Here is a 51,234-nt window from a genome sequence, read left to right on the forward strand (position 1 = left end):
CGCGCCGGCCGCGGCGCGCAGGGCGTCGATCAGGCGCGCTTCGGCGCCCTGGCTCAGCACCGAAGGATCGACATCCAACGCGCGGGACAGATCAACCAGCAGTTTACCGCCGATTCTGCGCCGGTTGTGTTCGATCAGGTTCAGGTAGGCCGGCGATATGCCGACCTGTTTGGCCAGCTGGGATTGCTTGAGCGCCAACATCTGGCGCCGCTCGCGCAGACGCGATCCGACATGGGTTCTTCGCGGCACGGGATTCTCCTTTGCAACCAAGCCGTTTCTGCACCTGCAAGAAAACTTATTTACAAAATTCGCGGCTCTACTGTGTAAAAATTAACTGAATAAACGTTTCAACAAAAGCACTTGTTGCGAATTTTTCAAAGCGGACCCATGATCCAGCACATCCTGTAAAAGGGGCGCGCCGGGCCGTGGTAAGGGAGAGCCACCCAGCGCGATCAAATCTATTGGGAGGATATTCATGTCCAAATCTGATCTCACGCGTCGCGGCGTTCTCAAGACCGGGGCAATCGCAGGCGCGGGTGTCGCGCTGCCGACCATCTTTACGTCGGGGGCCAACGCCTTCACCAACGAACCCACCGGCGGGTCGGTAACGCTGGGCTTCAACGTGCCCCAGTCCGGACCCTACGCTGACGAAGGCGCCGACGAACTGCGCGCCTACCAGCTGGCGGTCGAACACCTGAACGGCGGCGGCGACGGCGGCATGCTGAACACCTTTTCGTCCAGCGCGCTGGAAGGGGCCGGCATTCTGGGCAAAAAGGTCGAATTCGTGACCGGTGACACCCAGACCAAATCGGACGCAGCCCGCGCATCGGCCAAGTCGATGATCGAAAAAGACAACGCGATCATGATCACCGGCGGCTCGTCTTCGGGCGTGGCGGTTGCGGTGCAGGGATTGTGCCAGGAAGCTGGCGTGATCTTCATGGCCGGTCTGACCCACTCGAACGACACCACGGGCAAGGACAAGAAGGCCAACGGTTTCCGCCACTTCTTCAACGCCTACATGTCGGGCGCTGCGCTGGCCCCCGTGCTGGCCGCACGCTACGGCAAGGACCGCAAGGCCTATCACCTGACCGCCGACTACACCTGGGGCTGGACGCAGGAAGAATCGATCAAGGCCGCAACCGAGGCCCTGGGCTGGGAAACCGTCAACACGGTCAAGACGCCGCTGACGCAGACCGACTTTTCGTCCTATATCACGCCGGTTCTGCAAACAGACGCCGACGTCCTGATCCTGAACCACTACGGCGGCAACATGGTCAATTCGCTGACCAACGCGGTTCAGTTCGGCCTGAAGAACAAGCAGGTCAACGGCAAGAACTTTGAAATCGTCGTGCCGCTCTATTCGCGTCTGATGGCGCGCGGTGCGGGCGAAAACGTCAAGGGCATCCTGGGCTCGACCGCCTGGCACTGGTCGCTGCAGGACGAAGGTTCGAAAGCGTTCGTAAAATCCTTCGGGACCAAATACGGCTTCCCGCCCAGCCAGGCCGCGCACACCTGCTATGTGCAGACGCTGCTCTATGCCGATGCCGTGACACGCGCGGGGTCGTTCAACCCCTGCGCCGTCGGCGAAGCCCTGGAAGGGTTCGAATTCGACGGGATGGGCAACGGCAAGACCCTGTATCGCGCCGAAGACCACCAGTGCTTCAAGGATGTGCTGGTCGTGCAGGGTAAAGAGAACCCGGACAATGAATTCGACCTTCTCGAAGTTGTCGAAGTCACCCCGGTCGACCAGGTCACCTACGAACCGGACCACCCGATGTTCGCGGGCGGGAACCTGGGCACCTGTAACGCCGGCTGATCAGCCCGAACATACGGGCCGCGCCCCTGCGCGCGGCCCGCTACGAATGCGACAGGGCCCCAAGGGGACGGCCCTGACCGGCATTCTTAACTCAAAACAAACGAGTGGGGACCATGGACGCGATCCTTCTTCAAATCCTCAACGGGCTTGATAAAGGCTCGGCCTATGCGCTGATTGCGCTTGGGCTGACGCTGATTTTCGGCACGTTGGGCGTCGTCAACTTTGCGCATGGCGCATTGTTCATGATCGGCGCGTTTTGCGCGGTGACGCTGCAAAAAATCCTGAGCCTGTCGAAAGTCACGCTGGATCCAACCAAAACCGACTTTCTGGGCAACCCGGCCAAGGTAAAAACGCCCTATGTCGAAAGCTGGTTCGGCCCTGAAATGGGCGCCGCCATCATCGACTGGTCGGTCCCACTTGCCATCATCTTTGCAATCCCCGTGATGCTGATCGTCGGCTACGTGATGGAGCGCGGGCTGATCAAGCATTTCTACAAGCGTCCCCACGCCGACCAGATCCTTGTGACCTTCGGTCTGGCCATCGTGCTGCAAGAGATCGTCAAACACATCTACGGCGCCAACCCGATCCCGACCGGCGCGCCCGACGCGTTCATCGGATCGTTCGATTTCGGCGTGCTGCTGGGGTTCGATCCGAACACGATCATCTACCCCTACTGGCGCCTGGTCTACTTTGTCTTCGCCGCGCTGGTCATTGGCGGTGTGTTCGCCTTCCTGCAGCTGACCACCTTCGGGATGGTCGTGCGCGCCGGGATGGCCGATCGCGAAACCGTCGGCCTGCTGGGCATCGACATCGACAAGCGCTTTACCATCATGTTCGGCATCGCCGCCGCCGTGGCGGGATTGGCGGGCGTGATGTACGCGCCGATCAATTCGCCCAACTACCATATGGGCATGGATTTCCTTGTGCTGTCCTTCGTGGTGGTGGTCGTGGGCGGCATGGGCAGCCTGCCCGGCGCCGTTCTGGCCGGATTTCTTCTGGGGATCCTGGAAAGCTTTGCCTCGATGAACTGGATCAAGGATCTCGTTCCCGGAATCGACCAGATCATCATCTACCTTGTTGCCATTCTGATCCTGCTGACCCGTCCGCGCGGGCTGATGGGGCGCAAGGGCGTGATGGAGGAATAAGACATGCTCGGACTCAATCCAAAAGACACCAAATTCCTTTTTATCGTCATCGCGTTGACCCTGTTCACGCCGTTCATCCTGCAACCCTTTCCGGCGGCGTCGGGGATGGCCCAGTTCAACGCGGGCTACCCCGACCTGATGCAGCGGATCGCGATCTTTGGCATCTTTGCCATCGGGTTCAACATCCTGTTCGGGCTGACCGGCTATCTGTCCTTTGGCCATGCGACCTTTCTGGGGATCGGCTCTTATGCGGCGGTCTGGATGTTCAAACTGCTCAGCATGAACATCATTCCCGCGCTGATCCTTGCGGTGGTGGTGTCGGGGCTGTTCGCGCTGGTGATCGGCTATATTTCGCTGCGCCGCGCGGGGATCTACTTTTCGATCCTGACGCTGGCCTTCGCGCAGATGTCCTTTGCGCTGGCCTATTCGGTGCTGACGCCGCTGACCAACGGGGAAACCGGGCTGCAGCTGGCGCTGGACGATCCGCGCATCCTGGACGGGGCCAGTGACGCCGGATCGCTGCCCGTGACCAACCTGTTCGGGGTGGCGATGAATTCGGCCCAGACCGTCGCGGTCGGCCCGTGGCAGTTCACCTTTTCGGTGGGCTATTATGTCTGCGCGGTAATGGCGATCGTGGCCTTTTACCTGTCCCTGCGCATCTTTCGTTCGCCCTTCGGGCTAATGCTGCGGGCGGTCAAATCGAACCAGCAACGCATGAACTATACCGGGCTGAACACCCGCCCCTACACCCTTGCGGCATTCGTGATTTCGGGGATGTACGCGGGGCTGGCCGGCGGTCTGCTGGCGTCGATGGATCCGCTGGCCGGGGCCGAACGGATGCAGTGGACCGCATCGGGCGAGGTGGTCATCATGACCATTCTTGGCGGCGCGGGCACGTTGCTGGGCCCGGTGCTGGGCGCGGGCGTCATCAGGTATCTGGAAAACATCTTTTCCAAGATCGACAAGGCGGTGCTGCACGGCTGGTTCGAATGGATGCCCGATGGGCTTGAAGATCCGCTGGTCGCCGTCATTTCCCAGTTCACCGGCAAGGGCTGGCACCTGACCATGGGCCTGCTGTTCATGCTGGTGGTGATCTTCCTGCCCGGCGGGCTGATCGAAGGGGGCCAGCGTCTGCGCCGAGCCTTCAGCCGCAAAGGCAAGAATGTCGATGCAAACACCGCCCCCACGGCGGCCGAATAAGGGAGGATGTCGAAAATGGGTATTCTCGAAGTCAAAGGCGTCGGCAAACGGTTCGGCGGTCTGCAAGCCCTGGGCGATGTGAACCTCAGCGTCCAGCAGAACACGGTCCATGCGATCATCGGCCCCAACGGGGCGGGCAAATCGACCCTGCTCAACTGCCTTGTCGGCAAGCTGATCCCCGACACCGGATCGGTCATGTTCGACGGGCAGTCGGTGCTGGGGCGCAAGCCCTACGAAATCAACCAGATGGGCATTTCGCGCGTGTTCCAGACACCGGAAATCTTCGGTGACCTGACGGTGATGGAAAACGTGCTGATCCCCTGCTTTGCCAAGCGTGACGGTGCCTTCCGCCTGCATGCCATCGGCACTGTCGAGGCAGAAGGCGACATGGTCGAACAGGCCGAGCAGATGCTGATGGATGTCAGCATGCTGGAAAAGCGCCACATGCACGCCGCGTCGCTGTCACGCGGCGACAAGCGGCGGCTGGAAATGGCGATGTGCCTTGTCCAGCAACCCAAGCTGCTGCTGCTGGACGAACCGACGGCCGGCATGGCGCGGGCCGATACCAACAACACCATCGACCTGCTCAAGGAAATCAAACAAAAGCGCGACATCACCATGGCCATCATTGAACATGACATGCATGTGGTGTTCTCTCTGGCCGAGCGCATCACCGTCCTGGCCCAGGGCACGCCCCTGGTCGAAGACACCCCCGAGAACATCAAGGGGCATCCCAAAGTACGGGAAGCCTATCTGGGCGAAGCGCATTAAAAGGGTACACCATGGCTGAAGCATTCAACATACACGCCAACAACGCCGAAACCGCGCCGGTCTATTTTTCGGTCTGGGACATCCACGCCTATTACGGCGAAAGCTATATCGTGCAGGGCGTCACCTTTAACGTCCACGAAGGTGAAATCCTGGCGCTTCTCGGGCGTAACGGGGCGGGCAAGACATCGACCCTGCGCGCCATCGCCCGGCTGGACGATCCGCGCATCACCAAGGGCGAAATCTGGCTGGATCACCAGCCGCTGCATGACAAACGGGCGCATGAAGCATCGGCGGCCGGCATTTCGCTGGTCCCCGAGGATCGGCGGATCATCCCCGGCCTGACGGTCGAAGAAAACCTGCAACTGGCCCAGATCGCCCCGCCCATCGGCTGGTCGCTGGACCGGATCTACGATCTGTTCCCGCGCCTGAAGGAACGACGCAAGCAAGAAGGCGTGACACTGTCGGGCGGCGAACAGCAGATGCTGGCGATTGCGCGCGCGCTGGCGCGTGACATCAAGGTGCTTTTGCTAGATGAACCCTATGAGGGGCTGGCCCCCGTCATCGTGGATGAAATAGAAAAAACGCTCAACATCATCAAAGAGCAGGGTATAACCACCGTGATCGTCGAACAGAACGCTGTGCGGGCGCTGGAACTGGCCGACCGGGCCGTGATCCTGGACACAGGCACCGTGGTCTTCGACGGCTCGGCCAAGGAAGTGCTCGAAAACGAAAAACTACGCGCCGAATACCTGGCCATCTAAGGCCCGGCGCATCATAGCGGGAGGAGCAAAATGCTCGACGAATCCGACAAAATCTTTCCCCCCTCGAAAGACTTCGCCGCCAAGGCGCACGCCGACAAGGCCACCTACGAGAAGATGTACAAGGCCTCGATCGACGACCCCGGGGCGTTCTGGGGCGAACATGGCAAGCGCATCGACTGGATCAAGCCGTTCACCAAGGTCAAGAATACCTCGTTTCAGCATGGCAACGTCAACATCAAGTGGTTCGAAGACGGGACGCTGAACGTCGCGGCCAACTGTATCGACCGCCACCTGGCCACGCGCGCCGACCAGACCGCGATCATCTGGGAACCGGATGATCCCAACGATGATGCCCAGCACATCACCTACGCCGAACTGCACCGGCGCACCTGCCGGATGGCCAACATCCTGGAAAGCATGGGCGTGCGCAAAGGCGACCGCGTGGTGATCTATTTGCCGATGATCCCCGAAGCGGCCTATGCCATGCTGGCCTGCGCGCGTATCGGCGCGGTGCATTCCATCGTGTTCGCCGGGTTTTCGCCCGACGCGCTTGGCGCGCGGATCAACGGCTGCGATGCCAAGGTGGTCATCACCGCCGACGAAGCCCCGCGCGGCGGGCGCAAGACGGCGCTGAAATCCAACACCGATGCGGCCCTGCTGCACTGCAAGGACACGGTGAAATGCCTGGTGGTCAAACGCACCGGCGGGCAGACCACATGGATCGACGGGCGCGATTACGACTATAACGAAATGATGCTGGAAGCAGACGACTATTGCGCCCCGGCCGAAATGAACGCCGAAGACCCGCTGTTCATTCTCTATACCTCGGGGTCCACCGGCCAGCCCAAGGGCGTGGTGCACAGTTCGGGCGGTTATCTGGTCTATGCGGCGATGACGCACCAGTACACGTTCGATTATCACGATGGCGATGTGTTCTGGTGCAGCGCCGACGTGGGCTGGGTGACGGGCCACAGCTATATCGTCTATGGCCCGCTGGCCAATGGCGCCACCACCATCATGTTCGAAGGCGTGCCCACCTATCCCGATGCGGGCCGGTTCTGGGCCGTGTGCGAAAAGCACAAGGTCAACCAGTTCTACACCGCCCCCACCGCGATCCGCGCCCTGATGGGCCAGGGCAACGAGTGGGTGGAAAAATACGATCTCAGCGATCTGAAACTGCTGGGCACCGTGGGCGAACCGATCAACCCCGAAGCGTGGAACTGGTACAATGATGTCGTGGGCAAGGGCAAATGCCCCATCGTCGACACCTGGTGGCAGACCGAAACCGGCGGGCACATGCTGACCCCCCTGCCCGGCGCCATCGCGACCAAACCCGGATCGGCCACCGTGCCCTTCTTTGGCGTGCTGCCCAAGGTGCTGGATCCGCAAACCGGCGAAGAGATCAAGGACACCAAATGCGAAGGCGTTCTGGTGCTGGCCGACAGCTGGCCCGGCCAGATGCGCACGGTCTACGGCGATCATGACCGGTTCGAAAAGACCTACTTCAGCGACTACAAAGGCTACTATTTCGCGGGCGACGGGTGCCGGCGCGACGCCGATGGCTATTACTGGATCACCGGGCGCGTCGATGACGTGATCAACGTCTCGGGCCACCGCATGGGCACGGCCGAAGTGGAAAGCGCGCTGGTCGCCCACGCCAAGGTGGCCGAAGCTGCGGTGGTCGGCTATCCGCATGACATCAAGGGACAGGGCATCTATGCCTATGTCACCCTGATGAACGGGATCGAGCCCAGCGACGAGCTGCGCAAAGAGCTGGAAACCTGGGTGCGCACCGAAATCGGCCCCATCGCCAAACCCGACGTGATCCAGTGGGCGCCGGGCCTGCCCAAGACGCGCTCGGGCAAGATCATGCGCCGCATCCTGCGCAAGATCGCCGAAAACGACTATGGCGCGCTTGGCGACACGTCCACCCTGGCCGAACCGGCGGTGGTGGATGACCTGATCGAAAACCGCGTGAACCGCGACTGATCCGGGGCCCATCCGCCCGCCACAGGCGACCTTTGCGCCGCGCCCGACCCACGGGCGCGGCGTTTTCAGTTGCAGCGCGCGCGATCGCAGCTGCCCGACCCCCGCCGACAGCCCGGGCCATCCGGGCCAGCAAATTCGGGGCCGTGGCAGCCTGGCGCGACCGGCGGCCCTTTGACGGCGCGGCGCCACCTGTCCTTTGCCTCAGGTCCGTTGCCTCAGGCGCGGCCCCCGGTTCCCCCGTTTTCCCCCGATCAACCCGCCCGCCACAGGCCCGGCGGGTTTTGCCCCGGCCCGCACCGGCAAGACTGCGCCTATCCCAAGCCATTGGTATCATTCGATTTCACAAAATTTTTGCGTGGCGAAAAAATTTTTGGAACCAATGCGCCCGCCAATTCTTGTTCTGTCAGTAGGTGCTTCGGCACAGACCACAAAACAGGAGATACAAGATGAACACCCTGACCAAGAGCCTTATGTCCGGCGTTGCAGCGATTGCCCTGCTGACCGTCCCCGCCATCGCCCAATCGCAAGCCCAGCTGGAAACAGACCAGGTCGAAACAGACGTCGAAACGTCCTTGGATGCCGCCGGCGAAAATATCAAAGACGCCGGCGACGCCACTGCAGACGCTGCGGGCGACGCCATGCAAGCCACCGAAGACGCGGCTGAAAACGTAAAAGCCGAAACCGCCGAAGCGATGGATCAAACCGGCCAGGCCATTGAAGGCGCCGCCAACGAAGTCGACCAGGAAGTTGACGAAATCGGCACCGATCTGGCGAATGACTCCACGATGGACACCGACACCAAAGCCGCGTTTGCCGGCTACACCGTGGCCGATCTGGTCGGCAAGAACGTGCTGTCCGATCAAGGCAATGATGTGGGCGAAATCGATGCCGTCGTCGACATGAACGGTGAAGTCGTGGCCGTTGTCGGCGTGGGCGGGTTCCTTGGCCTTGGCGAACATGACGTTGCCATCGGGCTGGACAAGATCAACGTGCTCGACGACGACACGCTGCAACTGGTCGGCTACACCGAAGAAGAACTGGAAACGATGCCCGAGTTTGACGCCGAAATGGCGACCGAGCTTGAGGCAGAAGCCAAGCTGTACGACGACATGTAAGCGCGTTTTCCAAACGCCTGAACATGGCTTTCCAAAGGCCAAGGGCCGCCCCGACGGGCGGCCCTTTTTCGTTTGTTTTCGATAGTTTGGTGCGCTTACTTGAATGCAGCGTCAGTGATGTCCAGCGTGTAGGCGCCTTCGGGCACCTTGGTGATCACCGGGTCCGATCCACCCGACAGCAGCGAATTCACGGTGCGCTCATAATCGGCCACATCCAGGGCGCCGTTCGATCCGGCGGTCAGCTTGGCGACCTCGCGCATCATGCGTTTCTGGTGCTTTTCGGTCTGCGCGCCGGTCTCGTCATATTCCAGAACGATTTGCGCGGCCTCGTCGGGGTTTTCCTCGGCGTATTTCCAACCCTTCATCGACGCTTTGACAAAGCGGACCATTTCATCCCGGAATTCGGGATCTTCCAGGTTTTCTTCCAGCACATACAGCCCGTCTTCCAGGGTGGCGACGCCCTGATCTTCGTACTTGAACGTGACCAGTTCATCTTCGGCGATGCCCGCGTCAATGACCTGCCAGTATTCATTATAGGTCATGGTGGAGATGCAATCGGCCTGCTTTTGCAGCAGCGGATCGACGTTAAAGCCCTGTTTCAGCACTTCTACGCCGTCATCGCCGCCCTCGGTCGGGATGTTCAGCTGGCTCATCCAGCTGAGGAACGGGTATTCATTGCCAAAGAACCAGACGCCCAGCGTGCGGCCCTTGAAATCGTCCGGACCGGTGACACCGCTGTCCTTCAGGCAGGTCAGCATCATGCCCGACGCTTTGTACGGCTGGGCGATGTTGACCACCGGCGCGCCGTTTTCGCGCGCGGCCAGCGCCGATGGCATCCAGTCAACCATCACGTCGGCCCCGCCGCCCAGCAGCACCTGCACCGGCGCGATGTCTGGCCCGCCCGGCTTGATGGTCACGTTCAGATCCTCGTCTTCGTAGAACCCTTTTTCCAGCGCCACGTAATAGCCCCCGAACTGGGCCTGCGTGACCCATTTCAGCTGCAACGTCACATCGTCGGCGGCCAAGGCACCGCTGGCGGCAAAACCACCCGCTGCCGCAAGTGAAATCAGTTTTTTCATGGGTAAGACCTCTCGTTTATTTTGCGCTTACCGCGCTCCCCGTTGTGATGGGTGCCAGAAGGTCACCCATTTCTCAATCACCGCGATCACCCCATAGAGCATCGAGCCCGACAGCGCCGCAACGGCGATTTCCGCCCAGACCATATCGATCTTGAGCCGACCGACCTCGGTCGAAATGCGAAAGCCCATCCCCCGCGTGGGCGAGCCGAAATATTCCGCCACGATTGCCCCGATAAGCGCCAGCGTTGCCGCAATTTTCAGCCCGTTGAAAACAAAGGGCATCGCGGCGGGCAAGCGCAGTTTGGTCAGGGTCTGGGCGTGCGTGGCACTATAGGTCGCCATCAGGTCGCGCTGCATCCGGTCGGTTTCGCCCAGACCCGCCAGCGTGTTGACCAGCATCGGGAAAAACACCATCACCACGACCACCGCCGCCTTGGACTGCCAGTCGAACCCGAACCACATCACCATGATCGGGGCCACGCCGACGATGGGCATGGCGGCCAGAAAGTTGGCCACCGGCAAAAAGCCTTGGCGCAGGAACGGCAGCCGGTCGATCACCAGCGCCGCGGCAACGCCCGCCGCGCAGCCCAGAACGAACCCCGACACGGCCCCTTTCAGCACCGTTTGGACGAAATCGATCCACAGCGTCGGCAGGTTGGCGATGATCGCGGCCCAGATCGCGCTTGGCGGCGGCAAGATCACCGGGCTGATGCCCAGCCCGCGCGTCACGCCCTCCCACAGGACCAGAACGGTGATCCCGAACAGGACCGGCGCAAAGATCCGCAGCCAACGCGGCTGGCCATAGGTGCGCGCGGCCCACACCACCAGCCCCCAGGATATCAGCCAAAACCCGATTGCAAAGATCAGCGTCATGCCACACCCCCAAGCCGGCGGCGCAGCCCCGCTTCGATCAAACCGACGGCCCAGATCAGCCCCGCCGCCAGGATCGACGCGGCAAACAGCGCCGTCCACATGATCATCGGTTCGCCGAACTGGCTGCCGATCAGCATCCGCGCGCCCAGCCCTTGGGTGGCGCCCGTCGGCAGTTCACCCACGATGGCCCCGACCAGCGACGCGGCCACGGCGATTTTCAGCGACGCAAAGAAATACGGCAAGGATGCCGGCATACGCAGTTTCCAGAAGGTCTGCGCCTTGCTCGCCCCATAGGTGCGCAGCAGGTCCAACTGCATCGCGCCGGGGCTGCGCAGCCCCTTGACCATGCTCACCAGCACCGGGAAAAAGCTGAGATAGGCCGATATGATGGCCTTGGGCACCAGCCGATCCTCGATCCCCATCGAATTGGACAGCACCACGATCATCGGGGCCAGCGCCACCACCGGAATGGTCTGGCTGATGATCGCCCAGGGCATCACCGTCAGGTTCATCGCCGGGCTCATCACGATAGCCACGGCCAGCCCGACGCCCAGCACGATGCCCAGCGCAAAGCCGGCCATCGTCGCCTTCAGCGTGATCGCGCCGTGGTAGATCAGCGAGCGTTTCGAGGTGACTTTCTTTTGCGCCGTCACCTCCCACAGTTCGGCCGCGACCTGGTGCGGCGGCGGCAACAGCGGGCGGTCCTGCGCCATCGTGTCGGCGATGATCTGGGTCACGGTAGGGGTCGTGCCCGCCCGCTCGGCCTGGTCAAGCGTCCATGTGGAATTCAGCCAGATCGACGCGCCGTACCAGACCGCCAGCAAGACGGCCAGAACGCTGAGGATCGGGGCGAAACGCGTCATGCCCGGCCCCCGTGCGCAACGGTCGCTGTGCCCGACATTGTGCCAGACATTTTGACCGACGTTTTGCCAGACAGTGTGCCAGACGGGGGGCCGACGCGCCGCCGACCGGTTGCAGACGCGTTGCCGACGCTGCGCCGACACCGGTTTTCGCGAACAGACGCGCTCATGCCTCGTGCCCCGCTTTCAGCCCCTCGCGCACGCGGTGGGCGATGGAAATGAACTCGGGCGTGTCGCGGATATCCAGCGGGCGGTCACGCGGCAGCGGGCTGTCGATCACATCGGTGATCCGGCCCGGACGGGGCGACATGACGACGATTTTCGTGCTCAGGAAAACCGCCTCGGGGATCGAATGCGTGACAAAGGCGATGGTCTTTTCCGTCCGCGCCCAGAGCTGCAAAAGCTGCTCGTTCAAGTGGTCGCGCACGATCTCGTCCAGCGCGCCAAAGGGTTCGTCCATCAGCAGGATATCGGCATCGAACGACAGCGCCCGCGCGATGGATGCGCGTTGCTGCATGCCCCCCGAAAGCTGCCAGGGGAATTTCTTGCCAAAACCGGCCAAGTCCACCAGATCCAACACTTTTTCGACGCGCGCGTCCTGCTCGGCCTTGGGGAAACCCATGATCTCCAAGGGCAGTTTTATGTTGCCGGCGATGGTGCGCCACGGGTACAGCCCCGCCGCCTGAAAGACATAGCCATAGCTGCGCGCCTTGCGGGCGTCGTCCGGGCTGAGGCCATTGACGCTCAGCGTCCCGCCGGTGGGGTGTTCCAGCCCCGCGATACAGCGCAAAAACGTCGTCTTGCCGCAGCCCGACGGGCCGATGAAACTGACGAATTCGCCTTTGCCGATTTCCAGGTTCACGCCGCTCAGCGCATGGATCGGCCCGTCGTTCGTCTGGAATGTCAGGTCGAGATCTTTTGCCTCGATCACAGGTTTCTTCATGTTTGTTTGTCCCAAAGGTGGCGATCCGCGATCTCGATCGAATTGCCCGCGGGGTCACGGACATAGATCGACCGTTTCCCATGCGGCCATCTAAAATCAGCTTCGACGTCTATCCCATTGTCTTCAAAATGTTTTCGCCAATCATTCAGCGCCGATTCATCGGCCGCCAGCGCCATGTGGCCCGGGCCGACGGCGCCATGTGGGGGCACCGGCAAGGCGCCGCTGGCCGGCGGTTTGGCCGATTGCTCGGCCACGAAAACCAACACCGTCCCAGCGCCGCACCGATAGAACACATGGCGCCCGTCGGCGCGCGTGATCCGCTCCAACCCCAGCACGCCGCCATAGAAGGATTCGGCCTTGTCCAGATCGTCGACATAGACGGCCGCTTCAAGAATGCCGGTCAGATCAGGCACTTACACCCCCGTCGCCGGGATGCCCGTCCGCTCGACCGGGCGCGGCGCGGTCAGCTCTTTCCATTGGCTCAGTGCGGTGTTGACCGTGCCATTGGGATCGCGCGCGACAAATTCGCCGTGCCCTTCGCGGCTGGTCAGGTCACCGTCGTTCACGGCCACCATCCCGCGGCTCAGCACGTAGCGCGGCAGGCCCTTGACCTGCACCCCTTCGAACACGCTGTAATCGATCGCGCTGACCTGTGTATCGGCACTGATGGTTTTGGATTTCTCGGGATCCCAGACCACCAGGTCGGCGTCGGACCCGACAAGAACAGCGCCTTTTTTAGGGTAACAATTCAATATCTTGGCGATGTTTGTTGATGTTACCGCTACGAATTCGTTCGGTGTCAGGCGCCCGGTGTTGACCCCGTAGGTCCACAGCACTGGCAGCCGGTCTTCCAGCCCCCCGGTGCCGTTCGGGATCTTGGAAAAATCACCCACGCCATAGCGCTTTTGATCGGTCGTAAAGGCGCAGTGGTCCGTAGCGACACAAGACAGCGACCCGCTGGCCAGACCGGCCCACAGGCTGTCCTGATGCTGCTTGTTGCGGAACGGCGGGCTCATCACCCGGCGGGCGGCATGATCCCAGTCCGGGTGGAAATATTCGCTCTCATCCAGCACCAGATGCTGCACCAAGGGCTCGCCCCAAACGCGCTTGCCCTGCATCTTGGCACGCCGGATCGCCTCGTGGCTTTCCTCGCATGACGTGTGCACTACATAGAGCGGCGCGCCTGCCATATCGGCGATCATGATGGCGCGGTTCGTCGCCTCGCCTTCCACTTGAGGGGGGCGCGAATAGGCGTGGCCCTCGGGGCCGTTGTTCCCCTCGGCCAGCAACCTGGCTGTCAGCTCGGCAACCACATCGCCATTCTCGGCATGGACCAGCGGGGTCGCGCCCAGCTCGGCGCAGCGTTTGAAGCTGGCGAAGAGTTCATCGTCATTCACCATCAGTGACCCCTTGTAGGCCATGAAGTGCTTGAAGGTGTTGATGCCGCGTTCGGTCACGGTCTTCATTTCATCGAACACCTGTTCATCCCACCAGGTGACCGCCATGTGGAAACTGTAGTCGCAATGCGCCTGGGCCGATTTATTGTCCCATGTTTTCAAGGCGTCCAGCAGCGATTGGCCCGGATCTGGCAGCGCGAAATCGACCACCATCGTGGTGCCGCCCGCCAGAGCAGCCCGCGTGCCGCTGTTGAAATCGTCGCTGGAATAGGTGCCCATGAACGGCATTTCCAGGTGCGTGTGCGGGTCGATCCCGCCGGGCATCACGTAACAGCCTGCCGCGTCCAGCACGTCGTCCCCGGTCAGATCTGGCCCGATTTCGACGATCTTGCCGCCTTCGATCTTCACATCCGCGTCATAGGTCAGGTCCGCCGTGACGATGGTGCCACCCTTGATAACCGTGCTCATCTGAATTCTCCTTCTCGGTCGGCAAAGCGCTTGGCGCGCCGGGCCCTATTTCTTGTCATAAGTACTTTGGCGTGCGCCTGCGGCCAACCCCATCGCACATGGCGCGCGCAGAGCCGTCTGACGCTGTCACTCTACCACCTCGGCTGTTTCAAGCACCGCGTGCAGCAACACGTCTGTGCCCGCCGCCGCCCATTCGGGGCTGATCTCTTCGGCCTCGTTATGCGACAGCCCATCCACACAGGGGCACATGATCATCGCCGTGGGGGCGACGTTGTTGATCCAGCAGGCATCATGGCCCGCGCCGGATATGATATCCATGTGGGAATATCCAAGGTTTTCAGCGGCATCGCGCACGGCTTTCACGCAGCCTTCGTCAAAAGCGGGCGGCTCGAACTGGCCCGACACAAAGCTGTCGAACCCCACCCCGATGTCTTCGCAGATCTTGGGCGCGCGGGCGTAGAATTCGGTCTCCATCCCGTGCAGAACCTCAGGCAGGTGCGAGCGAAAATCGACCGTAAAGACGACCTTTCCGGGGATCACGTTGCGCGAATTGGGATAGACATCGATATGGCCGATGGCGCCCACCGCGCCGGGTTGGTTTTTCATCGCGATTTCGTGCACCAGTTCGGTGAGCAGCGCCAATCCGCGCCCCGCGTTCTTGCGCATCGCCATGGGCGTGCTGCCGGTATGGCTGTCTTTGCCCGTCACCGTGCATTCGATCCAGCGCAGCCCCTGCCCGTGGGTGACAACGCCGATATCCTTGCCCTCGGCCTCCAGGATCGGGCCCTGCTCGATATGCAATTCGAACATGGCGTGCATCTTGCGCGCGCCGACCTCTTCGTCGCCCATCCAGCCGATGCGCTTCAACTCATCGCCGAATTTCTTGCCCTCTGCGTCCACCCGAACATAGGCCCAGTCCTGCGTGTGTTGGCCCGCGAAGACGCCCGACGCCAGCATCGCCGGGGCGAACCGGGTGCCTTCTTCGTTGGTCCAGTTGGTCACGACGATGGGATGTTTGGTCTTGATGTCCAGATCGTTCATCGTGCGCACCGCTTCCAGCGCCCCCAGCACACCCAGCACGCCGTCGTATTTGCCCCCGGTCGGTTGGGTGTCCAGATGCGATCCTATGTAGACCGGCAGTGCGTCGGGGTCCTGGCCCGGGCGGGTGGCAAACATGTTGCCCATCGTGTCGACGCCCATGCTCATGCCGGCCGCCTCGCACCAGGTCTGGAACAGTTTGCGACCTTGGGCATCGTCATCGGTCAGCGTCTGCCGGTTGTTGCCGCCTGCCACGCCGGGGCCGATCTTGGCCATCTCCATGATGCTGTCCCACAGACGGTCCTTGTTGATTTTCAGGTTTTCTGCCGGTGCGGTCATGTGTTTGTCCTTTCGTCTGGCCGCCGCCCCGGGGGCCACGGCCCTTGGAGTTATGCCAGGCTGTCCAGCACATCTTTCAACGTGCCGATCAGCGTGTCGATATGCGATTTTTCGATGATCAGCGGCGGCGACATGGCGATGATGTCGCCGGTGGTGCGGATCAGGATGCCCTTGTCATAGGCCTTGAGGAACGCATCGAAAGCGCGCGCCGTCGGCTGGCCTGCGATCGGGTCAAGCTCAATCGCGCCGATCAGGCCCATGTTGCGAATGTCGATGACGTTGCGCGTCCCCTTCAGCGAATGCAGCGCGTCTTCCCAATAAGGGGCGATGTCTGCGGCGCGTTCGAACAGCGCTTCCTCGCGATAGGTTTCCAGCGTTGCAATCGCGGCGGCACTGGCAATCGGGTTGCCCGAATAGGTATAGCCGTGGAACAGTTCGATCGCGCTTTCCGGGCCTTGCATGAAAGCGTCATGAATGTCGGCCGTGGTCAGCACCGCCCCCATCGGGATCACCCCGTTGGTCAGGCCCTTGGCGGTCGTTATCATATCGGGCATGACGGCGAAATGTTCAGCGGCAAAGCTGCTGCCCAGCCGCCCGAAGCCGGTAATCACCTCGTCGAAAATCAGCAAGATACCATGGCGCGTACAGATCTCGCGCAGCTTTTCCAGATAGCCTTTGGGCGGCATGAGAACACCGGTTGAACCGGCCATCGGCTCGACGATACAGGCGGCGATGGTTTCGGCGCCGTGCAGGGCGACAATGCGCTCCAGATCATCGGCCAGATAGGCGCCATGCGCGGGCTGGCCCCGTGTCCAGGCGTTTTCGGGCAGATGCGTGTGCGGCAAGTGATCGACCCCGGTCAGCATCGTTCCGAAGTAGCGGCGGTTGTTGACGATCCCGCCCACCGAAATGCCGCCGAAGCCCACGCCGTGATAGCCACGTTCGCGCCCGATCAGCCGCGTGCGCGTGCCCTCGCCTTTTGCGCGCTGATAAGCGATGGCGATCTTCAGCGCCGTATCGACGGATTCGCTGCCAGAATTGGTGAAAAAGGCGTGTTTGAACGGGTCAGGCGCCATATCGGTCAGGCGGTTGGCCAGTTCGAACGCCAAAGGATGACCCATTTGAAAGGCTGGTGCATAATCCAGTTCCGCGGCCTGGGTCTGGATCGCTTCGGTAATCCGGGGTCGTGCGTGACCTGCGTTGCAACACCACAACCCCGCCGTGCCGTCCAGAACCTGCCGGCCGTCCGCTGTGGTGTAATGCATATCCTTGGCGGACACGAACATGCGCGGGTTTTTCTTGAACTGCCGGTTCGCCGTAAAGGGCATCCAAAAGGCTGACAGATCATTGGGAACAGACTTGCGGTCGAGCGCCATCGGAGGCTCCTTTTTCTGCGACGCCAGGTTCAGGTTTGACCAAACGGTCAACAAGACGCTACCAGAGGAACCGGGCCAGTCAAGCCAACCACTTGGCACCCTGTACGTCCATGGCTAACATAAGCCCCAACGCATATTGTATGATGCATTTTTAGGCAGATGCCCAGTCTGCCCGCAAGAAGGAATACCCGATGGCCACAGTTCGGCCCAAGACGCGCATTCAGCAAAAAAATACCGACGCAATTTTGAAGGCCGCGTTGGTCGTGTTTTCAGACAACGGGTTTCGGGGGGCCACGCTTGACCAGATCGCTGGTGAAGCGGGGCTGTCCAAGCCAAATCTGCTCTATTACTTCCCCTCGAAAGAAGCGATTCACGTGGCGCTGCTGTCCGGGCTGCTGGACACATGGCTGGACCCGTTGCGCGATCTGGACCCGAATGGCGACCCGGTCGAAGAGATCATGGGCTATGTCCTGCGCAAACTGGACATGGCGCGCGATTATCCACGCGAAAGCCGCCTGTTCGCGAACGAAATCGTGCAAGGCGCACCGCGCATGCTGGACACGATCCAGGGCGATCTGAAAACGCTGGTCGACGAAAAAGCCGCCGTCATCGCGCAATGGGTGCGCAACGGCCACCTGGCGCCCGTCGATCCCTATCATCTGATTTTTTCGATCTGGGCAACCACGCAGCACTATGCCGATTTCGACGTTCAGGTGCGGGGTATCCTGCGGCCCAAGGGCGATTCGCATTTCGAACAGGCGCGCGCCCATCTCGATTTGATGTTCCGACGCCTGCTGACCGTCGTTTGACCCGGCGTTTACCATCGCGCCACAAAGAGCTTGGATTTGATCGGGCGGTAACCTTGCCGCACTAATCTGAAGGTTGAGTGGGGGCTCCGTGAGCAAGGAGCAAGGGTATGACGGACCTATCTGGATTATCGTCCTTCGGTGGCGGTGGTTTCGCGTTTCGCACCCCGCCCACCACTGAGAAGCCCGCCGTCGCCGAGGTCGCAAAGACCAGTGACGACGCATCAACGAACAGTTCGACCGATCAAGGCGCCGCCGGATCCAAGGCCGAAGACGCACTGGGCGAACGTCGGATTGTCGCCAGCATCGACTTCAATACGGCGGCATCGGCCAATTCCGTGACCGCCACGGTCGAGGAAATCGGCCCAGACACGATTCCCGGTCCAACCCCGGCGTTTCAGGCCAGCCTGCTGGAAATCGAATCCGACCTGAAAAACGTGATCGCCAAGATCGAGGCCGCCCGGACGCGCGAAACCGACGAGGGCGCCGTCAGCGCCGAGCCGCCCAATCGATCCGCCGAACGGCCCGAAGCAGCAAACGATGCCCGGCCCGCAGCCAGGGAACGTACCGATGATGACGCCCCCGCCGCGCGCGAGGTGACGCCTGAACGCGCTCAGGCTGAGCCGAAGGAAGCGATAGAAGGCGAAACATTCGCCGTTCAAACGCCTTATGACGTGGAAAGCGCGCCGACAGACTGACCCCGGCGCGCTTTCTGGATGGATGTGGCCCCGGCAGCGCCGGGGCTTTGGTGCTGGCTATTCGGCTGCAGCGGCTGACGGATTGTTCGGGTGCATCGTCCAGTCGGCAGGTTCGGCCGGGACAATCTGGCCCGTGCGTTCGTCGACATCGCCCGGCGCGACGCGCACCATGTCGATACATCCTTCGATCGGGCAGACATTGACGCACAAGTTACACGCGACGCATTCGTCGTCCTTGACGGTGAACACGCGGTCCTCACTCATGGCGATGGCCTGATGTGACGTATCTTCGCAGGCCGCAAAACACCGCCCGCACGAAATACACAGATCCTGATCGATCTTGGCCTTGGTCACGTAGTTCAGGTTCAGATACTGCCAATCCGTGACGTTCGGCACCGCGCGGCCCACGAAGTCATCAACGGACGCATGGCCCTTTTGATCCATCCATTCCGACAGGCCGGAAATCATCTCTTGCACCACCTTGAAGCCATAGGTCATCGCCGCTGTGCAGACCTGTACATTGCCCGCGCCAAGCGCCAAGTATTCGGCCGCGTCGCGCCACGTGGTCACGCCGCCGATGCCACTGATCGGCAGGCCGTGCGTTTCGCCATTGCGCGCGATTTCGGCCACCATGTTCAGCGCGATAGGCTTGACCGCCGGGCCACAATAGCCGCCGTGCGTGCCCTTGCCATCAATCGTTGGCAGCGGGGAAAAATTGTCCAGATCGACGCCCGTGATCGAATTGATCGTGTTGATCAGGCTAACCGCGTCGGCGCCGCCACGCTTGGCCGCTGCGGCCGGATCAAGGATGTTGGTGATGTTCGGGGTCAGTTTGACGATCACCGGCATGCGCGTGTTCTGCTTGCACCAGCGGGTGACCATTTCGACGTATTCCGGCACCTGCCCCACGGCCGATCCCATGCCGCGCTCGGCCATGCCGTGCGGGCAGCCGAAGTTCAATTCAATCCCGTCCGCGCCGGTTTCTTCCACATGCGGCAGGATCGCCTTCCACGCTTGTTCTTCGCACGGGACCATCAGGCTGACGACCAGGGCGCGGTCGGGATAATCGCGCTTGACCGCCTTGATCTCGCGCAGGTTCACGTCGAGCGGACGGTCGGTGATCAGTTCGAGGTTGTTCATCCCCAACAGCCGCCGGTCCGCCCCCCAGATCGCGCCATAGCGCGGGCCGTTCACGTTGACCACAGGTGGGCCTGCCTCGCCCAGCGTTTTCCATACCACGCCGCCCCAGCCCGCGTCATAGGCGCGGCGCACGTTGTATTCTTTATCCGTTGGCGGCGCGCTGGCCAGCCAGAACGGGTTGGGTGACTTGATTCCAACAAATTCGCTTTGCAGATTGGCCATGGCTCAGCCCTCCATCAGGGTTGCGTGAATGTCTTCGGCGGCATCGCGCCCCTCGGCCACAGCTGTCACGGTCAGGTCTTCGCCACCCGCCGCGCAGTCGCCCCCGGCCCAGACACCGGGCACGCTTGTGCGTCCCGCGCCCGATACCTTGATTTTTTTGCCGTCCTGCTCAAGCCCTGCGGGCACGTCCTCCAGCGTCTGGCCAATCGCGCGCAGCACCGTGTCGGCGGGGATGCGGAATGCCTCGCCGGTCTGGGTGTTCGTGAACTCGACCTCGCGGCAGGCCCCGTCTCCGTGCACCGCCACGGGGGTCGCATCAAACAGAAGGTGCACGCCTTTGGAAGCCGCCAGATCCTGTTCGTACCGGCTGGCCGACATGGCGTCACGCCCGCGCCGGTAGGCCATGGTCACGTTTTGCGCCCCCAGAAGCTTGGACTGTACTGCGGCGTCGACAGCCGTCATCCCGCCCCCGATCACCACCACGTTGCGCCCGACCGGAAGCGACGTCAAATCGTCCGTCTGGCGCAGGTCCGAAATAAAATCGACCGCGTCGCCCGCCAGATCAGAGCCATCGATCGGCAGGGCGTTCACCCCGGCCAGCCCCATGCCCAAGAACACCGCATCATGCTCCGCGCGCAGGTCGTCAAGCGACACATCGCGGCCCAACTTAACGCCTGTCTTCAGTTCGATCCCACCGATTTGCATCAGCCAGTCAGCCTCGCGCGCGGCGAAATCTTCGGTCGATTTATAGGCGGCTATGCCATATTCATTCAGCCCACCCGGCTTGGGGCGCGCGTCCAGCAGAACCACGTCGTGCCCCTTCATCGCCAGGCGGTGCGCGCAGGCCAGGCCCGCAGGCCCCGCCCCAACGACTGCGATGCGCTTGCCCGTTACCGGCGCGCGCTGGAACGGATGGGCATTTTTGGCCATCAACTTGTCGGTGGCATAGCGCTGCAACCGCCCGATTTCGACCGGCTTGCCTTCGGCCACCTCGCGCACGCAAACCTCTTCGCACAGGGTTTCGGTTGGGCAGACGCGGGCGCACATGCCGCCCAGTATGTTCTGCTCAAGAATGGTCTTGGCCGCGGCTTCGGGCATGCCGGTCGAAATTTCGCGGATGAACAGCGGGATATCGATGCTGGTTGGGCAGGCGGTCATGCAGGGCGCATCGTGGCAAAAGTAACAGCGGTCTGCGGCCACGGACGCCTCGTGCGCGTCTAGCGGCGCGTGCAGGTCCGAGAAATTCTCGCTCAGGGTTTCGGCCGGCAAGCGTCCCGCTGCAATTCCCGGCGTGAAAGGGCTGTTCACCATCGCATGGCTCCTGTGTATTTAGCTGATGTTATCGTGGCACCATTAAATTTTTTATCAACCGGTAAATTTTTTCGCGACTCACTTTTTGTACGTTTTTCGCAGAACGACCAAAATTGCGGCAGCCGTAAACCCTTTTCCTACCTTTCCCCCTGCCCTATAAGCGGTCACAGTATTTCAGGCCCGCACCAGACGGGCCGACACTGGTGGTTGAGGACCGTATGGCAAAACAAAACAACGAAGCAGACGTCGCCTTTATCCAGGCCTTGGCAGAACTGCTTGAAACAAACGATTTAACCGAGCTTGAGGTTAAACGCGAATATGGTGAATCGGACAAGCTGAACGTTCGCGTCAGCCGCGTGAATCCGGTGATGGCTGCCCCGGCCCAGGTCATGGCGCCGACGGCCCCCGCGCCCGCCCCGGCCGCGCTTGCGCCGCCGGCCGCCGATGCGCCCACCGATCCGATCAACGATCCCAACGCGGTGACATCGCCTATGGTGGGCACGGCTTACTTGTCGCCCGAACCCGGGGCCGCCGCCTTTGTAAGCGAAGGTGACAAGGTGAGCGAAGGCCAGACTCTGATGATCGTCGAGGCGATGAAGACGATGAACCAGATCCCCAGCCCGCGCGCCGGCACCGTGAAACGGATCGTGGTTGAGGACGCCTCGCCCGTTGAATACGGCGCCCCCCTGATGGTTATCGAGTAATCGCATGTTCGACAAAATTCTGATCGCCAACCGTGGGGAGATCGCGCTGCGCGTGATCCGCGCCTGTCGCGAAATGGGGATCCAGTCGGTCGCCGTGCATTCCACCGCCGATGCCGAAGCGATGCATGTGCGCATGGCGGACGAAGCGGTGTGCATCGGCCCGCCGTCTTCGACCGACAGCTACCTGAACCACGCCGCGGTTCTTTCCGCCTGCGAAGTTACCGGCGCACAGGCCATCCATCCCGGTTACGGATTTCTGTCCGAAAACGCCGCCTTCGTGCAGGCAGTCGAAGATCACGGATTGACCTTTATCGGCCCCTCGGCTGAGCACATTCGCCAGATGGGCGACAAGATCACCGCCAAGGAGACCGCCGAAAAGCTGGGGATCCCTGTGGTTCCCGGCTCAGAAGGTGGGGTGCCCGATCTGGCGACCGCGAAAAAGGTCGCGGCCGACATGGGCTATCCCGTGATCATCAAGGCGACAGCGGGCGGCGGCGGACGCGGCATGAAGGTCGCCGCCACCGAAAAAGACATCGACACAGCGTTTTCCACCGCCAGATCCGAAGCCAAGGCAGCCTTCGGCAATGACGAAGTCTATATGGAAAAATACCTGCAAAAACCCCGGCATATCGAGGTGCAGGTATTCGGTGACGGCAAGGGCGGCGGCGTCCACCTGGGCGAGCGCGACTGTTCGTTGCAGCGCCGCCACCAAAAAGTGTTCGAAGAGGCGCCCGGCCCCAGCATCAGCGCCAAGGAACGCGCCCGCATCGGCGGCATCTGCGCCAACGCCATCGCAAAGATGGGCTATTCGGGCGCAGGCACCATCGAATTTCTGTATGAAGACGGCGAATTCTATTTCATCGAAATGAACACCCGCCTGCAAGTCGAGCACCCGGTAACCGAAGCCATCTTTGGCCAGGATCTTGTGCGCGAACAGATTCGTGTAGCCGCCGGTCAGCCGTTATCGTTCACCCAAGACGATCTGTCTGTGACAGGCCACGCGATCGAGGTTCGGATCAACGCCGAAAAGCTGCCCAATTTCGCGCCCTCGCCCGGCAAAATCACCCAGTTCCACGCGCCCGGCGGATTGGGTGTGCGGATGGATTCAGCGCTCTATGATGGGTATACGATCCCGCCCTATTACGACAGTTTGATCGGCAAGCTGATCGTGCATGGGCGTGACCGGCCCGAAGCCTTGGCCCGCCTGTGGCGCGCCCTTGGCGAGATCATCGTAGACGGCGTCGACACGACTTTGCCGCTTTTTTCGGCCCTCTTGGCCGAGCCAGACATCCAGAGCGGGGACTATAATATCCACTGGCTGGAAAAATGGCTGGCGCAGAATCTGGAAGACTAGGCACGGCCACTGGAATTCCGGGCCGCTGCGCAACAGGTTGAGACCATGAAAGACAGCGCCCCGATCACGCCCGAACTGTTGTTGCACGCCTATACTGCGGGCGTGTTTCCCATGAGCGAAAGCCGCGATGACCCCGAGGTCTTCTGGGTCTCGCCGACCCGGCGTGGAATCTTCCCGCTGCCCGGCTTTCACGTATCGCGCTCGCTGCGGCGGCGCATTCTGGCCGCCCCGTTCCAGATCACCATCAATCGCGATTTTTCGGGCGTGATCGACGGTTGCGCGGAACGTGACACCACATGGATCAATGCGACGATTCGGGGGCTGTACCTACAATTGCACGCGATGGGTTTTTCCCATTCGCTTGAAGTTTGGGATGGCGCGCGCCTGGTCGGCGGGGTCTATGGTGTCGCAATCGGCGGGGCGTTTTTCGGGGAAAGCATGTTTTCCCGTGAAACCGACGCGTCGAAAATCGCCCTCGCCTACCTGACAGATCGCTTGGAACGGACAGGGTTTTCGCTCTTTGACACGCAATACCTGACGCCGCACCTTGCATCTCTGGGCGCGATCGAAATTTCCAACGAAGACTACAAGGCCCGACTTGAAGCTGCGTTGAGCGATCATGCGGATTTCACGGCGATCCTGGACCAGCCGCCTCAGGCGGTGGCGCAGCGCAACACCCAGACATCGTAGCGGGGATGGTCCAAAGCGTTTAGCGCCGGACTGGACGCAACCATCCACCCCTGAAAAGCGGGTTCATCCGCCTCAACCTCTTGCACGACCAGGTAGGCGTAGGCGTCGGATGCCGGGTTGTCGACCGGGTAGCGGCAATCGCCCAACGCCACGTCGATATGGCCAAATCGCACGGTCCGGCCCTGAATCAGCTCCAGGTCCTCGACCTGACCGGTGAGCCTATCCAGCGCCCGCACCACGGCCTTTGGCGCGTGGCTGATCCGCTCGACCGTTTCTGTCGTGATGTCCTGCAGTTCCCGCTGGGTACCTTGGGGCAGTTCCCGCAGGTCTTCCAGATCCAGCGTTTGGGCCGCTGCCGCGCCACCCGCCATGATCGCGACGCAAGCGATCAGTGCTTTCATTCGCCGCCCCCGGTCACGAACTTCAACAACAGGTTGACCAGCGATACAGCGCTTTGCGTGTCCAGAACTTCGCTGCCCGCTTCGATATCGAACGGGGATCCGCCGGGAATGAGTTCAACGAAATTTCCGCCCAAAAGCCCCTCGGATGAGATCATCACCGCCGTGTCTTCGGGCAATTTCACATCCTCGCGCACGGTGAACTTGGCTGTGGCGCGGAAGGTCACCGGATCCAGATCCAGCCCCGTGACGGTGCCAATCTTGACCCCGGCCAAGCGCACATCGGTTCCAACCGACACGCCCTCGGCCGAGCGGAACGACGCGGTCAGGGGGTAATTGTTCGCGTTCTGACTGCCCAGCCCGACAATTTGCCCTGCATAGATGAAAAAGCCGGCGGCAATCGCCAAAACAGCGCCGCCCGTGACAACTTCTGTGGTGGAATGCGACATGGCGGGTTTCGGGGTTCCTACTCGGGTTGCCAAGCTTCGTAATCGCGCCGCTCGACCGGCTCGGCCTTACGGATTGAACCGGCTGGCGCATAGGCTTTCGGGCTGCCGGTCAGGTTGGCGTGGTGCGGCTTTTCCCACGGCTTGTGGGGCAGCGGACGCTTGGTGGGCGGTTCGTCAAATGTGTGGTGAAGCCAGCCATGCCAGTCCGGGCTGACCTTGGAGGCCTCGGCCTCGCCGTTGAAGATCACCCACCGGCGAACGCCGCCCTCGGTCTGATAAAAGATGTTGCCCATCTCGTCTTCGCCGACCTTCTGACCCTTGCGCCAGGTCCAAAGCTGTGTGTTCAGCGTCTGACCGTTCCACCAAGTGAATACGCGCAGGATATTCTTGACAAGTCCCATCTCGGCCTCCGAAAAACTCAGTTTTGGGTATGGCGCAAAGCCGCGCCGAGGTCCAGTGCCTTGGCGCGTATGGCCCATCACAACATCGCACGAAAAAGGCGGGCCAATGGCCCGCCCCGGTATCGTATCAAATCTGCGCGCCAGTCAGCTTGCGCTGGCCTCTTCGGCCTTTTTTTCGGCGTAGATCATCAGCGGCTTGGCGTCCGAGGTCACCGCCTCTTCGTTCACCACCACTTCTTCAACCTCGGACATGCCGGGAAGATCAAACATGGTGTCGAGCAGAATGTCTTCCAGAATCGAGCGCAGGCCGCGTGCGCCTGTCTTGCGTTCGATGGCGCGTTTGGAAATCGCGCTCAGCGCATCCTCGGTAAAGGTCAGTTTGCAGTCTTCCAGTTCGAACAGGCGCTGATACTGCTTGACCAACGCATTCTTCGGTTCCGTCAGAATAGTGACAAGCGCGTCTTCATCCAGATCGGTCAGTGTGGCAATGACCGGCAGACGGCCGACGAATTCCGGGATAAGGCCGAACTTCAGCAGGTCTTCCGGCTCAAGTTCGCCGAACATCTCGCCAACGCCGCGCGAATCTTCATCCTTGACGTCGGCGCCAAAGCCGATGGCGCTGCCTTTGCCGCGCTGCGCGATGATCTTTTCAAGACCGGCAAAAGCGCCGCCGCAGATGAACAGGATATTGGTGGTATCCACCTGAAGGAATTCCTGCTGCGGATGCTTGCGCCCGCCCTGCGGGGGCACACTGGCCACGGTGCCTTCCATGATCTTCAGCAGCGCCTGCTGTACGCCCTCTCCGGACACGTCGCGGGTGATCGACGGATTGTCAGATTTGCGGGTGATCTTGTCGACCTCGTCGATATAGACGATGCCGCGTTGCGCGCGTTCGACATTGTATTCAGACGCTTGAAGCAGCTTCAAGATGATGTTTTCCACGTCTTCGCCCACGTAACCTGCTTCGGTCAACGTGGTCGCATCGGCCATCGTGAACGGCACGTCCAGAATGCGCGCCAGCGTCTGGGCCAACAGCGTCTTGCCGCAGCCTGTGGGGCCGATCAGCAGGATGTTGGATTTCGCCAATTCGATGTCGTTGCCCGACTTGGCCGCATGGTTCAGGCGCTTGTAGTGGTTGTGCACCGCCACCGACAGCACCCGTTTGGCCACCGCCTGACCGATCACGTAATCGTCAAGCACCTGGCAAATTTCCAACGGGGTCGGCACGCCTTCCGAGCTTTTCAGCCCGGCCGACTTGGTTTCTTCGCGGATGATATCCATGCACAGCTCGACGCATTCGTCGCAGATGAACACCGTGGGACCGGCGATCAGTTTGCGCACCTCATGCTGGCTCTTGCCGCAAAAAGAGCAGTAGAGGGTGTTCTTGCTGTCGCCACTGGTCGAATTCGCCATGTCTTTCCCCTGAGCCGCGCGTGGGCCCGCTTCGCGTCATTCCGTGCCAATACAGTGTCGAAGACTAAGCCAGCCTTCTGCGGTGTACAATGGCAAATTCAGGCCCTGCGGCGACCTTCCGCCGCAGGAATTTCGTTAACTTTCGGCGTCTGGAGCAACGCGGTTTTCAAGGATGTCGTCGATCAGGCCCCAATCCTTCGCATCCTCTGCAGACATGAAATTGTCGCGCTCAAGCGCATCGACAACCGCTTTCAGCTTCTGGCCAGTATGCTTGACGTAGATGTTGTTCAGACGGTCCTTGAGTTTCTGCGTCTCTTGCGCGTGGATCATGATATCCGTCGCCTGCCCCTGATAGCCGCCCGAAGGCTGGTGGACCATGATGCGGCTATTGGGCAGCGAAAAGCGCATACCTTTTTCACCGGCGGTCAGCAGCAGCGACCCCATCGAGGCCGCCTGCCCGATCACAAGGGTGCTGACCTTGGGACGAATATATTGCATCGTGTCGTAGATCGCCAAACCCGACGTCACCACGCCGCCAGGGCTGTTGATGTACATCGCGATTTCTTTGGACGGGTTTTCCGCTTCGAGAAACAGCAACTGCGCACAGATCAACGACGACATGCCATCATGGACCGGACCATTCAGGAAGATGATCCGTTCCTTCAGCAAGCGCGAGAAGATGTCATATGCGCGTTCGCCGCGGCTGGTCTGCTCGACCACCATCGGCACCAGCGTGTTCATGTAGAGATCGTGAGGGTCTTTCATTGTCCGCCTGCCTGTGCTGTCTCGGAGATCTTTATCGCTTAAGTCTTACCCGAGTCTTAGTCATGGAAAAAATCAGCCGCAAGGGCACGCGGCATCATTTCCGCAACGCGCGGTTGCCAAAATATCAATTAACCTTTGTGCCCTGCGCCCACAGCACCGCAAATCCCGGCCGTTTGCCATGCCAAACGCCCGGCACGACAGGCGGTCCACAGGCCGAATTATGGCCCCACTTACAGACCCATTGACTGCAAAGGGAAATACGCCGTTGCGACATGCACGGCCATGACTTTCGCCCGTGTCGTTGATCGCACGAAGGTCGGTGAATCCCCTATCTGCAGACGGGCCGGTTCAAACCCTCACTGGCCAAACCCAAGGTGTGCCAGTGTCGGCATTGTGATTGCACAGGCAAAAGATCATCGATGTGGCGACCAGCGCGCCGGGGGTGAAGACTCCGCGCGCTGATCGGGATGGAAATCGGACCCCCCGATCAAAAGGGGGAACCGCAAACAAGGCCGCTTTGTTTGCCAACAGGTTCTCGACCACCCCCGAAGATGGATCGCTTCAACCCGATCCTTGGGCTCAAACAGCGGGATCGAATCCTGGATTCCGGGCGTGGTACCAGCGGGTGTTTCGGCCACGACGGTGTGGCCGAAATCCGTTTCGGTGCCGCACCCCTAGGCTGGCAGGAACCGCGCAGCCAGCGGCAGGCTGGCGGCCCCCAACGTCCGGGCGCCCGGGCCTGCCGCCCCGGCCAGCACCGCCGGATGGCGTATGCCGGCCAGCGGGCTGGCGGCGATTTCGGTCTCGATACGGTCGATCAGACGCGCGCGCACAGCTTCTGGCAACCATCCGTCGATCACCAGCGCGTCCAGATCGCACAGCGCCACCGCCGAGATCGCCACGTGCGCCAACCCCTTTGCCGCGCCATCAATCCAATCGGTCAGAAACTGCGGATCCATGTCCCAGGTGTGCAGACTGGTCCACATGTCGCCCGCGCCCTGCAGCGCGCCAGCTTCCAGCGTGGATAGCGACGCCACCTCGACCAGCTGTACCGCGCCGCCCCGGCCATCCGGCACAGGCGTCGAGGCCAGTGCACCCGCATTGCCAGACGCCCCGGAAAAGAGCGTACCGTTCAACACCAGCCCACCGCCGATGAAAAATCCCAAATAGGCATAGAGGAAATTGTCCGGCAGTACCTGACCGCCAAGAAACAATTCGGCGTTGCAGGCCGCGCTTGCGTCATTTTCCAATAGCACCGGCCAATCAAACTGGGCGTCCAGTTCGGCGCGGATATCGCGGGTTTGCCAGTCTGCCATGGTCGCCGCGTGCAGGTTCAACGCATCGCTCCATTCCCACAGGCGGAACGGCAGCCCGATCCCCAACCCCATGACGCGCCCTTGCAAACGCGTTGGCAGCCCCGACACCAACGCATCGGCCGAGTCGCGCGCAAAGGCGATGGCACCATCGATCGCCGGGTAGTCGTGGGTGGCCACCCGCGTGCCGCGCACAGTGCCGCAAAAGTCGATCAGCGACATTTCAGTGCGCCGCCGCCCGATCTTGAGCCCCAGAAAGAAAGCGCCGTCCGCACAAAGCCCCATGGGCACCGACGGCTGCCCCACCTTGCCACGCACCGGCTTGCCCTTTTCCAACAACCGATCCTGCTCGAGCGAGCGCATGATGACCGATACCGTCTGCGCCGACAGCCCTGTCATGCGCGCGATGTCCGACTTGGGTAGCGGCCCGTGCCGGAGGATCAGCCATAGCACCAGTTTTTCGTTGCGCTGACGCATTCCGCTATGGGACGTTCCACGCATCGACACTGTGCGGCGTGCCATGGCTGCTTGGTCAAATTGTGCCACTTGCCCCCCTCTACCAGATAAAAACTGCCGATGTGCACCTTGCGGGTCAATAGTTAAATCATATTGATTTACTTATTGTCCAATCGCTCGACTCGGGGCACCGTTTTGACAATCTAGCTTTTCGGGGCGGCCATTCCATGTGGGGCGAGCACTATGTCTATCAAACCGCGCGTGCTGGCTTTTGAAGGCGCGGCTGCATTGCCGTCAGTGTCCGCAACTGCAGCCAGCGCGATGAACCGCGCTCGCCGTGATGAAGCCCTGAGTTCCTCGGGCCGGACTGGTTTCGTGCTGGATGCACTGGAACAGGCGGTCCATGACCGGCGAGCGGCAAAGTCCATGGGACTGGTCCATCACCGTGACCGTGGCTGGCAATACCTGTCCATCCGCTACACCGAGAGGCTGGGCGAGGCCCGCATCGGACCTTCCGTTGGCAGCGTTGCGATAGCGATGACAACGCCCCGGCCGAAATCGTTGGGCACAAGCGCCGTCACTTTTACCCGCATCATCCAGACGCCTCGCGCTACACCCGCAACCATCACGGCGGCGGCGGGGCCAATCCATGCCTATCGCATCACGATCCCTCTCGCAAAACGCGGCGCAGAATGGCGACGACCCGTTCCGGGTCGGCCTGATAGGAAAAGATCTGATCAAAGGCGCCGGTCTGGTCGAACAACATCACATAGGCGCTGTGATCCATCGAATAATCGCCGCCCTGCAACGGGATCTTTTTCGCATAAATGCGGAAAGCCTCCAGCGCGCGTGCCATCTCTTCCGGCGCCCCAGTGACCCCGATCGCGCCGGGCAGCCAGCCGACATATTCGCGCAACACGTCAATGGTATCGCGTGCGGGATCGACGGTGACGAAATAGACGGGAAGGGTTTCTTCATCCAGGCCCAGTTCGTCTTTCCAGCCTGCGATATCGCCCAGCGTCGTCGGGCAGACATCGGGACAATGGGTAAAGCCGAAGAAAACCAGCGAGGGTTGCCCCACGAGGCTGTCCTGCGTGAAGTCCCCGCCTGACGTCGTGACCAGCCGATAATCACCCCGGCCCAAATTCAAGCCAGTTTCCGGAGGTTGCCCCGGTCCGGCCCCCGGCCCAATCAAGAAAAACCAACTGGCCCAGATGCCGGTGACAAGCACCGCGCCCCAGATCAGAATTCTGAATTTGCGCATCGCGATCTTGTTCATTGGCCCACCTCAATGTCCTTGTGCATCATGTCCCTCTTCCGGGTCGATATGCATTAACCCGTCAAAGAGCGAGAGCTTTGCCAGATGTTCGGGCGCAAGGGTCGCCTCTTCTCGCGCCTGCGCTGTGGCAAGCCGGGCCGCTGCCTCTGGCGCAATGCCAAGCGAGATCATGTTCGCCTGCCCCTTCAACCCATCCCCGGCACAAAGGCTGATCCGCCAAAGACCGTGATCGCCCCGACGCAAAAGGGCCCGTCCGCCGGCGTCTTCCTGCATCCAGCCGATGATGGCGATATCCCCATCAATCAGGATTGGAGCGACGGCAAGCGGCGCATCCGGGGTTTCAAACATGTCCTTGAGCAGCCCAACGATCCGGTTTTCATCGCCTTCGACGCGCGTCTGATCAAAGCCGTCCGAATGACCAGCATGCGCCGCATGACCGTCTTCGCCATGATTGCTGTCATGGTTCATATGGTCATGCGCCTTCGCCCCATCGTCCATGCCGGGATGGCTGCGCGCGTTCAGGGCCAGAACATCAAAGCGCAACGTCACCGGACCGGCCTTTTCGAACAGTAACGTCAGATCATAGGTCTGCCCTTCTTCAAGCCGCTCGGTCAGCCCCATGATCATCAGATGCGTGCCGCTTGGTTCCAGCATGACGGTCTCGCCCGCCGGAATCGACAAGCCGTCGGGCAGCGCGCGCATGGTCATGACACCATCCTTGTGGTTCATGTCATGGATCTGGACCTCGTCGCCCACCGGCGCAGTGACCGCGAGCAGTCGATCATCTTCCGCGCCGTGGTTGACGATGGTCAGATACCCGCCACCGACCGGAGCTCGGGGGAGCGTGGCGCGGATGAATGCTCCAGAGAGATGCAGCATTTCGGTGTCGACTTCGGTGGCTGCAGAGGTCTGCGCAAAAGCAGGCGTAGCAAGCGTCGCCGCGCCAAGGAAAAAGGCGAGAAGAAGGGGTTTCACTGGAATGTCCTTTCGTCGAGTTGTCTGCGGCGCCGCACAAGGGGGGCGCGCCAAGCGTTGTGAGGATGTGATCGGGGCACGTTCATTCTTGTTCCCCCGTGACATAGGCGGTGCCCGGGAAAGCATCGAACCGCGTCGAAAATGCCTGGCCAAGCGCGGTTTCCTGCGCCTCGACCTCGGCCAAAAGCCGACCCGCATCGGTGCGCGGCACCCCGAGGCTGGTCAGGGTGGCGGGGAGAAGCAGGCTGTCGTTCGACCAGAGTTCGACGTTCCAGCCGTTCGCGCCGCGCCGCAAAAAGGCGCGCGCACCGGTGTCGCCCGTCGTCCACCCAGCAATCGCCATATCGCCGGCCAGCGCAATCGGCGCGATCAGCGCTTGTGGCGCGTCCAATGCCGTGCGCAGGGCGCGCGCGATGTCGGCGATGTCGCGCGCCCGGTCGGTTTCATCCACCTTCGCGCGCGGCTGAGAAACCGGATCGTGCTCGGTTTCGCTTTCGACCGGGTCGATCATGAAAAACATGTCGAAACGCCCGCGTTTCTCAAAGATCATGGTGCCGGTCAGTTCGCCACCTTCGATCAGCGGTCGGTTCACATTGGCAAGGCTGCCGCGCATTTCGCCCCGCGCCAGCAGGACGATCTCGCCTGCCGGGATATCGAGCCAGGCCCGTTCGCGCATTTCGGTGTTGCCCGCGGCATCGATGACCGGCTCAAGGAAACGAACCCTGCCAAAGGGCGTTTCGATGCCCAGCAAGCGTTCATCCTCGTCGCCCTCGTTGGAAAGCGCCATATAGACCGCAGCCGAGCGGGCACCGACCGGCGTGGCGGGGATCGCCGGGTGGATGATCTGAAGATCGCCGAGAAAGAACTCATGCGCCAGAACCGGTCGCGCCAGCAGTATCAGAAGCAGGACCAGCCCTCTCATGGCATCACCCTCTCGACACTGGCGGGATGGCCCGCGGGCCATGGGTCCGCATAGGCGGGATTCGTGAGGAACCCTTCGTCCGTGAGGCTCTCGAGGAAGGCTATGAGCTCTGCAATCTCCTGCTCGGACGCCTTGAAGCCCACGATCATGCCGTCCTTGTGTGGGTTCTGCGCTCCGTCCCCGGCATGTGGTCCTTCGGCGATCTCGCGCCCGCCGCGCGCGTAATGGGCCAAGACCTCTTCCAGCGTTTCGGCGGATCCGTCGTGAAAATAGGGGCCGGTCACACCGACATTGCGCAGGCTCGGGGTGCGGAACCGGCCCATGTCGGACGGGTGCCCGGTGAATTCGTAAAAACCCGTCGCCTGCGCCGGATAATGTCCTGCACCGCCGATATTGTAGAGGCCGGTATTGTGACTGCCGGTCTCGGACAGCGCACTGCGCGTGGTTTGAAGGTTGTCGGTGAACAGGACACCCACATGGCAGTGATAGCATTCGAACCGGTGATCGAAGAACAGCTGCTCGCCCCGTTTGGCCGCGTCTGAAAGCGCGTCTTCCTCGCCCCAATACTTGAACCGGTCATAGGGGCTGTCGAGCGAGATCAGCGTGCGCTGGAATGCGCCCAGCGCTCGGGTGACGGTGAAAAGATCGACCTTGGGTCGTTCAGGGAAGGCGGCCGGAAAGGCCTCGGCATACCAGGGATCGGCGGCAAGCCGGGCAAAGATCTCCGCCTCGCGCCCGTTGCTGCCCATTTCGTCCGGGTTATCGCCGAACATCGGGATCAGCGCCTGAAACTCGAGCGAGGTCATATGCGGATTGCCCCAGGTGAGCTGCGGATAGTAACCAACATTGGCAACGCTGGGCACGTTTCGGATACCGACAGTTTCATTGATCCCGACAGCAAGTGCCCGTCCATCGGTGAAGGCACGCGCCTGTTCATGGCAAGAGGCACAGGCCACGGTGCCGTCCCGCGACAGCCGGGAATCATAGAACAAACGTCGGCCAAGCTCGACCTTGGCCGACGTCATCGGGTTGTCCTCGGGGACCGGCGGCGGCGCCATCCATGCGGGGATCGGCCAGACGAAGGGGGTGTCCCCCTCGTCCGACTGGCTCGCGGCCCCGGCGGCAAATGCCACCGAGGTCACCAGCATGCACACCACGACCAGTTCCCGGCGCATGGCTTAGCGCACCGTGACGAGTTGCTGCGTTCCGGCCGGAATATCGCCATAGGGCAGGCCCAGCTTTTCCATCACCGTCAGGCAGTCGCTATCCCCCGGAAAGGACATGCAGCCGGGCGAGGTTTCCGGGGCGTTGATCCGCAGATCCGCCCCCACCACGACCGGCGCTGGATCGACGACCACGACGTGAGTTGCGGGATCGAACTCTGTGAAGAGAACGGGCATATGGTTCGGGTTGGCGCAGGCGCTCGGCGCCTCGGTCTTTGATTGCGCCGCACACATGGTCGAACCCAGATGCAGGAACCAGCCTTTCGGTCCACCCTCTTTCTTGTCGGTCGGCACCATGTCGATCCGCACAAAGCGGTAACCGTTCTGCCAGTTCCAGAACATCGACGTGGCGTTGAGCGGTGCGGGCGCAAGCGTCGGGTCGCCATGATTCTTGTCGAAAGGCACGGCGACGGTAAAGGCCAGCCCCTGGTAATCGCCCTCGGGCACGGTGCCGCCCAGGCTGGTGTTCATGTCCGGATTGCCGGTGCCGTTGCAGCCCGCCGCTCCGTCCTCAAAGTCCAGCAAGGCAACATCGTCAAGCTGCCATTTTCCGTCCTGCTCAAGCGCAATGGGCTGCAGCGACCCGTCGGCGCGAACCAGCGCGGGGGCGGACACGAACATTCGGTAATCGGTGCCCGCGACGCTGGCGTCGGTGCTGCCAAGGCCATCGTAGGTTTCGGTGCAGGAAAATGGCTTGCCGCCGATTTCGGCGACGAAATTGATCGATACGGATTGATCGGCAAACGCCGGGGTGGAAAGCGCCAGAAAAACGCCGGTCGTCAGAACATGCTTCATGGCATGATACTCCTCATGGGATTGAAACAGGGCGGCTGAACCACCCCGCGATCTTGCGATGACATGCCTCAAACCTCCCGGCACAAAAGACGGGAGCGCGGCATTGTCGGGAATGTCAGATTGTCAGAGGAGGCGCGCGCGGCTGAATGGGGCCGAGCCGCGCCTGCGCGCGTGGCCTTTGCGGGCTGGGCGTTGGGGCGATATGTCCAGACAAGTCCCAGACCGCCGCGATTACGACCGGCGCAGGCCCGTGTGCGAGACCGGATTTAGACACCCCTTGCGCAGGACAATCGGGGACGGATTTGGCCGGATCGACATCCCCTTCGGCAAGCGTGACGCAGAGAGACCACGCTCCAGAGATATCCACCCCGGCCTTGGCCATGTCCCGCAAAGTTCCCGCAGACTGATGTAAAGGCGCCAGAAGGCACAGCATCCAGATCGCCAGCGCAGCCAAGGCCACGCCGGTGTCCCGGATATACGAGCTGTGGGTCCGCAACCTGATCATGGCTCCTCCTGTTGGAACCTTACGCAGCGCGCGACGGATGGGCAATCGGCGCTGTTTCGCGCGGTGCCATTCCCCACACGCCATTTGCGAAAACAGGCGCGGCGCGGTAGCTTTTCCGGGGGCTTTTTGTTCACAAGACGGATTTCGGACAAATCGCCGCAGCAATTGCCCGTCACGTGTTTTTACAGTCAGTCGTCCGCTTGTGAGGCACGGAGGTTTCGCCTAGAAAACATGCACCGGGAGGGTACATTTTGCAGCGGTCATCCGTCGCCATAGCTGGGAAAGCATTGATCACAATGCAAAACGCAGCTGTGAGCATGATCGCGTTGCGCGTTCTGCTTCTCGTGGGCCTGATCCTGTCGGGCACGGTGCCCCAGGGCATGATGCGAACCGCCAGCGCCGATGGCATGCAACTTGTCCTCTGTACCCCCGAGGGGCCCAAAGAGGTCTGGATGGGCGCCGATGGCGACATCCGCGACACCCAGCCCACATCTGACGAGCCGCATTCTGCGCCGAAATGTCTGAGCGTCGCTCTGGCCATGGTTGGCTTGCAGTTTTGGCTCGGGGCGCTTGCTGAACCCGCCAGTTTCGCGACCTTCCGTCCAGAGACGATCGAACTGGCAATCGTTCACTCCTCTGCCTCTGCAGCACATCGACCGCGCGCGCCTCCCGTCCTGATCTGATCGTCGCCTGACCTCAGGACCATGCGCTGACCGAACCGGTCCAGGGCAGTGTTCTCCGTGTCGGCTCAGGCGTTTCAACACCTTCCATCTTTTTAGAATCGCGCACTGGCTTTCTGCCGGATGCGCCGGGTCGGCTGGGCATCCGATCCACATTTTTCCCATGCCCAAAAAGGAGAAACACCATGAAAACCATCCTCTCAACACTTGCAGTGCTCAGCCTGACCGTCCCGGCGGCCTTCGCCCATGCAACGCTGGAACAATCCGAAGCGGCGCAGGGATCAACCTACAAGGCGGTGATCCGGATCGGCCATGGCTGCGGCGGTGAAGCCACCACAACCCTACGGGTTCAGATCCCCGAAGGGGTGATTGCCGTGAAGCCCATGCCCAAAGCAGGCTGGGACCTGGAGACTGTGACACCCGGCGCCTGCCAGACGGCAGCACCGCCGAAGCAAGGGCCACGGGCGCCGGACATGGTCTGGATATCTCGTCCCCCCCGGACGGGGGCGAAGGGACATATGTTCTGAACTGGCGCGTCGCATCGGCAGACGGCCATCCCGTGGGCGGCGCAGTGCTTTCTTGCCATCGGACTGATCTCAGTGACGGGCGCCGCAAGCCTTTCCTGCAGCCCTCAACCTGTCACGGAAAACCTGTATGCACGTTAACTCTCAAGAGGCGCAACGCCGGCCGAGGCGCGCCGGGTCTGCAGCCCTCTGCGCACGAAAGCCACCAGAAAGATCGCAGTCAAGATCAGGACAATCGTCGGCGCAGGCGCACTGTCGAGAAAAAAGCTGAGATATGTCCCCGCAAGCATCGATATCATGCAGACCGCAACCGAGACCGCCAGCATCTTTGCGAAGCTGCGCACCGACAGGAAGGCGATTGCGCCGGGGGTGATCAGCAACCCAACGGCCAGGATCAGCCCGGTGGCCGAAAGCGTCGCCACGATGGTCAGCGACAGGATCGTGAGCAAGCCGTAGTGCAACAGCCCGACCGGCAGCCCCGAAGCGCGCGCCTGCGCCGGATCGAAGGCGTGCAACATCAGATCCTTCCATTTCAGCAGCAGCGCAACGGCAACAACGGTCGAAATCAGTCCGGCCGTCCACAGATCCCCTGCCCCCACGCCCAACATGTTCCCGAACAGAATGTGGTCGAGATGCACATTGGTGTGGATCGAGACATAGAGCACGATCCCCAGCCCGAACATGCCCGAGAAAACCACACCCATGACGGTGTCCTGTTTCACGCGACTGTTCTCAGAGAGATAGCCCGTAGCAAGAGCCGTCACCATGCCAGCGCAAAACGCCCCGACGATCAGCGGGAAGCCAAGAATATAGGCCAGAACTATGCCGGGCAACACCGCATGGCTGACGGCATCCCCCATCAGGGCCCAGCCCTTGAGCACCAGAAAGCACGACAGCAGCGCCGTTGGCACCGAGACGATCAGCGAAATCCAGAAGGCATTCTGCATGAAACCGAACTGGAAGGGCAAAAGCAGCGTATCCATCATCAAACCCCTTCCGCTTGAAGGGCCTGCGCCGCCTTGCGACGCGCAGCCAGCAGCCCGTGCTTGGGCGACCAGATGAAGACACCGAGAAAAATCAGCGTTTGCAAGACGACAATAATCCCACCGGTTGCACCGTCGAGGAAATAGCTGACATAGGCGCCAAAGAAACTCGTCACCGTGCCGATGGCGACAGAGGTGACGATGAGCCGTGGGAAACGGTCGCACAGCAGATAAGCCGTGGCCCCCGGCGTCACAACCATGGCTATGACGAGGAAGGCACCAACCGTCTGCATCGCCGCCACCACGCAGGCTGACAACAGCACGAAGAACACCGCCTTCAGCAGGCCGGGGCGCAATCCGATCGAGCGCGCGTGGCTTTCGTCAAAAAAGACGACCATGAGGTCCTTCCATTTCAGAATCAGGATGCCCAGCGAGACGAAACCGATAATCGCCAGTTGCAACGTGTCTTCGGGTGTGATCGCCAGGATATTGCCCATGGTGATGGTCTGGATCGAGACCGCCATCGGATTGACCGAGGCCATGAACAGGCCCAGCCCGAAGAAAGAGGTGAAGATGATACCGATGATGACATCGACCTTCAGCCCGGAACGATCCGAAAGGAACAGCATCGCCGCTGCGGCCAGCCCACCCGAAAGGAAGGCGCCGAGTGCAAAAGGCAGGCCAAGGATATAGGCGCCGGCGACGCCGGGCACGACCGAATGCGAGAGCGCGTCGCCGATCAGCGACCAGCCCTTGAGCATCAGGTAAGAGGAAAGAAAGGCGCAGACCGCGCCCACAAGGGCCGAAACCCACATCGCATTGGTCATGTAGCCATAGGTGAACGGTTCGAGAAGAACGCTCATTCCGACTCCTCCGCGACCTTTGTCTTTTCGCCGTATTGCACAAAGGGCCGTTCGTCGTCGGTCAGGATCGACAGTTTGCGCGCGTCATCGTCGTCGTGCAGATCCGCGCCGCCCAAGGTGAAGTGCCGCAGCACGCCCCCGAAAGCTGCTTCGAGGTTTTCGCGGGTAAAGGTCGTCTCGGTTGGACCACAGGCCAGCACCGTGCCCTTCACCAGAACGGTGCGATCGCAGAACTCCGGCACGGTCCCAAGGTTGTGGGTCGAGACAAGCATCACCCGCCCCTCGTCGCGCAACTCGCGCAAGAGCGCGATGATCTGCTCCTCGGTTTTCACGTCAACGCCGGTAAAGGGCTCGTCAAGCAGGATCACCTGTCCGTCCTGTGCGAGCGCGCGGGCGAGGAAGACACGCTTTTTCTGCCCGCCGGACAGCTCTCCAATCTGGCGGTGGCGATAGTCCTGCATGTTCACGCGCCCAAGCGCCCTCTCTACGGCATCACGGTCAGCCTGACGGGGGCGGCGCAAAAAGCCCATATGCCCATAGCGTCCCATCATGACCACATCTTCCACGAGAACCGGAAAGGACCAATCGACCTCTTCGGATTGCGGCACATATGCGACGAGGTTGCGCTTCAGCGCCCGCTTCACATCAAGGCCAAGGAGCCGGATGTGCCCTTTGGCCACCGGAACGAACCCCATGATCGCCTTGAACAGGGTGGATTTTCCGGCGCCGTTCACACCCACAAGGGCCGTCACCGTGCCACGGGGGATCTCGAACGAGGCGTTGCGCAAGGCCGTATGGCCGTTGCGATAGGTCACGGTCACGTCGCGCGCCTGGATACCGCCCCCCGGATCACTGTTGTTCGATGCCTTGGATCCGTTCACCTGCATGTCTTGCTTCATATCGTGCTTTCTGCCGGAAAGGTCGGCGCCTGAAACGGCAAAGATCTGTCAGAAGCTAGCGCTCCCGACAGGCCACTGCGGAAAGGAAAGTCTCAGTTCGTGCCTGCCGTCAGACCGTCCGCCACCGTCTGGGACGTCACCTTGAGCAGGTCGAGATAAGTGGGAACCGGGCCGTCGGGTTCCGAGAGACTATCGACATACAGGACCCCGCCGTAATGCGCGCCGGTTTCCCGCGCCACTTGCTCGGCCGGCGCCGTATTGACGGTGCTTTCACAAAAGACCACCGGGATGTCGTTTTCCCGAACCCCGTCAATCACCGCACGCACCTGCTGCGGCGTGCCCATCTGATCGGCGTTCATCGGCCAGAGGTAAAGTTCCTTCATGGCGAAGTCGCGGGCAAGATAGCTGAAAGCGCCTTCGCAGGTCACCAGCCAGCGCTGTGCCTCGGGGATTGTGGAAATCTCGGCCCTCAGCGGCTCGAGCGTGGATCGTAAATCGTCCTTGTAGGCCGAAGCATTGGCAACATAGGTCGCCGCATTTTCGGGATCGTGTTCGGCAAAGGCCTCCAGGATGTTGTCGATATAGACCAGCGCGTTGTCGAGCCCCATCCAGGCATGCGGGTTCGGCTGGCCCTCATAGGCGCCGGCAGAGATCGAGATGGGATCGATACCATCCGTGAGCGTGGCTGAGGGCACGTCGTCCAGGTTGCCCAGAAACTGTTCGAACCAAAGCTCGAGATTCATGCCGTTCCAGAGGATGAGATCGGCATCCTGCGCCCGCACGATGTCTTGCGGCGTCGGTTCATAACCGTGGATCTCCGCCCCCGGCTTGGTGATCGAGACCACATCGGCGGCATCGCCCGCCACATGTTGAGCCATATCCGCCAGAACCGTGAAGGTGGTGACAACCTTCATTCGTCCCTCGTCAGCGAAGGCGGCGCCGGTCATCAGTGCGGTTGCGGCCACAGCCCCCATCAACCGCGTCATCGTCAAAGTCATAGCAAGGTCCTTTCCTGGTTTCCTGACCCAAATAGATCTCGAACACCCGCAAACCGCTTCCCAGATGCGAATGAGTCGCAATAGTGATAGCGCATCCTGCCCGCTATGCAACTGCAATTCATTCTCAACAGTTACTTGACCTCGACTCCACCCTCCGTGCGGCATTATTGCGACTCATTCACAACAAGATAGCCAACAATGACACTGAACTATGACACGCGCCGCATTTCCGAGGACGGCGTCGCATCCTGGCGCGCGCTATGAGGCCAGCGGCTCAGAACATCACGATCACTTTGTCAACGTCGAGACGGATGAGGTCATCGAGTTTCGGTGCCATGAGATTGAGGTACTTCAACAGAAAATCGCGGATGAGAACGGCTTCGAAATCGGCGGGCATCGCCTCGAAATCTATGTCCGACCCAAAAACAGAAATTAGGGCTCGGAAATTGCCCTTTTCCAGATGACGTCTGAGGTTGTCGTTTTTCCAGCCGCATCAGCGCCCAATGCCCAGCGGCGATATTGGTATTCCTCACGAGTGCCAACTGCTCTGGCAGATGCAAGCTACAGTCAATCCGTCACTATTTCAGACCACTAAGGGTAACGAACTGCAATCATCGACAGCTTGAACCGCAATTATCGGCCTTTTGGGACCAGATTACCTGCGACTATCGGAGGTATTCTGATCACATTGTCTGCGAATATGACCGCGCTTTGTGAGAACGGGCTGCAATCATCGCGCCCGAACCATGCTATGTGAGAATGGTGCAGGCGAGCAGACCGGCAAACCCGCCCGGCGCATCATGGCGGTAATCTCTTCGGTACGTTCAGTATCGAGCCTGCCGGTCAGGAACCTGCGGATTTCGGGCAAACGCGTATCGAACTGGTCGGCGAACGCCTTAGGCGGATAGCCGATGCGGGTCAGGCGCGCGTCGAGATCTTCGAAACCGGCCGAGATCGTATCCTCAACGATCTCGCGCGTCACGATGTCCGCACCGAGGCGAAAGACGTCCATGAAGGCGCGGTTCAAATGTTCGATGATCTGGAGTGGTGTTGCCATAGTTTCCGCAAGAAATGCACGGGCGTCGGCGGTGATGACATCGTTCTGCTTTACACCATCGGCAAGGCAAGACTTGAGCAGCCAGTCGATGAAGGCACCGCCCTCGTCGCCGAGACCGCCGAACTCAATCTTCGCGGTCCGGTGCCCGATTTCCTCCATGACGGGGCGTCGCAGGTTGTTGTGAAGGCGGGGGTGTCCCACCAGCACAACGGAAAGTGTGCCGCCTCCTTCGTCGACCATCTCGATGAGCCGTTTCAGCCCGTTCAGCGTCTGCCCGTGCAGATCATGGGCTGCGTCAATGAACAGCGCGACGGGTTTTTGTTCCGCACGAACCAGATCCTGAAGCAATCGTTCGCGGCGTTCGGGCTGCGTCGGGACCTTTAGGTTTGGGTCTCCGGAAATGTCGAGAAACAGTGCGGTGATCAGGCCGGACAACGTGATCCGGTGACGTTCTATCGACAAGCTGCGGACGACAATCACTTTGCCCTCGGCAGTCATCTGCGATTTCAGACAGTTGAGCGCTACAGTCTTGCCGGCGCCCACCGGTCCGGAGACTGCGATCAGCCGCCCGGCCATAATCGCCGCACGAATGTGTGCGCTGATCTGCTTCATGCGCGCAGTCTCGAAGTGACCGGCCTCGCGCCAGTCCTTCGCGATTTTGAACTGGTCACGGATCCTGCTCGTCAGCATGCCTTCATTCTCCGGGGTTCTCATGAAGTGTTCCCGGATGGCTGTCCGGATCTCGGCCTTGTCGAGTGTACGCTCGACCAGATCGGCGATGAGCGCGAGATCGGTTGAGCCCAGCTCACCCAGCGGTCGGCGGAGCTGGTCCGAGTTTGCCCGCCGCGCCGCCAGCGCGCTGGCGAAGGTCAGCTCCTGCCAAGGGTCAGGATCCTCGAAACCTACAGCACGAAACGGAACGATTTCGGCGACATAATCCGGCTCGCTGCCCCCGGCGACGACCGTACGCGGCAGGTTGATCGCGTCAGCCAATGCCACCACCGCCTCGGACCGTTTTTTCCGGACTGATTTGCCGGGCTTGCGATAGCGGCGCAGCGGGATTGGTCCGCCAGAGGGACGGTAAGGACCGAAGCGGCGCTCGTTCCATTCAACGAAGAGGTCGGTATCGAAGAGACCCCACCAGAGCAGCACATCTTCGCCAGCGAGATCGGGATCGACCTCGTAATGTGTACCACTAACCGCGACACGGGCATCTGCCCCGACCTTGCGCCGTTCAGGCTCACGCGCGAAGGCGCAGTATCTTTCCCACGAACACATATCACGCAGACCACTCTCCGGCAGGTTTGCCAGCCAGTCCTCAATCCGGCTGTGCGGTTCTGCGTGCCCGCGTGCTGGCCGATCTGGCCGCCCGCAGCGATGCAGCGGGCATCATCGCCACCGCCCCGTCAGCCGCTGCCGCCAAGGACAGCCCGCTGATAGCCGCCGCGAAGAAGGCGGCCGCAACCTCGCGCTGAACTCGCCCCCCAAACCATGGAGACTGATCAATGCCCGTCCTGACGAAACAGCCCAGCATGGGCGATGTCCTCAAATATGAGGCTAACCCGAACTACACCCGCGAGGTCGTGACCCTGCTGCAGGGCATGCCCTATCCGGTCGGCTCCGTGCTCGGCCAGATCACCGCCAGCGGCAAATACAAGCTGTCGACCGCAACCGGCTCGGATGGGGCGCAAACCGCCAGCGCCGTGCTGCTCTACGCGGTCGATGCCACGCTGGAGGATGCGACCGGCATCGTCGTCCTGCGCGGCCCCGCCATCGTATCGCGCGAGGGCCTCGCCTACGACGGCACCGTCGATGATGCGGCAAAGATCACCGCCAAGATCACCCAACTGGCTGCCGTCGGCATCATTGCCCGCGACGGCGTCTGATCCCGAACCAGCCCAGCGCATTCACATCCATTCCTCTTTCATCCCCGGAGCACCTCATGACCCTTGTCCGCAACCCCTTTGACGCTGGCGGCTATTCGCTGGCCGAGATGACGCAGGCCATCAACATCCTGCCCAATCTCTACACCCGCCTTGGCCAGATCGGTCTCTTTCGCTTTGAGGGCGTCAGCCAGCGGTCGGTGATCATCGAGCAATACGAGGGCGTGCTGAACCTGCTGCCCTCCGTCCCCCTTGGCGGGCCAGCCACGGTCGGCACCCGCGAGGGCCGCTCGATGCGGTCCTTCGCCCTGCCATGGATCCCGCATGACGACGTCATCCTGCCCGGCGACATTCAAGGCCAACCCGCGCTGGGCGTGTTCGATGGCGCCGACCCGCTGGTCGAGGTGATGAACCGCAAGCTGCAGCTGATGCGCCGCAAGCATGCACAGACCCGCGAGTTCATGGAGATGAACGCGCTGCGCGGCATCGTGAAGGATGGCGCGGGCACCACTCTCTACAACTACTTCACCGAGTTCGGTCTGGCGCAGATTTCTGTCGACTTCCTGCTTGGCACAGCGGGCACCAATGTGCAGGGCAAGGTCCGCGAGGTCTTGCGCGCAGTCGAAGACAACTTACTGGGCGAGGCGATGTCCTCGGTCCATGCGCTGGTCAGCCGAGAGTTCTTCGACAAGCTGATCTCGCACCCGAAGACCGAGGAGGCCTACAAGTTCTATGCCGCCACCGGGGCCCAGCCGCTGCGGGAAGATATGCGCCGCAACTTTCCCTTCGCGGGCATCGTGTTCGAGGAATATTCGGGCACCGTCACCCTTTCCACCAAGGCAAGCGAACGGCTGGTCCCGGCCAGTGAGGGGATCGCCTTCCCCCTCGGCACGATGGACACCTTCACCACTTATGGCGGCCCGGCCAACCTGCTGGAAGCCGCCAATACCATGGGTCTCCCGCTCTACGCCCGCCAGCATCTGGACGAGAAAGGCCGCTGGATCGATCTGATGACGGAAGCCTCGATCCTGCCGGTGAACAAACGGCCGCGCATCGCGATCCGCCTCCATACCTCGAACTAACGGGCGCGTCATGACTGTCTTTGCTGTCGCCATGGACCGGATCTATGCCAACCCGTCCATGGCGGTGGCCGCATTGTGGATCTCGGGCACCACCTCGGAAGAAAGGCCCATCCGGGTGATCCGCCGCGCCCCGGATCGTATCACCGAGTTCGGCGCTGCGCATTTCGTCAGTGATACGATGGTGCTGGATGTACGGGTTTCCGACCTGCCTGATCCCCGCACGGGTGACCTGATCGTGATAGGCACCGACAGTTTCACGATCCAGGGCGAGCCTTTGCGTGACAGCGACCGCCTGATCTGGACGTTGGACCTGCGACCGTCATGAAGCTGAAGCTCGACATTGATCCGGACATCGTGGCGATGATGGCAGCGGAGGTTGCGGCAGGCGAACGCGCTGTGTCTGCTGCTATGCGCGAGGCCGGGACTGGGCTGAAGACAGCATGGCGCGGGCAGATCGCTGGCGCGGGGCTCGGTAAACGGCTTGCGAACTCGATCCGCAACCAGAACTTCCCGAGATCGGGCGAAAGTCTCGATGCCGCCGCGCTGGTCTGGTCCAAGGCACCGGTCATCGTGGGAGCCCACGACACCGGCCCGTTGATCCGCTCGCAGGACGGCTTCTGGCTGGCGATCCCGTTGCCTGCCGCAGGAAAATCCACGCGCGGCGGCAGGATCACCCCCCGGCGAATGGGAGCGTCGACGCGGTTTGCACCTGCGCTTCGTTTATCGGCGCACCGGCCCCAGCCTGCTGGTGGCGGAAGGACGGCTGAATACCAAGGGTCAGGCGGTGGTCTCTCGCTCCAAGACCGGGCGCGGGAGGGTCACAGCGCCAATCTTCTTGTTGGTGCCGCAGGTCAAGCTGCCGAAGCGGCTGAACCTCGACCGGGATGCCGCCCGGGCGCTCGACAGCGTGCCCGAACTGATCGCTGCCAACTGGGTGGAGGACAAGATTTGATCTGGCGAATTGTCCTCAATAACCAGCCTCGCGCTGGTGGCGAACGGCGAGGACAACCGCTGTTTCACCGTCAAACCGATAAAGAGATACATAGCCGGTGTCGCCAAAGGGAATGAACCATTCGCGGAATTCCGGCTCCATATCTTCGACCGGACGGCCTGCACCGGGTTGATCACGCAGGATCTGCATACCTTCGCGGATCAAACTGGCCGCGCGGCGGGCGGCCTCAGGGTTCTTGTCGGCAAGGAAGTGACACAGCCGTTCAACATCCCGCAGCGCAGCGGGCGACCAGATCAGTTGTGGCATTCAGGGACGTCTGCCTCTTCGCCTGCTTCCAACTTGGCCAGCCAGGTATCGGCTTCCTCATGGGTGACGTGCTGACCGGTCGCCTGATATTCCTCCCAAGCCTGAAGTCCAGCCTGACGAAACGCCTCGCGCTTCTCTTCGCGCCCGATGAATTGCGCCACGGCCTCGCGCAGCATCCAATGGGTCGAGCGATCCTTGGCATCCGCGAGCCGCTTGAGGCGGTCACGGGTGTCCTGATCGAGTTTCACGGCGATGGGGCGAACGGCGTTCATGCGGGTGACTCCAGTAGAGTATTCATTGGTATTACCTGTAGCATATCGATGGCGTTCAAAAAAGCCACAATTCAGCAAGAGCAACAAAATGCCCACCCCACGCGAAACCATGCTCACCGCGCTGCACATCTTGCTGCAATCAGGATCCGCCACTGCCCTGCGCGGCGAGGTGTTGCCCGAGCGCGTCCCGGCCGACGGGCTACTGATCCTGCGCGATGGCGAGCCGGGCGAGCCCGAGGTGACGCTTTCGCCCCTGCGCTACCACTATCAGCACCGCGCCGAGATCGAGGCGGTCGTGCAGGGCGCAACTCGAGACGCCGCTCTCGACACGCTCTGCGCCAGCGTTGGCGCGACGATTGCCGCCGACCGCACGCTGGGCGGGCTCTGCGACTGGGTCGAGGCGGAAGCGCCACGGCCGGTTGATCTGCCGGTCGAGGGCGCGGCCAGTCTGAAGGCCGCCGTGATCCCGGTGGTTCTGCACTATTCCACGGCCGACCAGCTCGGCTGGCCGAGCTTTTCCCCCGCCGAGATCGCCAGTCGCCGCGAAGGCGCGCTCAAGATCAACACCGAGGCCATGGACAAGCTGCAGACCCTGCGCAACCGGCTTGGCAAGCCGCTGATCGTGCGCTCGGCCTACCGCAGCCCGGCTCACAACCGTGCCGTGGGCGGGGCACCGCGCTCCAAGCACATGCTCGGAACCGCGTTCGATATCGCGATGTCGAACCACGACCCGGCGACGTTTGCCGAGGCCGCTCGTGCTGTGGGGTTTCTGGGCTTCGGCACCTATCCTCGTTCAGGCTTCATGCACATCGACCTCGGGCCCGCGCGGTCCTGGGGCGAGCCGTTCCCCGCACGCGCCACGTCCTTCGTGTCGGAGGTGCCGCCCGCCCGCGAGGTGCTGGCCGAGAGCCGCACGCTGAAAGGCAGCGGCGCGGCGGGGGTGGCGACCGTCGGCGCAGCAGGGGTCGAGGTGGCACAGGACGTCTTGGCTGAAACCCAATCCGCGATCCTGCCGCTGGTGCCCTACCTCGACACCCTGCGCTGGGTGTTCATTGCCGTGGCCCTGATCGGCATTGCCGTCGCCATCCACGCCCGGATCGATGACTGGAAGCGAGGCCAGAGGTGATGGGATGGCTGATCAGCACCCTTTCAAGCGGCCTGGCCCGCAAAGCGCTGGGCCTGCTTTTGGCCGCCGCCACCATCGCCCTGTTCCTGCTGAACCTGCGCCGCGCGGGGGAGCGTGCCGGGCGGCTGGCGGAACGCTTGCAAACATCGGAGACAACCCATGAAATTCAGCGCCAGATGCTGGACGCCGCCAGCCGCCGTCCCCCTGATCGCGGTGCTCTGGCTCAGCGCCTGCGCGACGGGCGGTTCTAACTCTAACGCAGGCGTGTCATGCCCGCCCGTAGTGCCCTACAGCACCGCCGACCAGGCGCGCGCCGCTGCCGAGGTGGATGCTCTATCGGAAGGCGCAATGATCGTTCGGATGTTGAGCGATTACGCTGTCCTGCGCGACCAGGCGCTGGCGTGCGGGTGAAGATCGGGCCGGGCAAGTGTCCTGCGGGAAGCGCCTGATTCCTCTACCGCACCGTCACGCCCGGTCCGTATCGCGGATTCACAGGTTCAAAGAAAGGCAGCGAGTCGCTGCACAGACATGATGGCATGCGACCTTTCCCTCTGTCGCGCGCCGAAATGGGCGCAATTGTGCACCTCTGGCAGATCGAGAGTGGTGCCTGGCTATTCTGCCATCGCCCGTTGATTGGGGCAATCACTGACCCACGCTGCGCCAAACACCAAGGTCTGCTGAGCGGGACTCAGTTGCCGTTCGCTGTGGACGCGCAATCCCTACCAGGCCGCTGGCGTGGATAGGTAGGGGCCGCCAATCCCGCGTAGTGCAGCAATGGCAGCCCCGGACATCAGCTGGCGTCCTTGAACTCGGCATATTCACCGCGCACCTGCACGGTCACGGTCGCATCCGAGCTGTCGCGGTTGCGCCAGAACCAGCCGTGCTCGCCGTCGAACTCGGCGACGATTTCGCCTTCGTCTCCGGTGGAGCCGCGGCCCTTCTCATAGGTCACCGACTGACCGCCACCATGGCCATGCATGTCGAAGTTCACGCGACCGCCTTCAACGAGCATCCGGTATTCCACCGCCTGGCCTTCTTCCATCACCAGCTTCCATTCGGCACTGTCACCGGGTGCCAGAGTGAAGGTGGTCTCGTCGCGCCAGACTTCGACCTCCTGTGCGTGTGCCGCGCCGACGAAGAGCCCGAAGAAGTCGTTCATCAGGCTCGACTGCTCCTGTGCTTCAAGCTCCATCAACCTGTCGGCCTCGGCCTCCTCTGCGAGCTGGGTCTTGATCTCACCCATCTCGCTTAGCCCGAGAACGCCGCCGATTCCGGTCGGATCGATGTTGTATTCGGCGGGCAGCACGACGGTCACGAGAATCGCGACCGCGCTGGCCGCCGCAATGGCGGTGGAACGGATGAGCTGCGCGGAGCTTGGCAGATCATCGAGGCTTGGTTTTTCTGCGTTGAACATTTGGATCTCCAATTTTCTCAGGTGGCTACGAAATAGCCGGTGATTTGCAGGCCCATGAGGATGAACCCCATGGACATCATGACGACGTTGGCGGTGTAGGCCTGGCGGAAGAAGTTCGGGGATTTCCGCCAGTAGCCCATGATGATGAGGATCACGGCGAGCGCCATGATCTGGCCCAGCTCGACGCCTACGTTGAACGCCAGGAGATTGGCCAGAAGCCCGTCCGAGGCGATATTGTAGTCGAGGATCTTGGTGGCCAGACCCGTGCCGTGGAAGAAGCCGAAGATCAGCGTTGCGGCCTTCGTGTTCGGTTGAAAGCCGAACCAGCGCTGGTAGGCCCCCAGATTGTCGAGCGCCTTGTAGACGACAGAGAGGCCGATGATGGCGTCGACGATATAGGCGTTGACGCCCCAGCCGAACCAGACGCCCGCCAGCATTGTGGTCGAATGCCCGAGGGCGAAGAGGCTGACATAGATGCCCACGTCCTTCATCTTGTAAAGGAAGAAGACGACGCCGAGCAGGAACAGGATGTGGTCGTAACCCGTCACCATGTGCTTGGCGCCGAGATACATGAAGGGGATGATGTTCACCCCCCAGATCTCCTGGATGTAGCCCGCGTCACCGGGTGTGACATTGTGGGCAAGCGCATGGCCTGCACTCAGAACGAGTGCCGACAGCGTGATTAAGGACAGGATCACGATCCGGCGTATGCCGGGATCGGTCCAGCCCCGATGGACTGTATTCATGGATTGAACTCCGCATTTGTGTTTGATGATCGCGTGCAACGCGCCGATGGCGCGCGGTCGATCAGACGCGCGGAGGTCGTTCGATCTGGTATGTCCGTAACGTATTCGACGTAGCCGAACTCAGCCGCCATGCGGTCCTGTAGATGTCGAGCGGCTGCGGCGACCGATTGGGGCCAGGCACGACCGCCTGACTGTGATCGTGATCGACACTGTCGTGGCTGTGTCCATGCGCGGCCCAGAGAATATCTTCGTCCAGACCATGCGAATGACCATGCTCCACGATCATCTCCGCATGCTCCTGAAGCACGTCGAGGATTGCAGGCGCATGCGAGGTTGTGGGCATCACCGACCAGACAATCACGGCCACGCAGAGAAGTGTCGCGAACGCGGCCTTTCCGATTGTCCGCAAGGTTGTCATAGGTTCTGCCTGTCTGCTCGTCGCTCGCGTGGTGCGTTGTGGCACCATCTTGTTTTAACCCCCAGGGGAGGATAAGCCTTGTCTATGACAACTCCCCCGGTTCATGCAACCCATCCCGCCCTGATCGCCCGGCTGAAACGCGCTGACGGCCATCTGCGCGCCGTGATCGAGATGATCGAGGCGGGCAAGCCCTGCCTGGAGATCGCCCAGCAGATGCAGGCGGTCGAAAAGGCCGTCACGAACGCCAAGCGGGCGCTGATCCATGACCACATGGACCATTGTCTGGACGCTGAGGGCTCCGAAACTGATCGCGCCGAGCTGCGGACGATCGCCCGTTATCTCTGAGGTCCGCCATGCTCGATATCCTCTCCGACCGCACCTACCGCCATCTGTTTCTGGCACAGGTCGTCGCCCTTCTGGGAACCGGGCTCGCGACGGTCGCCCTCGGGCTCCTGGCTTTTGATCTCGCGGGGGACGGGGCGGCGCTGGTGCTGGGCACGGTCTTCACGATCAAGATGGTGGCCTATGTGGGCATCGCCCCCATTGCCGGGGCCTTCGCGGACCGGGTGCCGCGCCGCGCGCTCCTGGTGACGCTCGATCTGGTGCGGGCGGGTGTGGCGCTGGCACTGCCCTTCGTGACCGAGGTTTGGCAGGTCTACGTGCTGATCTTCCTGCTGCAATCGGCCTCCGCCGCCTTCACGCCGACCTTTCAGGCGACGATCCCCGACGTTCTGCCCGAGGAGGCGCGCTATACCCGCGCGCTGTCGCTGTCGCGGCTGGCCTACGATCTGGAAAACATCGTCAGCCCGACGCTGGCCGCGCTTCTGCTGGCGGTGATGTCCTACAACTCGCTTTTCCTCGGCACGGTCGTCGGTTTCGCCGCCTCGGCCCTTCTAGTCGTCTCGGTCCTTCTTCCAAGCCCGCGCCCGTGCGAGCCGCGTGGGGTGTATGATCGCACCACACGCGGGATCCGCATTTATCTGGCCACGCCCCGTCTGCGCGGGCTTCTAGCGCTGAACCTCGCGGCGGCGGCAGCGGGCGCGATGGTTCTGGTCAACACGGTGGTCTTGGTGCGGGGATCGCTCGAGTTGTCGGAAAGCGCTCTGGCCTGGACGATGTTCGCCTTTGGCGCGGGCTCCATGACGGCGGCACTGGTTTTGCCGCGCGTGCTGGATGCTCTGCCGGACCGGCCCGTGATGTTCGGCGGTGCCGCGCTGATGGTGGCGACATTGCTGGGGCTGGGGGTCACGGTTCAGTTAGTCGGGCTCGGCTGGTCCATCCTTCTGGCAGCCTGGCTGCTGGTGGGGCTGGGGTATTCCGCCGTCCTCACCCCTTCGGGCCGGTTGCTGCGCCGCTCCGCCCATGCCGGGGACCGCCCTGCGCTGTTCGCGGCGCAATTCGCACTGTCCCACGCCTGCTGGCTGGTGACCTATCCGCTGTCGGGCTGGCTGCTGACGGTCTACGGCGTCGTCCCCGCACTGATCGGTCTGGCCCTGCTCGCGGGGAGCGGAATGCTGGCTGCGTTGAAAGTCTGGCCCGCGAACGATCCTGTGGAGCTTGAGCATACCCACGACAACCTGCCGCTCGATCATCCGCATCTGCAAGGGCATCGCAGGCACAGCCACGCCTTGGTCATCGACGAGAGTCACCCCCGCTGGGCCACACACTTTTGAGGCAGCGAAACTAAACTGAGACCGGAAGTAGGCCGCTCCTTTTCCGGCGAGGCGGCCATCCGTCCACAACGCAGCATTGGTCATAAGGAGGCTCGCTCCATCGGTAAGCGGTACCGCGAGCCGCGTTTCTTTGCACGCGGTGGCCTGTCGCTGCCCGCTTATGCACGCTGGTGCGGTTTTTCTGGTCCGGTGTTGATGTGGCGTTGATGTAGACTGCACAAGCAAAAGCCCGACTGATTAGGTCGGGCTTCAAGCGTTTGATATTGTGTATTTTTTTGGTTGCGGGAGTAGGATTTGAACCTACGACCTTCAGGTTATGAGCCTGACGAGCTACCGGGCTGCTCCATCCCGCGACAGAGGTATTGATTG

56 protein-coding genes, 1 tRNA gene and 4 pseudogenes are annotated in these 51,234 nt (G+C 61.7%); 27 read left to right on the forward strand and 34 right to left on the reverse strand.

Translation table 11 applies throughout. The features are described from left to right. Positions 1-249 (reverse strand): helix-turn-helix domain-containing protein (locus ACP2AV_RS14770; RefSeq protein WP_426373548.1); only part of this gene is annotated, 249 nt, incomplete at its 3' end. Positions 250-475: 226 nt separating this feature from the next. Between ACP2AV_RS14770 and ACP2AV_RS14775 the strand changes: the two genes are divergently transcribed. The 7 genes from ACP2AV_RS14775 (at position 476) to ACP2AV_RS14805 (ending at position 8,797) form a co-directional block, all read left to right on the forward strand. Beyond that, complete coding sequence (locus ACP2AV_RS14775) at positions 476-1,816, forward strand: substrate-binding protein (protein ID WP_426373549.1); 1,341 nt, start codon at positions 476-478, stop codon at positions 1,814-1,816. Between the two features lie 113 nt (positions 1,817-1,929). Further along, positions 1,930-2,961, forward strand: a complete 1,032-nt coding sequence (locus ACP2AV_RS14780; RefSeq protein WP_426373550.1) for a branched-chain amino acid ABC transporter permease — start codon at positions 1,930-1,932, stop codon at positions 2,959-2,961. Between the two features lie 3 nt (positions 2,962-2,964). Then, on the forward strand, positions 2,965-4,161 hold the full coding sequence (locus ACP2AV_RS14785; RefSeq protein WP_426373551.1) for a branched-chain amino acid ABC transporter permease: 1,197 nt from the start codon (positions 2,965-2,967) through the stop codon (positions 4,159-4,161). Between the two features lie 15 nt (positions 4,162-4,176). Then, positions 4,177-4,932, forward strand: coding sequence for an ABC transporter ATP-binding protein (locus ACP2AV_RS14790; protein WP_426373552.1), 756 nt, complete (start codon positions 4,177-4,179; stop codon positions 4,930-4,932). A gap of 11 nt (positions 4,933-4,943) precedes the next feature. Next, complete coding sequence (locus ACP2AV_RS14795) at positions 4,944-5,693, forward strand: ABC transporter ATP-binding protein (protein ID WP_426373553.1); 750 nt, start codon at positions 4,944-4,946, stop codon at positions 5,691-5,693. Positions 5,694-5,723: 30 nt separating this feature from the next. Further along, positions 5,724-7,682, forward strand: coding sequence for an acetate--CoA ligase (gene acs, locus ACP2AV_RS14800; RefSeq protein ID WP_426373554.1), 1,959 nt, complete (start codon positions 5,724-5,726; stop codon positions 7,680-7,682). Between the two features lie 446 nt (positions 7,683-8,128). Further along, complete coding sequence (locus ACP2AV_RS14805; protein ID WP_426373555.1) at positions 8,129-8,797, forward strand: PRC-barrel domain-containing protein; 669 nt, start codon at positions 8,129-8,131, stop codon at positions 8,795-8,797. A 95-nt stretch (positions 8,798-8,892) separates the two neighbouring features. Here ACP2AV_RS14805 and ACP2AV_RS14810 read toward each other — a convergent pair whose 3' ends face one another. The 8 genes from ACP2AV_RS14810 to ACP2AV_RS14845 all read right to left on the reverse strand — a co-directional run bounded on the left by ACP2AV_RS14810 (position 8,893) and on the right by ACP2AV_RS14845 (position 17,170). Next, positions 8,893-9,876 (reverse strand): ABC transporter substrate-binding protein, encoded by a 984-nt coding sequence (locus ACP2AV_RS14810; protein WP_426373556.1) that lies wholly within the window; start codon positions 9,874-9,876, stop codon positions 8,893-8,895. A 27-nt stretch (positions 9,877-9,903) separates the two neighbouring features. Next, entirely contained in the window at positions 9,904-10,749 is an 846-nt protein-coding gene (locus ACP2AV_RS14815; protein WP_426373557.1) for an ABC transporter permease, read from the reverse strand. Further along, entirely contained in the window at positions 10,746-11,612 is an 867-nt protein-coding gene (locus ACP2AV_RS14820; protein WP_426373558.1) for an ABC transporter permease, read from the reverse strand. The genes ACP2AV_RS14815 and ACP2AV_RS14820 overlap by 4 nt, the downstream gene beginning before the upstream one ends. 163 nt (positions 11,613-11,775) lie before the next feature. Continuing rightward, the gene (locus ACP2AV_RS14825) at positions 11,776-12,552 is read right to left on the reverse strand and encodes an ABC transporter ATP-binding protein (protein WP_426373559.1); all 777 of its coding nucleotides are present in this window, start codon (positions 12,550-12,552) and stop codon (positions 11,776-11,778) included. Further along, positions 12,549-12,965, reverse strand: coding sequence for a VOC family protein (locus tag ACP2AV_RS14830; protein WP_426373560.1), 417 nt, complete (start codon positions 12,963-12,965; stop codon positions 12,549-12,551). The genes ACP2AV_RS14825 and ACP2AV_RS14830 overlap by 4 nt, the downstream gene beginning before the upstream one ends. Beyond that, positions 12,966-14,417, reverse strand: a complete 1,452-nt coding sequence (gene hydA, locus ACP2AV_RS14835) for a dihydropyrimidinase (RefSeq protein WP_426373561.1) — start codon at positions 14,415-14,417, stop codon at positions 12,966-12,968. A gap of 126 nt (positions 14,418-14,543) precedes the next feature. Continuing rightward, positions 14,544-15,794: a Zn-dependent hydrolase gene (locus tag ACP2AV_RS14840; RefSeq protein WP_426373562.1), complete on the reverse strand. Its 1,251-nt coding sequence runs from the start codon at positions 15,792-15,794 to the stop codon at positions 14,544-14,546. Between the two features lie 50 nt (positions 15,795-15,844). Beyond that, the gene (locus tag ACP2AV_RS14845) at positions 15,845-17,170 is read right to left on the reverse strand and encodes an aspartate aminotransferase family protein (protein WP_426373563.1); all 1,326 of its coding nucleotides are present in this window, start codon (positions 17,168-17,170) and stop codon (positions 15,845-15,847) included. A gap of 191 nt (positions 17,171-17,361) precedes the next feature. Between ACP2AV_RS14845 and ACP2AV_RS14850 the strand changes: the two genes are divergently transcribed. Then, positions 17,362-17,979, forward strand: a complete 618-nt coding sequence (locus tag ACP2AV_RS14850; RefSeq protein WP_426373564.1) for a TetR family transcriptional regulator C-terminal domain-containing protein — start codon at positions 17,362-17,364, stop codon at positions 17,977-17,979. Positions 17,980-18,086: 107 nt separating this feature from the next. Next, positions 18,087-18,674, forward strand: coding sequence for a hypothetical protein (locus ACP2AV_RS14855; protein ID WP_426373565.1), 588 nt, complete (start codon positions 18,087-18,089; stop codon positions 18,672-18,674). A 57-nt stretch (positions 18,675-18,731) separates the two neighbouring features. On the opposite strand, the gene preA is transcribed toward ACP2AV_RS14855, so the two are convergent. Next, positions 18,732-20,036, reverse strand: a complete 1,305-nt coding sequence (gene preA / locus ACP2AV_RS14860; protein ID WP_426373566.1) for an NAD-dependent dihydropyrimidine dehydrogenase subunit PreA — start codon at positions 20,034-20,036, stop codon at positions 18,732-18,734. Positions 20,037-20,039: 3 nt separating this feature from the next. Further along, a complete protein-coding gene (locus ACP2AV_RS14865) occupies positions 20,040-21,347 on the reverse strand; it encodes an NAD(P)-dependent oxidoreductase (RefSeq protein ID WP_426373567.1) in 1,308 nt (435 codons plus the stop codon). 218 nt (positions 21,348-21,565) lie between these two features. Between ACP2AV_RS14865 and accB the strand changes: the two genes are divergently transcribed. The 3 genes from accB to aat are packed head-to-tail and all read left to right on the forward strand — an operon-like array spanning position 21,566 to position 24,095. Further along, the gene (gene accB, locus ACP2AV_RS14870) at positions 21,566-22,051 is read left to right on the forward strand and encodes an acetyl-CoA carboxylase biotin carboxyl carrier protein (RefSeq protein WP_426373568.1); all 486 of its coding nucleotides are present in this window, start codon (positions 21,566-21,568) and stop codon (positions 22,049-22,051) included. A 4-nt stretch (positions 22,052-22,055) separates the two neighbouring features. Next, complete coding sequence (gene accC, locus ACP2AV_RS14875; protein ID WP_426373569.1) at positions 22,056-23,405, forward strand: acetyl-CoA carboxylase biotin carboxylase subunit; 1,350 nt, start codon at positions 22,056-22,058, stop codon at positions 23,403-23,405. A gap of 45 nt (positions 23,406-23,450) precedes the next feature. Next, positions 23,451-24,095 (forward strand): leucyl/phenylalanyl-tRNA--protein transferase, encoded by a 645-nt coding sequence (aat, locus tag ACP2AV_RS14880; protein ID WP_426373570.1) that lies wholly within the window; start codon positions 23,451-23,453, stop codon positions 24,093-24,095. Here the strand turns inward: aat and ACP2AV_RS14885 are convergent. The 6 genes from ACP2AV_RS14885 to ACP2AV_RS14910 form a co-directional block, all read right to left on the reverse strand. Further along, entirely contained in the window at positions 24,059-24,496 is a 438-nt protein-coding gene (locus tag ACP2AV_RS14885) for a DUF2155 domain-containing protein (RefSeq protein ID WP_426373571.1), read from the reverse strand. The two genes, aat and ACP2AV_RS14885, sit on opposite strands and share 37 nt — an antisense overlap. Further along, a complete protein-coding gene (gene mlaD / locus ACP2AV_RS14890; RefSeq protein ID WP_426373572.1) occupies positions 24,493-24,942 on the reverse strand; it encodes an outer membrane lipid asymmetry maintenance protein MlaD in 450 nt (149 codons plus the stop codon). Before mlaD ends, ACP2AV_RS14885 begins: the two co-directional genes overlap by 4 nt. A 17-nt stretch (positions 24,943-24,959) precedes the next feature. Next, positions 24,960-25,343, reverse strand: coding sequence for an NADH:ubiquinone oxidoreductase subunit NDUFA12 (locus ACP2AV_RS14895; RefSeq protein ID WP_426373573.1), 384 nt, complete (start codon positions 25,341-25,343; stop codon positions 24,960-24,962). Between the two features lie 144 nt (positions 25,344-25,487). Continuing rightward, positions 25,488-26,756, reverse strand: a complete 1,269-nt coding sequence (gene clpX / locus ACP2AV_RS14900; RefSeq protein WP_426373574.1) for an ATP-dependent Clp protease ATP-binding subunit ClpX — start codon at positions 26,754-26,756, stop codon at positions 25,488-25,490. A 135-nt stretch (positions 26,757-26,891) separates the two neighbouring features. Further along, complete coding sequence (locus tag ACP2AV_RS14905; protein WP_426373575.1) at positions 26,892-27,521, reverse strand: ATP-dependent Clp protease proteolytic subunit; 630 nt, start codon at positions 27,519-27,521, stop codon at positions 26,892-26,894. A 674-nt stretch (positions 27,522-28,195) separates the two neighbouring features. After that, positions 28,196-29,356: an ROK family transcriptional regulator gene (locus tag ACP2AV_RS14910; RefSeq protein ID WP_426373576.1), complete on the reverse strand. Its 1,161-nt coding sequence runs from the start codon at positions 29,354-29,356 to the stop codon at positions 28,196-28,198. A 282-nt stretch (positions 29,357-29,638) separates the two neighbouring features. Between ACP2AV_RS14910 and ACP2AV_RS14915 the strand changes: the two are divergent. Beyond that, positions 29,639-29,853: pseudogene (locus tag ACP2AV_RS14915) on the forward strand (IS3 family transposase); the annotation flags it as partial. A 98-nt stretch (positions 29,854-29,951) separates the two neighbouring features. Here ACP2AV_RS14915 and ACP2AV_RS14920 read toward each other — a convergent pair. From ACP2AV_RS14920 to ACP2AV_RS14945, 6 genes are all read right to left on the reverse strand, one after another. After that, on the reverse strand, positions 29,952-30,569 hold the full coding sequence (locus ACP2AV_RS14920; protein WP_426373577.1) for an SCO family protein: 618 nt from the start codon (positions 30,567-30,569) through the stop codon (positions 29,952-29,954). Positions 30,570-30,578: 9 nt separating this feature from the next. Then, the gene (locus tag ACP2AV_RS14925) at positions 30,579-31,544 is read right to left on the reverse strand and encodes a copper uptake system-associated protein (RefSeq protein WP_426373578.1); all 966 of its coding nucleotides are present in this window, start codon (positions 31,542-31,544) and stop codon (positions 30,579-30,581) included. Positions 31,545-31,626: 82 nt separating this feature from the next. Further along, entirely contained in the window at positions 31,627-32,466 is an 840-nt protein-coding gene (locus tag ACP2AV_RS14930) for a copper uptake system-associated protein (RefSeq protein ID WP_426373579.1), read from the reverse strand. After that, positions 32,463-33,641, reverse strand: coding sequence for an MbnH family di-heme enzyme (locus ACP2AV_RS14935; protein ID WP_426373580.1), 1,179 nt, complete (start codon positions 33,639-33,641; stop codon positions 32,463-32,465). The genes ACP2AV_RS14930 and ACP2AV_RS14935 overlap by 4 nt, the downstream gene beginning before the upstream one ends. Positions 33,642-33,644: 3 nt before the next feature. Continuing rightward, positions 33,645-34,484: an MbnP family copper-binding protein gene (locus ACP2AV_RS14940; RefSeq protein WP_426373581.1), complete on the reverse strand. Its 840-nt coding sequence runs from the start codon at positions 34,482-34,484 to the stop codon at positions 33,645-33,647. 115 nt (positions 34,485-34,599) lie between these two features. Further along, positions 34,600-34,989 carry a hypothetical protein gene (locus tag ACP2AV_RS14945; RefSeq protein WP_426373582.1) on the reverse strand — a complete coding sequence of 130 codons (390 nt, stop codon included), beginning with the start codon at positions 34,987-34,989 and terminating at the stop codon, positions 34,600-34,602. 317 nt (positions 34,990-35,306) lie between these two features. Between ACP2AV_RS14945 and ACP2AV_RS14950 the strand changes: the two genes are divergently transcribed. Both ACP2AV_RS14950 and ACP2AV_RS14955 read left to right on the forward strand, forming a co-directional pair. Then, positions 35,307-35,672 carry a hypothetical protein gene (locus tag ACP2AV_RS14950; RefSeq protein WP_426373583.1) on the forward strand — a complete coding sequence of 122 codons (366 nt, stop codon included), beginning with the start codon at positions 35,307-35,309 and terminating at the stop codon, positions 35,670-35,672. Between the two features lie 182 nt (positions 35,673-35,854). After that, positions 35,855-36,076: pseudogene (locus ACP2AV_RS14955) on the forward strand (DUF1775 domain-containing protein); the annotation flags it as partial. 254 nt (positions 36,077-36,330) lie between these two features. Here ACP2AV_RS14955 and ACP2AV_RS14960 read toward each other — a convergent pair. The 4 genes from ACP2AV_RS14960 to ACP2AV_RS14975 all read right to left on the reverse strand — a co-directional run bounded on the left by ACP2AV_RS14960 (position 36,331) and on the right by ACP2AV_RS14975 (position 39,912). Next, positions 36,331-37,179 carry a metal ABC transporter permease gene (locus ACP2AV_RS14960; protein WP_426373584.1) on the reverse strand — a complete coding sequence of 283 codons (849 nt, stop codon included), beginning with the start codon at positions 37,177-37,179 and terminating at the stop codon, positions 36,331-36,333. Beyond that, positions 37,179-38,039 (reverse strand): metal ABC transporter permease, encoded by an 861-nt coding sequence (locus ACP2AV_RS14965; protein WP_426373585.1) that lies wholly within the window; start codon positions 38,037-38,039, stop codon positions 37,179-37,181. Before ACP2AV_RS14965 ends, ACP2AV_RS14960 begins: the two co-directional genes overlap by 1 nt. Next, positions 38,036-38,938: a manganese/iron ABC transporter ATP-binding protein gene (locus ACP2AV_RS14970; protein ID WP_426373586.1), complete on the reverse strand. Its 903-nt coding sequence runs from the start codon at positions 38,936-38,938 to the stop codon at positions 38,036-38,038. Before ACP2AV_RS14970 ends, ACP2AV_RS14965 begins: the two co-directional genes overlap by 4 nt. Before the next feature lie 92 nt (positions 38,939-39,030). Further along, positions 39,031-39,912: a metal ABC transporter substrate-binding protein gene (locus ACP2AV_RS14975; RefSeq protein ID WP_426373602.1), complete on the reverse strand. Its 882-nt coding sequence runs from the start codon at positions 39,910-39,912 to the stop codon at positions 39,031-39,033. Positions 39,913-40,147: 235 nt separating this feature from the next. Between ACP2AV_RS14975 and ACP2AV_RS14980 the strand changes: the two genes are divergently transcribed. Next, positions 40,148-40,372 carry a Fur family transcriptional regulator gene (locus ACP2AV_RS14980; protein ID WP_426373587.1) on the forward strand — a complete coding sequence of 75 codons (225 nt, stop codon included), beginning with the start codon at positions 40,148-40,150 and terminating at the stop codon, positions 40,370-40,372. Between the two features lie 294 nt (positions 40,373-40,666). Here ACP2AV_RS14980 and ACP2AV_RS14985 read toward each other — a convergent pair whose 3' ends face one another. Continuing rightward, the gene (locus tag ACP2AV_RS14985; RefSeq protein WP_426373588.1) at positions 40,667-42,271 is read right to left on the reverse strand and encodes an ExeA family protein; all 1,605 of its coding nucleotides are present in this window, start codon (positions 42,269-42,271) and stop codon (positions 40,667-40,669) included. Positions 42,272-42,297: 26 nt separating this feature from the next. Between ACP2AV_RS14985 and ACP2AV_RS14990 the strand changes: the two genes are divergently transcribed. The 5 genes and pseudogenes from ACP2AV_RS14990 to ACP2AV_RS15010 all read left to right on the forward strand — a co-directional run bounded on the left by ACP2AV_RS14990 (position 42,298) and on the right by ACP2AV_RS15010 (position 44,910). Beyond that, positions 42,298-42,468, forward strand: a complete 171-nt coding sequence (locus ACP2AV_RS14990) for a hypothetical protein (protein ID WP_426373589.1) — start codon at positions 42,298-42,300, stop codon at positions 42,466-42,468. A gap of 30 nt (positions 42,469-42,498) precedes the next feature. Continuing rightward, complete coding sequence (locus tag ACP2AV_RS14995) at positions 42,499-42,879, forward strand: head decoration protein (RefSeq protein WP_426373590.1); 381 nt, start codon at positions 42,499-42,501, stop codon at positions 42,877-42,879. 56 nt (positions 42,880-42,935) lie between these two features. Beyond that, positions 42,936-43,958, forward strand: coding sequence for a major capsid protein (locus ACP2AV_RS15000; protein WP_426373591.1), 1,023 nt, complete (start codon positions 42,936-42,938; stop codon positions 43,956-43,958). A gap of 10 nt (positions 43,959-43,968) precedes the next feature. Then, positions 43,969-44,283: a head-tail joining protein gene (locus tag ACP2AV_RS15005; protein WP_426373592.1), complete on the forward strand. Its 315-nt coding sequence runs from the start codon at positions 43,969-43,971 to the stop codon at positions 44,281-44,283. Continuing rightward, positions 44,280-44,910 (forward strand): annotated as a pseudogene (locus ACP2AV_RS15010) (DUF6441 family protein). Before ACP2AV_RS15005 ends, ACP2AV_RS15010 begins: the two are co-directional and overlap by 4 nt. Before the next feature lie 15 nt (positions 44,911-44,925). On the opposite strand, the gene ACP2AV_RS15015 reads toward ACP2AV_RS15010, so the two are convergent. Further along, the gene (locus tag ACP2AV_RS15015; RefSeq protein WP_426373593.1) at positions 44,926-45,216 is read right to left on the reverse strand and encodes a type II toxin-antitoxin system RelE/ParE family toxin; all 291 of its coding nucleotides are present in this window, start codon (positions 45,214-45,216) and stop codon (positions 44,926-44,928) included. After that, on the reverse strand, positions 45,204-45,488 hold the full coding sequence (locus ACP2AV_RS15020) for a CopG family ribbon-helix-helix protein (RefSeq protein ID WP_426373594.1): 285 nt from the start codon (positions 45,486-45,488) through the stop codon (positions 45,204-45,206). Before ACP2AV_RS15020 ends, ACP2AV_RS15015 begins: the two co-directional genes overlap by 13 nt. A gap of 88 nt (positions 45,489-45,576) precedes the next feature. On the opposite strand from ACP2AV_RS15020, the pseudogene ACP2AV_RS15025 reads away from it, so the two are divergent. The 4 genes and pseudogenes from ACP2AV_RS15025 to ACP2AV_RS15040 form a co-directional block, all read left to right on the forward strand. After that, a pseudogene (locus tag ACP2AV_RS15025) lies at positions 45,577-45,990 on the forward strand (acyl-CoA transferase); the annotation flags it as partial. Continuing rightward, positions 45,964-46,614: a YcbK family protein gene (locus ACP2AV_RS15030; RefSeq protein WP_426373603.1), complete on the forward strand. Its 651-nt coding sequence runs from the start codon at positions 45,964-45,966 to the stop codon at positions 46,612-46,614. The pseudogene ACP2AV_RS15025 and the gene ACP2AV_RS15030, both read left to right, overlap by 27 nt. Continuing rightward, positions 46,614-46,865, forward strand: a complete 252-nt coding sequence (locus ACP2AV_RS15035) for a hypothetical protein (RefSeq protein ID WP_426373595.1) — start codon at positions 46,614-46,616, stop codon at positions 46,863-46,865. Before ACP2AV_RS15030 ends, ACP2AV_RS15035 begins: the two co-directional genes overlap by 1 nt. Positions 46,866-46,896: 31 nt before the next feature. Beyond that, positions 46,897-47,025, forward strand: a complete 129-nt coding sequence (locus tag ACP2AV_RS15040) for a hypothetical protein (RefSeq protein ID WP_426373596.1) — start codon at positions 46,897-46,899, stop codon at positions 47,023-47,025. Between the two features lie 379 nt (positions 47,026-47,404). Here ACP2AV_RS15040 and ACP2AV_RS15045 read toward each other — a convergent pair whose 3' ends face one another. The 3 genes from ACP2AV_RS15045 to ACP2AV_RS15055 all read right to left on the reverse strand — a co-directional run bounded on the left by ACP2AV_RS15045 (position 47,405) and on the right by ACP2AV_RS15055 (position 49,192). After that, complete coding sequence (locus ACP2AV_RS15045; protein WP_426373597.1) at positions 47,405-48,028, reverse strand: transmembrane anchor protein; 624 nt, start codon at positions 48,026-48,028, stop codon at positions 47,405-47,407. A gap of 17 nt (positions 48,029-48,045) precedes the next feature. Continuing rightward, entirely contained in the window at positions 48,046-48,774 is a 729-nt protein-coding gene (locus ACP2AV_RS15050; protein ID WP_426373598.1) for a HupE/UreJ family protein, read from the reverse strand. Between the two features lie 61 nt (positions 48,775-48,835). After that, positions 48,836-49,192, reverse strand: coding sequence for a hypothetical protein (locus tag ACP2AV_RS15055; protein WP_426373599.1), 357 nt, complete (start codon positions 49,190-49,192; stop codon positions 48,836-48,838). A gap of 84 nt (positions 49,193-49,276) precedes the next feature. On the opposite strand from ACP2AV_RS15055, the gene ACP2AV_RS15060 reads away from it, so the two are divergent. Both ACP2AV_RS15060 and ACP2AV_RS15065 read left to right on the forward strand, forming a co-directional pair. Continuing rightward, positions 49,277-49,537 carry a metal-sensing transcriptional repressor gene (locus ACP2AV_RS15060; RefSeq protein ID WP_426373600.1) on the forward strand — a complete coding sequence of 87 codons (261 nt, stop codon included), beginning with the start codon at positions 49,277-49,279 and terminating at the stop codon, positions 49,535-49,537. Between the two features lie 8 nt (positions 49,538-49,545). Further along, the gene (locus tag ACP2AV_RS15065; protein ID WP_426373601.1) at positions 49,546-50,865 is read left to right on the forward strand and encodes an MFS transporter; all 1,320 of its coding nucleotides are present in this window, start codon (positions 49,546-49,548) and stop codon (positions 50,863-50,865) included. A gap of 276 nt (positions 50,866-51,141) precedes the next feature. On the opposite strand, the gene ACP2AV_RS15070 is transcribed toward ACP2AV_RS15065, so the two are convergent. Then, a tRNA-Met gene (locus ACP2AV_RS15070) sits at positions 51,142-51,218 on the reverse strand. Positions 51,219-51,234 lie beyond the last annotated feature (16 nt).

Source organism: Aliiroseovarius sp. PTFE2010, from assembly GCF_049943335.1.
GTDB lineage: Bacteria > Pseudomonadota > Alphaproteobacteria > Rhodobacterales > Rhodobacteraceae > JBNFVY01.

What these genes read in the sequence shown, in the direction of transcription:
- ACP2AV_RS14970 (WP_426373586.1), bottom strand. Translation starts at nt 38,938, where the DNA reads ATGAAGCAAGACATGCAGGTGAACGGATCCAAGGCATCGAACAACAGT.
- ACP2AV_RS14995 (WP_426373590.1), top strand. Translation starts at nt 42,499, where the DNA reads ATGCCCGTCCTGACGAAACAGCCCAGCATGGGCGATGTCCTCAAATAT.
- ACP2AV_RS14840 (WP_426373562.1), bottom strand. Translation starts at nt 15,794, where the DNA reads ATGACCGCACCGGCAGAAAACCTGAAAATCAACAAGGACCGTCTGTGG.
- ACP2AV_RS15005 (WP_426373592.1), top strand. Translation starts at nt 43,969, where the DNA reads ATGACTGTCTTTGCTGTCGCCATGGACCGGATCTATGCCAACCCGTCC.
- ACP2AV_RS14980 (WP_426373587.1), top strand. Translation starts at nt 40,148, where the DNA reads ATGACACGCGCCGCATTTCCGAGGACGGCGTCGCATCCTGGCGCGCGC.
- ACP2AV_RS14850 (WP_426373564.1), top strand. Translation starts at nt 17,362, where the DNA reads ATGGCCACAGTTCGGCCCAAGACGCGCATTCAGCAAAAAAATACCGAC.
- ACP2AV_RS15015 (WP_426373593.1), bottom strand. Translation starts at nt 45,216, where the DNA reads ATGCCACAACTGATCTGGTCGCCCGCTGCGCTGCGGGATGTTGAACGG.
- ACP2AV_RS15035 (WP_426373595.1), top strand. Translation starts at nt 46,614, where the DNA reads ATGGGATGGCTGATCAGCACCCTTTCAAGCGGCCTGGCCCGCAAAGCG.
- ACP2AV_RS15000 (WP_426373591.1), top strand. Translation starts at nt 42,936, where the DNA reads ATGACCCTTGTCCGCAACCCCTTTGACGCTGGCGGCTATTCGCTGGCC.
- accC (WP_426373569.1), top strand. Translation starts at nt 22,056, where the DNA reads ATGTTCGACAAAATTCTGATCGCCAACCGTGGGGAGATCGCGCTGCGC.
- hydA (WP_426373561.1), bottom strand. Translation starts at nt 14,417, where the DNA reads ATGAGCACGGTTATCAAGGGTGGCACCATCGTCACGGCGGACCTGACC.
- ACP2AV_RS14805 (WP_426373555.1), top strand. Translation starts at nt 8,129, where the DNA reads ATGAACACCCTGACCAAGAGCCTTATGTCCGGCGTTGCAGCGATTGCC.
- ACP2AV_RS14825 (WP_426373559.1), bottom strand. Translation starts at nt 12,552, where the DNA reads ATGAAGAAACCTGTGATCGAGGCAAAAGATCTCGACCTGACATTCCAG.
- accB (WP_426373568.1), top strand. Translation starts at nt 21,566, where the DNA reads ATGGCAAAACAAAACAACGAAGCAGACGTCGCCTTTATCCAGGCCTTG.
- ACP2AV_RS14905 (WP_426373575.1), bottom strand. Translation starts at nt 27,521, where the DNA reads ATGAAAGACCCTCACGATCTCTACATGAACACGCTGGTGCCGATGGTG.
- ACP2AV_RS15060 (WP_426373600.1), top strand. Translation starts at nt 49,277, where the DNA reads ATGACAACTCCCCCGGTTCATGCAACCCATCCCGCCCTGATCGCCCGG.
- acs (WP_426373554.1), top strand. Translation starts at nt 5,724, where the DNA reads ATGCTCGACGAATCCGACAAAATCTTTCCCCCCTCGAAAGACTTCGCC.
- ACP2AV_RS14795 (WP_426373553.1), top strand. Translation starts at nt 4,944, where the DNA reads ATGGCTGAAGCATTCAACATACACGCCAACAACGCCGAAACCGCGCCG.
- ACP2AV_RS14950 (WP_426373583.1), top strand. Translation starts at nt 35,307, where the DNA reads ATGATCGCGTTGCGCGTTCTGCTTCTCGTGGGCCTGATCCTGTCGGGC.
- ACP2AV_RS14945 (WP_426373582.1), bottom strand. Translation starts at nt 34,989, where the DNA reads ATGATCAGGTTGCGGACCCACAGCTCGTATATCCGGGACACCGGCGTG.
- ACP2AV_RS15020 (WP_426373594.1), bottom strand. Translation starts at nt 45,488, where the DNA reads ATGAACGCCGTTCGCCCCATCGCCGTGAAACTCGATCAGGACACCCGT.
- ACP2AV_RS14930 (WP_426373579.1), bottom strand. Translation starts at nt 32,466, where the DNA reads ATGAGAGGGCTGGTCCTGCTTCTGATACTGCTGGCGCGACCGGTTCTG.
- mlaD (WP_426373572.1), bottom strand. Translation starts at nt 24,942, where the DNA reads ATGTCGCATTCCACCACAGAAGTTGTCACGGGCGGCGCTGTTTTGGCG.
- ACP2AV_RS15055 (WP_426373599.1), bottom strand. Translation starts at nt 49,192, where the DNA reads ATGACAACCTTGCGGACAATCGGAAAGGCCGCGTTCGCGACACTTCTC.
- ACP2AV_RS14975 (WP_426373602.1), bottom strand. Translation starts at nt 39,912, where the DNA reads ATGGGGGCTGTGGCCGCAACCGCACTGATGACCGGCGCCGCCTTCGCT.
- ACP2AV_RS15050 (WP_426373598.1), bottom strand. Translation starts at nt 48,774, where the DNA reads ATGAATACAGTCCATCGGGGCTGGACCGATCCCGGCATACGCCGGATC.
- ACP2AV_RS15045 (WP_426373597.1), bottom strand. Translation starts at nt 48,028, where the DNA reads ATGTTCAACGCAGAAAAACCAAGCCTCGATGATCTGCCAAGCTCCGCG.
- preA (WP_426373566.1), bottom strand. Translation starts at nt 20,036, where the DNA reads ATGGCCAATCTGCAAAGCGAATTTGTTGGAATCAAGTCACCCAACCCG.
- ACP2AV_RS14895 (WP_426373573.1), bottom strand. Translation starts at nt 25,343, where the DNA reads ATGGGACTTGTCAAGAATATCCTGCGCGTATTCACTTGGTGGAACGGT.
- ACP2AV_RS14910 (WP_426373576.1), bottom strand. Translation starts at nt 29,356, where the DNA reads ATGGCACGCCGCACAGTGTCGATGCGTGGAACGTCCCATAGCGGAATG.
- ACP2AV_RS15065 (WP_426373601.1), top strand. Translation starts at nt 49,546, where the DNA reads ATGCTCGATATCCTCTCCGACCGCACCTACCGCCATCTGTTTCTGGCA.
- ACP2AV_RS14815 (WP_426373557.1), bottom strand. Translation starts at nt 10,749, where the DNA reads ATGACGCTGATCTTTGCAATCGGGTTTTGGCTGATATCCTGGGGGCTG.
- ACP2AV_RS14810 (WP_426373556.1), bottom strand. Translation starts at nt 9,876, where the DNA reads ATGAAAAAACTGATTTCACTTGCGGCAGCGGGTGGTTTTGCCGCCAGC.
- ACP2AV_RS14775 (WP_426373549.1), top strand. Translation starts at nt 476, where the DNA reads ATGTCCAAATCTGATCTCACGCGTCGCGGCGTTCTCAAGACCGGGGCA.
- aat (WP_426373570.1), top strand. Translation starts at nt 23,451, where the DNA reads ATGAAAGACAGCGCCCCGATCACGCCCGAACTGTTGTTGCACGCCTAT.
- ACP2AV_RS14965 (WP_426373585.1), bottom strand. Translation starts at nt 38,039, where the DNA reads ATGAGCGTTCTTCTCGAACCGTTCACCTATGGCTACATGACCAATGCG.
- ACP2AV_RS14785 (WP_426373551.1), top strand. Translation starts at nt 2,965, where the DNA reads ATGCTCGGACTCAATCCAAAAGACACCAAATTCCTTTTTATCGTCATC.
- ACP2AV_RS14790 (WP_426373552.1), top strand. Translation starts at nt 4,177, where the DNA reads ATGGGTATTCTCGAAGTCAAAGGCGTCGGCAAACGGTTCGGCGGTCTG.
- ACP2AV_RS14865 (WP_426373567.1), bottom strand. Translation starts at nt 21,347, where the DNA reads ATGGTGAACAGCCCTTTCACGCCGGGAATTGCAGCGGGACGCTTGCCG.
- ACP2AV_RS14855 (WP_426373565.1), top strand. Translation starts at nt 18,087, where the DNA reads ATGACGGACCTATCTGGATTATCGTCCTTCGGTGGCGGTGGTTTCGCG.
- ACP2AV_RS14985 (WP_426373588.1), bottom strand. Translation starts at nt 42,271, where the DNA reads ATGTGTTCGTGGGAAAGATACTGCGCCTTCGCGCGTGAGCCTGAACGG.
- ACP2AV_RS14845 (WP_426373563.1), bottom strand. Translation starts at nt 17,170, where the DNA reads ATGGCGCTCGACCGCAAGTCTGTTCCCAATGATCTGTCAGCCTTTTGG.
- ACP2AV_RS14940 (WP_426373581.1), bottom strand. Translation starts at nt 34,484, where the DNA reads ATGAAGCATGTTCTGACGACCGGCGTTTTTCTGGCGCTTTCCACCCCG.
- ACP2AV_RS14780 (WP_426373550.1), top strand. Translation starts at nt 1,930, where the DNA reads ATGGACGCGATCCTTCTTCAAATCCTCAACGGGCTTGATAAAGGCTCG.
- clpX (WP_426373574.1), bottom strand. Translation starts at nt 26,756, where the DNA reads ATGGCGAATTCGACCAGTGGCGACAGCAAGAACACCCTCTACTGCTCT.
- ACP2AV_RS14820 (WP_426373558.1), bottom strand. Translation starts at nt 11,612, where the DNA reads ATGACGCGTTTCGCCCCGATCCTCAGCGTTCTGGCCGTCTTGCTGGCG.
- ACP2AV_RS14960 (WP_426373584.1), bottom strand. Translation starts at nt 37,179, where the DNA reads ATGATGGATACGCTGCTTTTGCCCTTCCAGTTCGGTTTCATGCAGAAT.
- ACP2AV_RS14920 (WP_426373577.1), bottom strand. Translation starts at nt 30,569, where the DNA reads ATGAACAAGATCGCGATGCGCAAATTCAGAATTCTGATCTGGGGCGCG.
- ACP2AV_RS14885 (WP_426373571.1), bottom strand. Translation starts at nt 24,496, where the DNA reads ATGAAAGCACTGATCGCTTGCGTCGCGATCATGGCGGGTGGCGCGGCA.
- ACP2AV_RS14935 (WP_426373580.1), bottom strand. Translation starts at nt 33,641, where the DNA reads ATGCGCCGGGAACTGGTCGTGGTGTGCATGCTGGTGACCTCGGTGGCA.